Origin of the sequence: Vibrio sp. 10N.247.311.51, assembly GCF_041467855.1 — a bacterium.
GTDB lineage: Bacteria > Pseudomonadota > Gammaproteobacteria > Enterobacterales > Vibrionaceae > Vibrio > Vibrio coralliirubri.
Genome location: NZ_JBFSVK010000014.1, coordinates 1 through 57,671 on the forward strand (window position 1 = coordinate 1; position 57,671 = coordinate 57,671).

The 57,671-nt window shown below is 44.7% G+C and carries 51 protein-coding genes, 2 pseudogenes and 1 riboswitch (1 of these 54 running past the window's edge); of the genes and pseudogenes, 38 read left to right on the forward strand and 15 right to left on the reverse strand.

Translation table 11 applies throughout. The features are described from left to right. Positions 1–275: 275 nt before the first annotated feature. Positions 276–956: a glutathione S-transferase family protein gene (locus AB6E85_RS13810; RefSeq protein ID WP_372143034.1), complete on the reverse strand. Its 681-nt coding sequence runs from the start codon at positions 954–956 to the stop codon at positions 276–278. Positions 957–1,327: 371 nt separating this feature from the next. Between AB6E85_RS13810 and AB6E85_RS13815 the strand changes: the two are divergent. From AB6E85_RS13815 to thiM, 11 genes and pseudogenes are all read left to right on the forward strand, one after another. Continuing rightward, positions 1,328–2,374, forward strand: a pseudogene (locus tag AB6E85_RS13815) (ElyC/SanA/YdcF family protein); the annotation flags it as partial. A 107-nt stretch (positions 2,375–2,481) separates the two neighbouring features. Beyond that, the gene (locus tag AB6E85_RS13820; RefSeq protein WP_004731647.1) at positions 2,482–2,733 is read left to right on the forward strand and encodes a DUF2999 family protein; all 252 of its coding nucleotides are present in this window, start codon (positions 2,482–2,484) and stop codon (positions 2,731–2,733) included. Between the two features lie 418 nt (positions 2,734–3,151). Next, positions 3,152–4,180 (forward strand): DUF4382 domain-containing protein, encoded by a 1,029-nt coding sequence (locus AB6E85_RS13825; protein ID WP_372143035.1) that lies wholly within the window; start codon positions 3,152–3,154, stop codon positions 4,178–4,180. A 174-nt stretch (positions 4,181–4,354) separates the two neighbouring features. Next, entirely contained in the window at positions 4,355–5,083 is a 729-nt protein-coding gene (locus tag AB6E85_RS13830) for an AraC family transcriptional regulator (protein WP_016793022.1), read from the forward strand. An 85-nt stretch (positions 5,084–5,168) separates the two neighbouring features. After that, positions 5,169–6,086, forward strand: a complete 918-nt coding sequence (locus AB6E85_RS13835; protein ID WP_102394458.1) for a DMT family transporter — start codon at positions 5,169–5,171, stop codon at positions 6,084–6,086. A gap of 98 nt (positions 6,087–6,184) precedes the next feature. Further along, positions 6,185–6,296, forward strand: a riboswitch (TPP riboswitch). Positions 6,297–6,392: 96 nt separating this feature from the next. Further along, a complete protein-coding gene (thiD, locus tag AB6E85_RS13840; RefSeq protein ID WP_010430528.1) occupies positions 6,393–7,286 on the forward strand; it encodes a bifunctional hydroxymethylpyrimidine kinase/phosphomethylpyrimidine kinase in 894 nt (297 codons plus the stop codon). Then, complete coding sequence (locus AB6E85_RS13845) at positions 7,276–8,040, forward strand: ABC transporter ATP-binding protein (protein WP_372143036.1); 765 nt, start codon at positions 7,276–7,278, stop codon at positions 8,038–8,040. Before thiD ends, AB6E85_RS13845 begins: the two co-directional genes overlap by 11 nt. Then, entirely contained in the window at positions 8,033–8,848 is an 816-nt protein-coding gene (locus AB6E85_RS13850; protein ID WP_372143037.1) for an ABC transporter permease, read from the forward strand. Before AB6E85_RS13845 ends, AB6E85_RS13850 begins: the two co-directional genes overlap by 8 nt. A gap of 103 nt (positions 8,849–8,951) precedes the next feature. Further along, positions 8,952–9,908: an ABC transporter substrate-binding protein gene (locus AB6E85_RS13855; RefSeq protein ID WP_050646626.1), complete on the forward strand. Its 957-nt coding sequence runs from the start codon at positions 8,952–8,954 to the stop codon at positions 9,906–9,908. An 8-nt stretch (positions 9,909–9,916) separates the two neighbouring features. Next, positions 9,917–10,597, forward strand: coding sequence for a thiaminase II (gene tenA / locus AB6E85_RS13860; protein ID WP_108112002.1), 681 nt, complete (start codon positions 9,917–9,919; stop codon positions 10,595–10,597). A 29-nt stretch (positions 10,598–10,626) separates the two neighbouring features. Further along, positions 10,627–11,412, forward strand: a complete 786-nt coding sequence (gene thiM, locus AB6E85_RS13865; protein WP_372127538.1) for a hydroxyethylthiazole kinase — start codon at positions 10,627–10,629, stop codon at positions 11,410–11,412. A 138-nt stretch (positions 11,413–11,550) separates the two neighbouring features. Here thiM and AB6E85_RS13870 read toward each other — a convergent pair whose 3' ends face one another. Further along, positions 11,551–13,494 carry a methyl-accepting chemotaxis protein gene (locus AB6E85_RS13870; RefSeq protein WP_372143038.1) on the reverse strand — a complete coding sequence of 648 codons (1,944 nt, stop codon included), beginning with the start codon at positions 13,492–13,494 and terminating at the stop codon, positions 11,551–11,553. 262 nt (positions 13,495–13,756) lie between these two features. Between AB6E85_RS13870 and thiE the strand changes: the two genes are divergently transcribed. Beyond that, positions 13,757–14,374 carry a thiamine phosphate synthase gene (gene thiE, locus AB6E85_RS13875; protein ID WP_372143039.1) on the forward strand — a complete coding sequence of 206 codons (618 nt, stop codon included), beginning with the start codon at positions 13,757–13,759 and terminating at the stop codon, positions 14,372–14,374. Between the two features lie 128 nt (positions 14,375–14,502). Here thiE and AB6E85_RS13880 read toward each other — a convergent pair whose 3' ends face one another. After that, the gene (locus tag AB6E85_RS13880) at positions 14,503–14,847 is read right to left on the reverse strand and encodes a hypothetical protein (RefSeq protein WP_009844840.1); all 345 of its coding nucleotides are present in this window, start codon (positions 14,845–14,847) and stop codon (positions 14,503–14,505) included. Between the two features lie 440 nt (positions 14,848–15,287). Next, positions 15,288–16,190 (reverse strand): LysR family transcriptional regulator, encoded by a 903-nt coding sequence (locus tag AB6E85_RS13885; protein WP_372143040.1) that lies wholly within the window; start codon positions 16,188–16,190, stop codon positions 15,288–15,290. A 138-nt stretch (positions 16,191–16,328) separates the two neighbouring features. Between AB6E85_RS13885 and AB6E85_RS13890 the strand changes: the two genes are divergently transcribed. From AB6E85_RS13890 to AB6E85_RS13910, 5 genes are all read left to right on the forward strand, one after another. After that, the gene (locus AB6E85_RS13890) at positions 16,329–16,757 is read left to right on the forward strand and encodes a PACE efflux transporter (protein ID WP_081230335.1); all 429 of its coding nucleotides are present in this window, start codon (positions 16,329–16,331) and stop codon (positions 16,755–16,757) included. Positions 16,758–16,936: 179 nt separating this feature from the next. Further along, on the forward strand, positions 16,937–17,917 hold the full coding sequence (locus AB6E85_RS13895; protein ID WP_372143090.1) for a helix-turn-helix domain-containing protein: 981 nt from the start codon (positions 16,937–16,939) through the stop codon (positions 17,915–17,917). A gap of 237 nt (positions 17,918–18,154) precedes the next feature. Next, positions 18,155–19,534, forward strand: a complete 1,380-nt coding sequence (locus tag AB6E85_RS13900; RefSeq protein ID WP_372143041.1) for an amidohydrolase family protein — start codon at positions 18,155–18,157, stop codon at positions 19,532–19,534. A gap of 81 nt (positions 19,535–19,615) precedes the next feature. After that, complete coding sequence (locus tag AB6E85_RS13905) at positions 19,616–20,275, forward strand: DUF3299 domain-containing protein (RefSeq protein WP_050712419.1); 660 nt, start codon at positions 19,616–19,618, stop codon at positions 20,273–20,275. 115 nt (positions 20,276–20,390) lie between these two features. After that, positions 20,391–21,590 (forward strand): carbohydrate porin, encoded by a 1,200-nt coding sequence (locus AB6E85_RS13910; RefSeq protein ID WP_372143091.1) that lies wholly within the window; start codon positions 20,391–20,393, stop codon positions 21,588–21,590. Between the two features lie 96 nt (positions 21,591–21,686). On the opposite strand, the gene AB6E85_RS13915 is transcribed toward AB6E85_RS13910, so the two are convergent. Beyond that, a complete protein-coding gene (locus AB6E85_RS13915) occupies positions 21,687–22,154 on the reverse strand; it encodes a hypothetical protein (RefSeq protein ID WP_004731619.1) in 468 nt (155 codons plus the stop codon). A gap of 343 nt (positions 22,155–22,497) precedes the next feature. On the opposite strand from AB6E85_RS13915, the gene AB6E85_RS13920 reads away from it, so the two are divergent. Further along, entirely contained in the window at positions 22,498–23,502 is a 1,005-nt protein-coding gene (locus AB6E85_RS13920) for a Solitary outer membrane autotransporter beta-barrel domain (protein WP_372078902.1), read from the forward strand. Positions 23,503–23,620: 118 nt separating this feature from the next. Further along, a complete protein-coding gene (locus tag AB6E85_RS13925; RefSeq protein ID WP_372143042.1) occupies positions 23,621–24,682 on the forward strand; it encodes a diguanylate cyclase in 1,062 nt (353 codons plus the stop codon). An 82-nt stretch (positions 24,683–24,764) separates the two neighbouring features. Here AB6E85_RS13925 and AB6E85_RS13930 read toward each other — a convergent pair whose 3' ends face one another. Then, positions 24,765–25,760, reverse strand: coding sequence for a helix-turn-helix domain-containing protein (locus AB6E85_RS13930; RefSeq protein ID WP_372143043.1), 996 nt, complete (start codon positions 25,758–25,760; stop codon positions 24,765–24,767). Positions 25,761–25,918: 158 nt separating this feature from the next. On the opposite strand from AB6E85_RS13930, the gene AB6E85_RS13935 reads away from it, so the two are divergent. From AB6E85_RS13935 to AB6E85_RS13950, 4 genes are read left to right on the forward strand one after another with little or no spacing between them, the layout of a single operon-like run. Continuing rightward, a complete protein-coding gene (locus AB6E85_RS13935) occupies positions 25,919–27,040 on the forward strand; it encodes an HlyD family secretion protein (RefSeq protein WP_017629920.1) in 1,122 nt (373 codons plus the stop codon). Beyond that, a complete protein-coding gene (locus AB6E85_RS13940) occupies positions 27,030–28,049 on the forward strand; it encodes a DUF2955 domain-containing protein (protein WP_372143044.1) in 1,020 nt (339 codons plus the stop codon). Before AB6E85_RS13935 ends, AB6E85_RS13940 begins: the two co-directional genes overlap by 11 nt. 24 nt (positions 28,050–28,073) lie before the next feature. Next, positions 28,074–29,174 (forward strand): AI-2E family transporter, encoded by a 1,101-nt coding sequence (locus tag AB6E85_RS13945; RefSeq protein WP_372143045.1) that lies wholly within the window; start codon positions 28,074–28,076, stop codon positions 29,172–29,174. After that, the gene (locus AB6E85_RS13950) at positions 29,175–29,834 is read left to right on the forward strand and encodes a potassium channel family protein (RefSeq protein WP_372143046.1); all 660 of its coding nucleotides are present in this window, start codon (positions 29,175–29,177) and stop codon (positions 29,832–29,834) included. A gap of 54 nt (positions 29,835–29,888) precedes the next feature. Here the strand turns inward: AB6E85_RS13950 and AB6E85_RS13955 are convergent, their stop codons facing one another. The 3 genes from AB6E85_RS13955 to AB6E85_RS13965 form a co-directional block, all read right to left on the reverse strand. Then, positions 29,889–31,313 carry a phosphomannomutase CpsG gene (locus AB6E85_RS13955; protein ID WP_372143047.1) on the reverse strand — a complete coding sequence of 475 codons (1,425 nt, stop codon included), beginning with the start codon at positions 31,311–31,313 and terminating at the stop codon, positions 29,889–29,891. A 15-nt stretch (positions 31,314–31,328) separates the two neighbouring features. Further along, on the reverse strand, positions 31,329–32,864 hold the full coding sequence (locus tag AB6E85_RS13960) for a mannose-1-phosphate guanylyltransferase/mannose-6-phosphate isomerase (protein ID WP_372143092.1): 1,536 nt from the start codon (positions 32,862–32,864) through the stop codon (positions 31,329–31,331). A 124-nt stretch (positions 32,865–32,988) separates the two neighbouring features. Further along, positions 32,989–34,122 (reverse strand): mechanosensitive ion channel family protein, encoded by a 1,134-nt coding sequence (locus AB6E85_RS13965; protein WP_372143048.1) that lies wholly within the window; start codon positions 34,120–34,122, stop codon positions 32,989–32,991. Between the two features lie 186 nt (positions 34,123–34,308). Here AB6E85_RS13965 and AB6E85_RS13970 point away from each other — a divergent pair, with 186 nt between their 5' ends. Both AB6E85_RS13970 and AB6E85_RS13975 read left to right on the forward strand, forming a co-directional pair. Continuing rightward, positions 34,309–34,965: a TrkA family potassium uptake protein gene (locus AB6E85_RS13970; protein ID WP_061038459.1), complete on the forward strand. Its 657-nt coding sequence runs from the start codon at positions 34,309–34,311 to the stop codon at positions 34,963–34,965. A 19-nt stretch (positions 34,966–34,984) separates the two neighbouring features. Continuing rightward, the gene (locus AB6E85_RS13975) at positions 34,985–36,352 is read left to right on the forward strand and encodes a TrkH family potassium uptake protein (protein ID WP_372143049.1); all 1,368 of its coding nucleotides are present in this window, start codon (positions 34,985–34,987) and stop codon (positions 36,350–36,352) included. A 112-nt stretch (positions 36,353–36,464) separates the two neighbouring features. On the opposite strand, the gene msrB is transcribed toward AB6E85_RS13975, so the two are convergent. Then, complete coding sequence (msrB, locus tag AB6E85_RS13980) at positions 36,465–37,607, reverse strand: peptide-methionine (R)-S-oxide reductase MsrB (protein ID WP_372143050.1); 1,143 nt, start codon at positions 37,605–37,607, stop codon at positions 36,465–36,467. A 200-nt stretch (positions 37,608–37,807) separates the two neighbouring features. Between msrB and AB6E85_RS13985 the strand changes: the two genes are divergently transcribed. Continuing rightward, positions 37,808–38,206 carry an OsmC family protein gene (locus tag AB6E85_RS13985; RefSeq protein ID WP_017068628.1) on the forward strand — a complete coding sequence of 133 codons (399 nt, stop codon included), beginning with the start codon at positions 37,808–37,810 and terminating at the stop codon, positions 38,204–38,206. A gap of 132 nt (positions 38,207–38,338) precedes the next feature. Here the strand turns inward: AB6E85_RS13985 and AB6E85_RS13990 are convergent, their stop codons facing one another. From AB6E85_RS13990 to phnW, 4 genes are all read right to left on the reverse strand, one after another. Further along, entirely contained in the window at positions 38,339–39,403 is a 1,065-nt protein-coding gene (locus tag AB6E85_RS13990) for an OmpA family protein (RefSeq protein ID WP_372143051.1), read from the reverse strand. Between the two features lie 340 nt (positions 39,404–39,743). Further along, a complete protein-coding gene (gene phnX / locus AB6E85_RS13995; RefSeq protein WP_372143052.1) occupies positions 39,744–40,562 on the reverse strand; it encodes a phosphonoacetaldehyde hydrolase in 819 nt (272 codons plus the stop codon). Positions 40,563–40,645: 83 nt separating this feature from the next. Next, on the reverse strand, positions 40,646–42,067 hold the full coding sequence (locus AB6E85_RS14000; protein WP_372143053.1) for an aspartate aminotransferase family protein: 1,422 nt from the start codon (positions 42,065–42,067) through the stop codon (positions 40,646–40,648). Beyond that, positions 42,067–43,170 carry a 2-aminoethylphosphonate--pyruvate transaminase gene (gene phnW / locus AB6E85_RS14005; protein WP_372143054.1) on the reverse strand — a complete coding sequence of 368 codons (1,104 nt, stop codon included), beginning with the start codon at positions 43,168–43,170 and terminating at the stop codon, positions 42,067–42,069. The genes AB6E85_RS14000 and phnW overlap by 1 nt, the downstream gene beginning before the upstream one ends. 401 nt (positions 43,171–43,571) lie before the next feature. On the opposite strand from phnW, the gene AB6E85_RS14010 reads away from it, so the two are divergent. From AB6E85_RS14010 to gntR, 12 genes and pseudogenes are all read left to right on the forward strand, one after another. Further along, positions 43,572–44,582 carry a putative 2-aminoethylphosphonate ABC transporter substrate-binding protein gene (locus tag AB6E85_RS14010; protein WP_017079669.1) on the forward strand — a complete coding sequence of 337 codons (1,011 nt, stop codon included), beginning with the start codon at positions 43,572–43,574 and terminating at the stop codon, positions 44,580–44,582. A 128-nt stretch (positions 44,583–44,710) separates the two neighbouring features. Then, positions 44,711–46,132 (forward strand): FAD-dependent oxidoreductase, encoded by a 1,422-nt coding sequence (locus AB6E85_RS14015; protein WP_372143055.1) that lies wholly within the window; start codon positions 44,711–44,713, stop codon positions 46,130–46,132. A gap of 227 nt (positions 46,133–46,359) precedes the next feature. Next, complete coding sequence (locus AB6E85_RS14020; RefSeq protein ID WP_372143056.1) at positions 46,360–47,469, forward strand: putative 2-aminoethylphosphonate ABC transporter ATP-binding protein; 1,110 nt, start codon at positions 46,360–46,362, stop codon at positions 47,467–47,469. 21 nt (positions 47,470–47,490) lie between these two features. Beyond that, a complete protein-coding gene (locus AB6E85_RS14025; protein WP_372143057.1) occupies positions 47,491–49,200 on the forward strand; it encodes a putative 2-aminoethylphosphonate ABC transporter permease subunit in 1,710 nt (569 codons plus the stop codon). A gap of 67 nt (positions 49,201–49,267) precedes the next feature. Beyond that, positions 49,268–49,972, forward strand: coding sequence for a phosphonate utilization transcriptional regulator PhnR (gene phnR / locus AB6E85_RS14030; RefSeq protein ID WP_004730140.1), 705 nt, complete (start codon positions 49,268–49,270; stop codon positions 49,970–49,972). A 137-nt stretch (positions 49,973–50,109) separates the two neighbouring features. Then, a pseudogene (locus AB6E85_RS14035) lies at positions 50,110–51,008 on the forward strand (multidrug transporter). A gap of 200 nt (positions 51,009–51,208) precedes the next feature. Further along, the gene (locus AB6E85_RS14040; protein ID WP_372143058.1) at positions 51,209–52,225 is read left to right on the forward strand and encodes a TRAP transporter substrate-binding protein; all 1,017 of its coding nucleotides are present in this window, start codon (positions 51,209–51,211) and stop codon (positions 52,223–52,225) included. A 65-nt stretch (positions 52,226–52,290) separates the two neighbouring features. Further along, complete coding sequence (locus AB6E85_RS14045; RefSeq protein WP_050645658.1) at positions 52,291–52,848, forward strand: TRAP transporter small permease subunit; 558 nt, start codon at positions 52,291–52,293, stop codon at positions 52,846–52,848. Continuing rightward, complete coding sequence (locus tag AB6E85_RS14050) at positions 52,841–54,163, forward strand: TRAP transporter large permease subunit (protein WP_372143059.1); 1,323 nt, start codon at positions 52,841–52,843, stop codon at positions 54,161–54,163. The genes AB6E85_RS14045 and AB6E85_RS14050 overlap by 8 nt, the downstream gene beginning before the upstream one ends. A gap of 118 nt (positions 54,164–54,281) precedes the next feature. Further along, positions 54,282–54,779: a gluconokinase gene (locus AB6E85_RS14055; protein ID WP_048608819.1), complete on the forward strand. Its 498-nt coding sequence runs from the start codon at positions 54,282–54,284 to the stop codon at positions 54,777–54,779. A 3-nt stretch (positions 54,780–54,782) separates the two neighbouring features. Continuing rightward, the gene (gene gndA / locus AB6E85_RS14060; protein WP_372143060.1) at positions 54,783–56,291 is read left to right on the forward strand and encodes an NADP-dependent phosphogluconate dehydrogenase; all 1,509 of its coding nucleotides are present in this window, start codon (positions 54,783–54,785) and stop codon (positions 56,289–56,291) included. A 140-nt stretch (positions 56,292–56,431) separates the two neighbouring features. Then, positions 56,432–57,433, forward strand: coding sequence for a gluconate operon transcriptional repressor GntR (gene gntR, locus AB6E85_RS14065; RefSeq protein ID WP_081090202.1), 1,002 nt, complete (start codon positions 56,432–56,434; stop codon positions 57,431–57,433). Positions 57,434–57,548: 115 nt separating this feature from the next. On the opposite strand, the gene AB6E85_RS14070 is transcribed toward gntR, so the two are convergent. Beyond that, positions 57,549–57,671, reverse strand: partial view of a siderophore-interacting protein gene (locus AB6E85_RS14070; protein WP_048608813.1) — the 3' end only. Its footprint extends 660 nt past the window's final position; only the last 123 of its 783 coding nucleotides appear in the window; its start codon lies off the right edge, out of view; its stop codon occupies positions 57,549–57,551.

The window sequence follows — 57,671 nt, forward strand, 5'->3', positions numbered from 1 at the left end:
AAATGATCAGATCACAGGACTTGGAAAAGGTTCAACTAATTTAGGCAACAACGCCTTACAAATTCGCTGCGATCCAGAGTAACTGATTCAGGACTTTTCCCCGGCACGACCGACAGAGACACCATCGGATGTCGGTAAGGGTTCTTACAATAGCTATATCAATAGTATTGATATTTTAACTAGTGTGGTATCAGTTAATAGAAACAATACTATTGATTTTTAGATAGCTCGCCCAGTAATGAGCTTTCGCTCCACATCGTTTACTTCATGCTGAATTATTCGTTGATTGGGAAATTCGAAGGAAACAGTGCTCGTGTCGCTTCTTCATCACGTTCGGTTTTAAACTCAATGCCTTTGCCGATTTCGCGAGCACGCAGTGCAGCAGGGCGAGTGTTGATTGCGTTAAACCAACGCTTCAAGTTCGGGTAAGGTTCTAGGCCTTCTTCACCAAGCACGACTGGTGCTTTGTCAATCCAACCCCATGCAGCGACATCGACAATGGTGTACTCATTTCCTACGATAAATTCACGACCTTCCATATGCTTTTCTAGCACTTCGTAGTGACGTTGTGCTTCACGTAGGTAACGGTTCACTGCGTAGTCTAGGCCTGCTGGCGCAGCATGGCGGAAGTGTACCGATTGACCAGAATATGGACCAAGACCACTCGCAATAAACATCATCCAAGAGAGCAGTTCAGCTCTATCTTCTGGCTGACCACCTAGCTTGCCAGTCTTCTCTGATAGGTACAGAAGGATAGCGTTAGAATCGAACACGCGTTGTCCTTCGTCTTCAATCGCTGGCGTTTTACCGTTCGGGTTAATCAAACGATATTCCGGCGTGTGTTGCTCGCCTTTTAAGGTATCAACAGGAACGAGTTCAAAATCTAGGCCTGTCTCTTCTAGAAACAGAGCGATCTTCATTGGGTTTGGTGTTTGGTGAAAATAGAACTTAAGCATGGGGTAACTCCTTGTATTGGTAATTCATTAAAGCACCAGTTGAACGATCGTTCAATAATTGATTTTGAATTATTTGAAGATCTTCTGACTCGCATTCCAACTCTATGTGTTGAAGACCTCGTTATTTGAGCGAGGGGTAAAATCGCGCGATTCAGTGTGTTGGATTTTAAGTTGTTGAAAAAATGAGCTTAAAGTGGTGTTTTTTGATTCGTTGCTTTATGCGGAGTTCGGATTTGTGATGGGTGGTTTTTGGCGGGATAGAGCGTATGAAATCCGCAGTCAGATATTCCAACAAAAACGTTGAGCACTGGTTCAAACCAGAATTATCTGGATGCACAGGCTTATTGGTAAGTTCAAAATCGTGATCTGCTGCCACACCTTATTCTTTTGCTGCTAACGACGGCGCAGTACAGGCTTCTGCGGATTACGCGCAGTTGGTGACTAAGCGACAAGTTGTCGACCAATTACTTCTTGATGCGTTGCAGGCGTTTAAGTCTCCGGCAAGAATTTCTCACGCGGGCTTTACGGCTAAAATGCCAAGCAACATGGAAATTGTGACTAACCGATTGTTAGAAGCTTACCAACTAGAACCTTACCGTACTGATTTGCTTATCTCGGCAGCGAACGCTCAGATCTACAACAAGAATGCAGAGCGCGCTATTGAGCTGTTTGAGCAAGCGCTGACGGTTGCACCAGACGATGTTGATCTTCATGCTTACCTTGCGGTTTGGCAGCGATTTGAAGGCAATGAAAGTGAATCCAATAAGCACATGGAGAAACTGGAAAGCCTGAACAAAGGTAAAGCAGAAGACATCAAACGCATTTTTGCTACGGTCGACCGCGTGTTAGAAACACCGTTGAAAGAGTCTGCGGATAAAGGCTTGCTTGATCATCATGGCGCGATTGTCACTTTGGGCTATGCGCTTAATCCAGACGGCTCTATGCATCAAATTTTGATTGAGCGTCTTGAGACAACATTGGCGATGGCTAAGGCGAACTCAGATGCGATGATCGTGTTAACGGGTAGCGTGCCCAAGAACCACAAGACTGAAGGTAAGTTAATGGCGGATTGGCTTATCGAGAAAGGGGTAAGCAAAGATCGCATCATCGAAGAGAATTACGCGACCAGCACGGTAGGCAATGCCTTATTCAGTAGCTACGCACTTGCTCGCCATGATATTAAGCACGCGACCATTATTAGCTCGGCAAGCCATGTTCGTCGTGGTCAAACTCTGTTTGAAATCGCTAGCTGGCAAACCGGCCCTCAGGGCATTACTTTTGATACGGTTTCTTACCCAGACAAGCCACTCGCAGATCTTAAGAAGGCGAGTGATGGTGAGCTACTAGGTATCTACCGAGATGCGCTTAGAACCTATGGTATGTGGAGCTACCGCTCTTACCCATTAGAGTCTCGCTAGGCTTAGGGTTACTTCACAGTAGGCAAAGTATAAGTTGCTAGTACAATCGAGCACAGCTAGATGGTATGCTGTGCTCCTACTTAATTTAGTGTTTCAAAGGCAAAAAAATGAACCCGATTTTAGCAATGTTGAAAGAGAACAATATTAGCGACGAGCAGATCAGCGAGCTATTCAAGACGTTGACCGAGAACCCTCTTGCAGCAATGGCGACGATCAGCCAACTTGGCTTACCACAAGATAAACTTCAAATGCTGATGGGCCAGGTAATGCAAAACCCTGCGCTAATCAAAGAAGCCGTTGAAGAGCTTGGCCTAGATTTCTCTAAGGTTGAAGCGGCTAAAGAACAACTTCAAAAATAAGCGAATTTGAATGAGCTAAGATCGAATTAGCTTAATCAAAATTCAATGAAAAGGTCGTTTAAGTTCAGCAACAGGCTGTCTTAACGGCCTTTTTTGATCTTGGTGGCGATTATTCACTTTGATCAAGTTGCTTTCAATCCCTGCTTCCCATTTTCTACTCAACGACTATTTCAACACAATTGACAGCACTTTTGCCAAACATGCGTTGCTACTGATAATTTACTTACTAGACTTAATTAACCTATGTGCGACTTGATATGTGCACCTTGATGAACAGTGTTTTTTGGATGAGGAATGCCCTGAATAGTAGGGATCATCAAACAATAGCGCTGTTTATTTATGGGTCACAACAAGAAAAAGAATAAGAGGGCACTCAAATAAGCCCTTTATTGAGCAGTGATTTTATAGGAAATGAGTTATGAAATATTTAAAGGAAACGGCTTTAGCTAGCCTTGTGTTGGCCGGGCTTGTTGGTTGTGGCGGAGACTCAGGATCATCAAGCAGTACGACACCCATTACCTTGAGTGTGAGTGATGCGCCCGTCGATGATGTTAAAGATGTGACGGTGACATTCAGCAAGGTAGCTTTACTTCCGATTCAGGGAGGTACAACGCTAGTGTATGACGTGTATAAAACGGACGAAAACGGAGATTACGTTGATGAAAATGGCGACCCGTTGCCAGACGGTGAAGATCCTATTCCATTAAGTGTCAATTTATTGGATTACCAAGGAAGCGATGCACTTCCTTTGATTGAAAACGAGGTAGTTCCAGTAGGTAGCTATAAACTATGTGTGTTTGCGAATGATGGCGATCACCCGACACATCCATCTTATGTTGTAGAAAACGATGACTCGATTCGTGAGTTAACGGTGAAAGGTAATGGCGCGTGCCCGCAAGGTGTTGGTAAAGAAGATAACGCTGGCGTGCTTTACTTTAATGATTCATTTAATGTGAACCAACAGAGTAACGATTTTGTTGTCGAGTTCGATCTTCGACGTGGCCTAAAGAACAGTTCGACTTTCCCTGATTACACTATTCAAAGAACGTCTGTAAGCCTTATCAATACGGTTGAGACAGGAAACATTGAAGGTACTGTTTCGAGTACCACTTTTGAAGCTTGTAACCCTACAAATGATAATACTTATGTTCAGTCGGTGTACTTGTATGAAGGTAATGTCGACAAAGCTGACATGGCGCCTATTGGCGGTTCCGATGAGGTGAAGCCGATTACTTCAGCATCAGTGGCAATGAATGAAGCACAGACTAACTATGAGTTCTCTCTGGGATTTATTGATCCAGGTACTTACTCATTGGGTTATACCTGTACCGCGCAACACGACAGTGATGAAGACAATGCTGATCCGGTTGCTGATGGTTTTGACATTTCTGAAGTTCAAAATAGTGTTCAGGTAGTGGTTGGTCAGGATAACCAAGTATCGTTTTAAATCTTTGACGTGATTAAGCATTCGAATAAAAACGGCCTCTCATTTAGAGGCCGTTTTTGATCATGTCACCTAGTTAGCATGAATTTGATGATCATTGAGTGTGACTCTAGGGAAGTGATAATGTAACTTTGTATCTCTTACTTTAACCTAGCGAAATGTACTCCGGCGTTGCTCATGAAATCTAGCTTAAGCATTCGATCTTACACCAAGCAATTTAATACCCATGCTCATGATGACCATCATCAACTGGTATTGCCGATCCAAGGCAGTATTAATATCGAAATGGTGGGGTATGTCGGTAAAGTGGCCGTGGGCGAATGTGTGGTGATTCCGGTAACCACAGCACATGCGTTTAAAGCGGACGAAGCAGCGCGGTTTATTGTCGCGGATATGGCTGTGTTGCCTCAGCATTTGTTAGAGCACGAGCTCTCGGTTTTCACGATAACGCCACCTTTGATGAGCTTCTTGTTGTTTGTTGAGAAGCAGCTAGAATATCAGGTCGATAGCGGTATTGAGTCATCCATCTTGGATGTGTTTTCACTGCTGTTAGAGCAACAACAAGTGAGCAAGAGCATCGACCCAAGAATCCGCGCTGTACAAAGGCTGATAGCGGATAATTACACACAACCATTATCCATTTCGCAACTTGCAGAAACGGCTTGTTTGAGCCCCACTCAATTCAAAAAACGCTTCAAAGAATGTCTGGGTATCAGTGCGCTTAAATACATCACTCGCTATCGTATGGAGAAAGCCCAAGCCTTGTTAACTCATACCGATTTACCGGTTCAATTGATTGCTGAAAATGTGGGCTATAGTGATGTGTCTGCTTTCAGTCGTCGCTTCTCTCAGCACTTTGGCATGTCTCCAAGGGCGTTTCTAGGCTCAATGAAAGACAGTCTTTAGAAACAACAATAGCGTCCTTTCGGCAAACTAACTTTTATCAATCTTCACTATTATCTATTTCAGAACTGAAAATTGGGTAATAGAAATGAATCTTGCCATCAATCGCGTTAACGAATTCCAAACGGGCACTTTAGCCATCTTGTTTGCTTCTATTTTATGGGGCACGACAGGCACCGCCGCAAGTTTTGCGCCTGATCTAAGCCCATTAGCGATTGGTGCTTTCTCTATGGGCGTCGGTGGCCTAATGCAAGCGGGATTGGCGTATCGAAAAATCCTATTCGCTTTCGACAAGCTTTTGCAGAACAAGAAGCTGTTGACGGTGAGCGCTTTGGCTTTAGCGATCTATCCTTTAGCTTTCTATTCTTCAATGAAATTATCTGGCGTGGCGATTGGAACAGTGGTTTCGATTGCTACCGCACCTTTCTTTTCTGCTCTGTTAGAGTGTCTTATTAGCAAAAAGAATAATATCAACAAACGTTGGCTCACTAGCTTTGCGATTGGTGTGGTGGGTATTGGGTTGTTGGTGTTTTCAGAATCTTCATCGACGAATGAATCCGGTGATGATCTCAAGCTGTTCGGTATTGCTTTAGGTTTGCTCGCTGGGTTGTGTTACGCCATTTATTCTTGGGCGACCAAAGCACTGATCGACAAAGGGATTAAGTCACAAGCGGCGATGGGCAGTATTTTTGGCCTGGGTGCGATGCTGTTGCTGCCAACGCTCTGGTTTACGGGGGAGAACCTGTTTTCCTCGCAGATTAACGTATTAGTCATCAGTTATCTGACGTTAATCCCACAATGCTTGGGCTATATCGCGTTCAGTTTTGGTTTACGCCACGTGACCGCGAGTAGCGCCAATCTGCTGACTCTGTTTGAACCAGTAGTTGCAGCGGTGCTTGCCGTCTGTGTTGTCGGTGAGCTGATTCCTTTTACAGGCTGGTTAGGTATGTCTCTGATTGTGTTGTGCTTGTTTATACAGTCGAAGCCATCTAAAGGAACGTTATAAGTATTTGTTTTGTTTTGCCTAATTGAAATTTTTTCATGTGTAATTCTTATAATTGAATAAAATCAGTATCTCAGTTGTGAGAGTGCTGTTACTATCGCTATCAATAGTCGGGGGGCATATACCTTATTTGGTGTTTGCTGAGATCGTTAATCGAGACCCGTTGAACCTGATTCAGTTAACACTGGCGTAGGGAACTATAAGCACTCGATCTGCGTCTGCACCCATGAAAACTTTCATGTGTTTATTGCGACTTCTCCTTCGATCGGTGTTCGTTCTCCTACGTCTTGTAAGATAGTAGGAGCGACAATGACACACAGTTCTAATTCAAAAGATTTAACGCTAAAAGCCTCAGTTTCGCAGCACTCTGCTGATGGTTCGATTCGAACAAACACTCCGATTGTATTGACGATCGCTGGTTCTGACAGTGGTGGTGGCGCGGGCATTCAAGCTGATATTAAAGCCATGTCTGCAACGGGTAGCTTCGCTTGTTCGGTAATTACCGCAATTACCTCTCAGAATACCCAAGGCGTTTCCGCCATTTTGCCTATTCCACTCGACCATGTTGCTAGCCAGTTAGATGCGGTTTTTACTGATCTCAATATCGTGGCAGTAAAAGTCGGCATGTTGGCCGATTCGCAAATCATCAAAGTCGTCGCTGATAAAATTAAGCAGTACCAACCTAAACACTTAGTGATTGACCCTGTAATGGTCGCAACCAGTGGTGATCTTCTTTTAGAAAACTCAGCCATTACTACACTGAAACAAGAGCTGATTCCGCTGGCAGACATCATTACGCCTAATTTGCCTGAAGGCGCGGCGTTAACAGGCAAGCCGGTACCTGAAAGCGAAGCTGAAATGCAGGGCATGATTGAAGATTTACGCGCACTAGGTGCTAAAGCGGTTCTCTTGAAAGGCGGCCACCTGGAGAAAGATGAAAACAGTAACGACTTACTGATTCTGCCAACCACATCTGCTCTGATTAGCGCGAAGCGTTTTCCTACCAAAAACACTCATGGAACGGGCTGCACGCTCTCTTCTGCTATTGCTTCTTTCTTGGCTCAAGGCAACAAACTTCCAGAGGCTGTCGACCTAGGTAAACAATACATTTCACGAGCAATTGCTCACGCCGACGAACTTCAAGTTGGTCAAGGTCACGGCCCTGTAAATCACTTCTTCGTTGGGCACGGTAATGTCCGTTAATACGATTGGCGTTCAACTCAGTAATGCGACTCTGCGTTACCGAGATAGCGAGCACGCGACCTTATCTGGACTGTCATTGAGCTTAAAAGCAGGCAAGTGGACAGTGTTACTTGGTCGCAGTGGCTGCGGAAAAACCACGGTATTGCGTTATCTGGCAGGCTTGTTGGACGACAAGGTGGAATGGCAGGGCACATTGGCAACGTCTGATGAATTGCCTTTAACGGATCGCATCGCTTACATGGCGCAGCAAGATTTGTTACTGCCATGGCTATCGGTTATCGACAACGTGTGTTTGAGCCATCGCTTTCAAAATTCCGCAGATAAGCATAAAAATATCGAGCATAAAAATCAGGCGTTAGAGCTACTGATTTCTGTTGGTCTGGCTGATTACGCGGATGCGATGCCGGATCAGTTGTCTGGTGGTATGCGTCAACGTGTCGCTTTGGCTCGAACTTTAATGCAAGACAAGCCAGTGGTGCTGATGGATGAGCCGTTCTCTGCGCTGGATGCGGTAACGAGACACAAACTACAGAGCTTAGCGTGTGAGATGTTGAGAGATAAAACCGTTGTGTTGATCACCCATGATCCGCAAGAAGCGGTGCGTCTGGCGGATAACTTGTATGTGTTGCAAGGCATGCCTGCGAGTGCTCACTCTTTACCTGTGCCTCACACCTCAACGCCACGAGTGCTCGATGGTGAGTGTGCCGAGTTGCAACAGGCGATCTTAGATCAGTTGGAGCGTGATTATGAATGATCTAATGCGAAGTGAAGCTGTGACTCAGTCAACGAACGTGCAGTCTAGCACTGAACGTTCAAGTCAGATGAATCCCGTTATGCGTTTGCTTATCAGCAGTGTTGTGATTCTTGGCTTATGGCAACTTGTGGTCGTTGTTTTCGAAATGCCGAGCTTCATTCTTCCGGCCCCCGCAGAAGTCTTTCTCAAGCTTATTGAACGCTACGATGTGTTACTCAAACATACATGGGTGACTGCGCAAGAGATCTTACTTGGCTTGCTACTTGGTTTGTCGATGGGGCTATTTTTCGCCCTGCAGATGTTGATGTTCGAACCGCTGAAACGCTGGTTGTTGCCTATCTTAATCGCTAGCCAAGCGATTCCTGTGTTTGCGATTGCGCCAGTATTGATGCTGTGGCTTGGTTATGGCATCGCGTCAAAAGTGGTGATGGCGGCGATCATTATCTTCTTCCCCGTGACCACTTGTTGTTACGACGGCCTACGTAATACACCGACAGGTTATCTCGATCTTGCCAAGACCATGGGTGCATCGAAGTGGCAGTTGCTGCGTTATATCCAACTACCTGCTGCGCTGCCAACACTGGCGTCTGGCATTCGTGTGGCGGTGGTGATTGCCCCAATTGGTGCGGTCGTAGGGGAGTGGGTTGGTTCGAGTGAAGGGCTGGGTTATCTAATGCTACAGGCCAACGCGCGCATGATTATCGATGAGATGTTTGCCGCCTTGTTCATCTTGGCGGTGCTGTCTATCTCGCTCTACTTCATCACAGACAAATTACTCAAAAAAGCTATCCCTTGGGAGAACCAATGATGGTTTTCTCAATAGCACTTGTTTAATAAGGCTTCGTTTAATAAAGCCTGTTTAATAAAGCTTCGCTCAACATAAGAATAATATTCAAAAGGAAAGGTTAACCGTGAAAAATACAAAATTGATAGGTGCAGTGGCACTGCTTGCTTCATTGGTTTCAGGTCATGCTCTAGCGGACTCGGAACAAAAGAAACTGACACTGATGTTGGATTGGTTTGTGAACCCGAACCACGGCCCAATTGTGATTGCTCAAGAGCGTGGCTACTTTGCTGACCAAGGCCTAGAGGTTGAAATCCAAGAGCCAGCAGACCCAAGCACGCCAGCAAAATTGGTCGCAGCAGGTAAGGTCGATTTAGCGGTAACTTACCAACCAAGTTTAACCATGGATGTAGCGGCAGGCTTGCCTCTCGTTCGTGCATCTACTCTTATCGCAACGCCACTGAACACACTAATGGTTTTGGATAACGGCAAGAACGATTCGTTAGCGGATCTGAAAGGCAAAAAGATCGGTATTGCGATTGCGGGTAACGAAGAAGCAACTATCGGCACTATGCTAGCTCAAGAAAATGTTGCGTTTACAGACGTGCAAACCATCAATGTTGGTTGGGCACTTTCATCTTCATTGGCATCAGGCAAGGTAGACGCAATTTGGGGTGGCTTACGTAACTTCGAAACCAACCAGTTAGCACTTGAAGGCTTTAAAGCAAAAGCATTCTTCCCAGAAGAGCACGGCGTACCCGCTTACGACGAGCTGATCTTTGTGGCGAATGCAAAGCAGCACGACGATGAAGCGATCAAAGCGTTCAACAAAGCACTGGAACAAGCAACAACTTACATCGTGAACCACCCACAGGAGTCATGGAGTGAGTTTGTGGCGTATTCACCAGATACGTTGAACAACGAGCTTAACCAACGCGCATGGAACGACACACTGACTCGCTTTGCACTTCGCCCTTCTGCTGTAGATATGAAGCGTTACGACGATTACGCACAGTTCATGTTTGACAAAGGAATTATCAAATCACTACCAAAAGCCGCTGACTACGTACCGACTTTTGACTAAGGAATATCATGAAATACCAAGACTTAATCCAAGCTTGTCAGCAAGATTGGCAAGACTACACAGAGCATGATTTTGTTAAAACGCTGGCAAACGGCACGCTCGCTCAGCCGTGTTTTCTGCATTACTTGAAGCAAGATTTTCTGTTTTTAAAGCAGTATGCCCGTGCTTATGCATTGGCAATTTATAAGGCAAAGACACTGGCTGACATGCGTCGTGCACTGCCTAGTGTTCATGCGCTGCTAGATTCTGAAATTTCACACCACGTGACTTACTGTGGTCAATGGGGTTTAACCGAATCTGATTTAGAAAACGAACCTGAAGACTTCGGTACAGTCGCTTACACTCGCTACGTTTTGGATGCGGGCATGACGGGTGATCTTGTCGATCTTTATGCTGCATTGGCTCCATGTTCGATTGGTTATGCCGTTATTGGTAAAGCGCTATTAGAAAGCGGTGATACTGTTTTAGAAGGCAACCCATACGCGAGCTGGCTGCAACTGTACGGCGGAGAAGAGTTCCAGTCTGGCGTGGCAACGGGCGCAGAATATTTCAATCAGCTGCTTGCTGAAATTGATATCAACAGCGAGCGCGGTCAGAACATCGTTCATATCTTTAAAACAGCAACGCGCATGGAAGTGGCTTTCTGGCAGCAAGGGCTGAACGCTCTTGATGACTCACTAGCTGTTTAAAGCGACTTCTAACGAATAAGGATCTATCGATGCTAACTGAACAAATTATTCAATCACTGCGCGATGTGCGAGCGCAGAAGCCATTGGTTGTGAACATCACCAACTACGTAGTGATGAACAATACTGCCAATGCGTTATTGGCGATTGGCGCTTCTCCTATCATGGCGCACTCACAGCAAGAACTGGCTGAGATGATGTCATTCTCTGGCGCTTTGGTGATCAACATTGGCACGCTTGATAGTGTGTGGACGCCAAGAATGCGCTTTGCGGTTGAACAAGCGAATGCGAACAGCAAGGTTGTGGTGCTTGATCCTGTGGGTTGTGGCGCAAGTACGCTGCGTACCGAGACTTCTCGTGAACTCGCACGTTTAGCGGATAAATTGATCATTCGTGGTAACGCGTCTGAGATTATCGCGTTAGCGGGCGAGCAAGCGCAGAGCAAAGGCGTTGATGCGCTAGATAGCAGTGATGCCGCACTAGGCGCAGCGCAATGCTTAGTCGCTGAATACGGTGCGAATGTGGTGATTTCTGGTGAGACGGATTACGTTGTCACTCAAGACAGCGTTGTGACGTTAAACAATGGCCACCCAATGATGCCGTATGTGACGGGCATGGGTTGTACGCTAACAGCGCTGACGGGAGCTTTCGCTGCAGTCGGTGATGACAGTGGTTTGGCTGCTGCAGCTGTGTTGGGTGTGGTTGGCGAAATCGCGGCTGAGAACTCACGCGGCCCAGGTAGCTTGCAGATGAACTTACTCGATGAGCTGTATCAGCTAGATGAAGAGACACTGATTCAACGTTTGAAGATTCAGTAGATTCAATCTAGATCTGCATTCGTAGCTTATTAAAAAGCCCTCAACACATATGTGTTGAGGGCTTTTCTATTATTGCTTCAAAACCGTATTAACTATCTCGTCGCGTTAGCTATCCCGCTATATGAGAAATTGGCTTCGTTAGGTTCTAAATCGATTTACTTGGCTCTCTAGATGATGAGCAACCTCGGTTAAGTCACTCGCGGCACCAGAAATGCTGCTGACTGACTCTTGGTTACTTTGTGCGATGGTGTTTGCACCTTGTGCATTCTCACCCAATGATTTGGTCAGACAATCTTGCTCATCGACAGATACTGCGATCTGGCTGTTGGCCTGATTCAAATCTTGGATGTGTTGGTTAATCACATGCAGGTTCTGAGAGGCTTGTTGTGCCTGAGTCGAAGCATCTGAAACCGTACTGTGGCTCTCTTTGATCGACTCTAACGCATCTTTAGCGCCACGCTGTAACGAGGTGATGAGTTCGTCAATCTGGCTCGCAGAATCTTGAGTACGCTTAGCTAGCGTTCTCACTTCATCGGCTACCACGGCAAACCCACGGCCTTGCTCACCCGCACGTGCGGCTTCAATGGCAGCGTTCAATGCCAGTAGGTTGGTTTGTTCAGAAACGCCTTTAATTACTTCAAGAATGGCACCAATGTTCATCGACTCTTTGTGTAGGTCAGTCACTTTTTGGCTGCTGACCTGCATGCTTTCATCGGCGCTGCCAATTTCATGCAGTGTTTTGTCTACTTCTTTGAGTCCCATTGCCACATTCTCGGTTGCTTGGTTAGCAACTTGAGACGCGTGGTTAGCACTTGCAGCAATTTCTGAAGTGCTGGAAGCCAATTGATCAACGGCAGAAGAGATATTGATCATTTCACTGTTCAATTGTGTTGCGTTGGTCGAGCTGTTGTTTGTCACTTGATTGAGTGACTCCGACATCTCACCAATGCGCACGCTAGAACGGTTCACTTGACCAACAATATCGCGCAGAGATTCAATCGTAATCTCCATGTTAGTCAGCAGTTCACCAATCTCATTCTTGCTCTCAATGTTCACTTCCACATTCAAGTTGCCTTGAGAAAGCTCGTTGGTGATCTGTTTAACTTGTGCGATGCCTTTAGTAATAGATCGAGTCACCAACACGGCGCTCGTCATGCCAATAACTAAAGCCACACCCGTCAGCAATATGATGATTTGAATTGAACGCTTTTCACTGGCTTGTAGCACTGGCGTGAGCGCTTGTTTCTGTTGCTCGAGAATACTTTGAGCATCCGCGACTGCAATCGCTAAGCTGTCACCAATAGAGGCGAGGGTAGCGGTTCTTTGCGTGTTCTCAATCATCTGTTGATGAACTTGCTCAAAGCCCTTCGCGTACGCTTCCCGTTGGTTAGAGAAATCTTCAATCAATTCACTTTGATAAGGAGATGATTTAAGAGACTCAATATCGCCCTCGATACCTGGCAGAGCATATTCAAAGATGTCTTTACCGGCTTCGTAGGTTTTGAGGTCGTTGTTGTTCGAGTAACTCAGTACAGTGATCTTGGCGGCGAGGAAGTTCTCCATCAACATGCCCGCATATAAGCTCGCGTTTGGATCGTTGTTATTGTATGACTCATACAACAAGCTCTGAGCCGCTTTCAGTGCGTTGGTTTCTCGTTTGACCATCTCAACGTTGACCAGCTGGTCAATGAGGAGCTCACTCTGTTTCATTGACCCATAAGCCACATCAAACGCCGCCACGCTTTCTTGCACTAATTGTAGGCTAGCTAGGCTATCGGTTTTGCTGGTGGATTGGATTAAGTTGTTGAGCAGATCATCAATCGCAAGTTTGCTTGATTGATAATTCGTTTCGTACTGTTCATCCAATGACTCTAAGTAACGTTCAGAAGCTAAACGCATCTGAAGAAAGTGCACTTGAATGTTGCTTGATAATGTCGCTTTTTGGCTGAGTTCACTGTATTGGCTAAAGCCGTTCGACAAGGTTTGAATACCTTTGTAACTCACAAAGCCTGAAATGACGAAAAAGAGCAAGCAGATGGCATAACCCAGCTTGATCTTGAGCGCTATAGAAAGGTGGCGCATAACTATCCCTATATTTACCTGATTCCTTCACTGTAGAGTATTTCATAAAACAGCGTTCTGGGCATGCTTGAAGTGAATTCTTTGTGTAATAAGTAACGCTTTAGTTAAAAGATTCAGGTTTTTCGGCATGCTTTCAACGAGTTGCGTATTTGATGGTGCGTGTGTAATTGAGCTAATTTAGTATTAACTTCCATGCACATGATGTGATTTGTCGGTAAAATAGTACAACGCCAATTTTAGACATCGACTCCAAAGGTACGATATGAACCCTTATAAGCTCTATTTAGTAACGGATGACCAGCAAGATTTAGAAACGCTTAAGTTTGTGGTTGAACAAGCGGTCGCTGGTGGCGTCACTATGGTTCAAGTAAGAGAGAAACATGGGGGTGTAAGAGCCTTCATTGAACGAGCACAAGCGGTAAAGTCGATTTTGGTTGGCTCAGGTGTTCCGCTGATCATCAATGACCGAGTGGACGTTGCATTGGCTGTCGACGCCGATGGTTTGCACTTAGGGCAATCGGATATGCCTGCAGAGTTAGCCCGCCAGTTGATAGGTCCAGATAAGATTCTTGGGTTATCAATTGAAACTGAACAGCAGTTACAACAAGCCGATAGCTTGCCGATTGATTACATTGGCCTTAGTGCGCTGTTTGCGACACCGACCAAGACAAACCTCAAGAAACACTGGGGTTACGAAGGTATTCAAATGGCGTTAGAAACGACCAAGCTACCGATTGTCGGTATTGGTGGAATTAACGAATCGAACATCCCGCAGTTAGTTGAGAGCGGTATTCATGGGTTAGCACTGGTATCTGCGATATGTCACGCTGAAGATCCAAAACAAGCGACGCGGGATCTGTTGTCTCTGATGGGAGAGTGAAGGGGTTATAGACTAGAAAACAAATGAGGTTAACCATTTGTTTTCTAGTTAAAGAACAGGCTAATAGAAAGGCTAAATTGGCCTATCGCTTGAGCTTTTAAGACAATTTATTTAATACACAGTTTGGTTTACTGAGCGCATAAAGCAACAGTACCGATGATCATAAGAACGATCGCGGCATACCAGCCGTATTGTGCGGTCTTATCAGCAACAAACACCTTAATGTAGTTGAGCTCTTCATGTGCCATTGCGATGAAGTCCGTGTAGTTAATCGATAACTCACGGCTAGCTTCTTTCAAGTCTTGCTGAAGTTTGTTGAAAGCCTCATCGATGAAACCTTTTGTTTCTGAAACAGACGGAGTAGCAACCAAAGTTAGGCTATTCCAAACCGCCATACGCGATTCATATTCGCTTTCACTGACACAATTAAGTACGCGTAAATCATACTCTCGTTTGTTACGCTCTTTACCCATTTTCTCAGGGCAAATATTTCTTAAAACGTTCACGACAAATTTTCCAAAAGGTTCATTTAGATATAAAAAAGCACTCGAAGAGCGCTCATAAACTGGGTGCGAATTAATATTCAAAAGTGATCTATTTGAAACCGGCATAAGCAACAGCAAGGCTGAGCGCTTATCTGGGTGATTTGAAGTTGGGTCAGTGGTGTTAAAGAGCGATTTGGGCCTGTCTATATTCGTTTGAAAAGACAAACCCGTTGGGATCGCAGTGTAGTTAGGTCACTTTGGGACATCAACTAGGGTGTTTTATCCACACGACAAAGATATTTATCGGCACGAAAAGCTGAAATGAGGTAGCGGTGGTGAGTTCAGCGCCGATATTGAATCTCTGAATTGACGACTTTTTCAAAAGTAGAGGGGCTTTAAAAACAGAGGAGCTTTAAAAATAGAAGAGGCTAGTTGGCTTGCCATTGATTGTATTGCAAAGAGTATCCTTCCAGCTTCTCAATGAGACTCGTAAGTACCGGGCCATTGATGTGACGGCGTGACACCAAGCATCCTACGGGAGTAATCCAGCCACCATGCTCGTGTGCAACAGGCAGAGCAACGAGTTCTCCTTTATTTATACCTTCCATTACCATCATTTCAGGCACATTTGCCCAACCTACGTTTTGTTCTACTAGGTCGATGATGGTTTTGTGAGTGTTGGCATACCAAAGCATCGAGCTTATGCCATAGGTGAACCACAGCTCACGTTGCTTTGAACTGCGATGCACACATTGGCGGTAACGCTTTAGATCTGAGTCTTGTACTACCGACATTTGGCTGAGTTCGTGGGTGGCGGAGCTAACCGTAAGAAAGCGGGCTTGACCCAGTAAGAAGAAGTCCATATCCACTTTAAGTTCACCATCCGCATAGATGATGCCAATCTGCGCTTCGCCACGTCTTACGAGGTCTTCCACATCGAAGGTTGAGGCCGTAATAATATCGAAGTGCGTGATTGGGAACTGATCGGCCAGTGAGCTGATTATCTTAATGAAATTCTTATCTATGACGCTTTCATCAACCGCAATGATCAGTTCGTGCTCATCTTCTTGTGTGAGCGATTCTACTTTTTGGTCGAAGTACTTTTGTTGGTCGAGAATCGACTTAGCGACAGGCAATAACGCTTTACCTGTGTTGGTCAAAACGGGGATGTTTTTCTCTCGGTTAAACAGCTCTTGGTCGATGGCAACTTCTAGGTTGGCGATCGACTGGCTGACCCCAGACTGAGCGCGTTTCAGTTTGCGAGCGGCGGCAGAGAAAGAGCCACTTTCACACACCGTGACGAAGACTTTTAATTGCTCAAAACTGTACATGTTATATCTCGCTCAATACCAAATGGGTTGATAACGTTCAGCCTATCACCAATCGTGATGGCTGTTAACTTTCTCTTATTATTTTCGATGACATAATCCGAACTAATTCAACCCAGACTAGATTATTTAGAGGAATGTATGAGTACTTTAGAAAGAGTGTTTCACTCAGTGTTATTTGAAGTTTTGGCCGTTACACTGTCAATTATAGGTTTAGCGATATTTACTGATCATGATGTGAATGCCTTATCAGGAACCATGATAGTTGTCGCGACAATCGCTATGATTTGGAATTATTGTTTTAACCGCATTTTTGATCGCTACTTTACGGGTGAAAAATCTCAGCGTTCACTTAAGCTGAGAATATTCCATGTCGTTTTGTTTGAAGTCGGCTTGTTAGTCGCAACCATTCCTGTGATGGCTTACTTACTCAACGTGGGATTGTGGCAGGCATTTTTGATGGATATCGGCGTTACGATTTTTATTACCATCTATGCGTTTGTGTTTAATCTGATTTACGATCATGTGCGAGCATTCTGGGTACGAAGAGCGAATTTAGCCGTTCAGTAATCTACCAAGTCAGTAAACACGAGCTTGGCCACTAACCGTTTGTTTATTCGTCATTTTGACGGAGACATTCGGTTAGTAGGCCTAGGTAACGCGGCGTTTGTTCTGCTATCTTAAAAAGGTGATAATTTGAGTTCGTGAACGAATAGATAAGGGAAAGGATGCCAAATACCCCTCAGATAATGACAGTTGTCGATAAGAAAGAAGTCGAATTGTTCGCGGAACTGTTCAAACATATTGATGGTGAAATCTACACCTTACTTCGCAGTGCCCAAATCCCTAATGATATTCTCACCAGTAATGACCATTACGATTATCTCCCTGAGACAACAGTTAAAAACGTGGTCAAGATTATGGGAGAGTCGGCGTCGAGAGAAGAGTTTTCGCTTTTTATGTGGAGCTTTTGTAAGCAAACCTATGTGCCAAGGTTTGTGGTTAAGCTAAGCCAACAGGATTCATTGAAAAGCGCGCTAGACCAATTTGGTGAGCAGCTGAAGCTCGTATCCAATGGTGCGAATGTCTATACCAAGCAATCCGGAGGCAAGTGGTGGTTGGTTCGCGAGAAGCCGTTTACTAACGCACCGTGGTTTAAGTTCGCTGAACTGTTCTCTGTTATTTTCATTAACGAGCTGCTTTCAGTATTAACACAAGGTCGTTGGAAGCCGTCTGAGGTCGGAATTCAAAATGGCGATCTCGAATGTTTTCAATCTCTACCACAAATGGGCAGTGCTCAGTTTTATACGCATAGACCGGTCACTGCCTTTGAGATCCCTGAAGACATCATGCTTGCACCGATTGTTTTACCCAAAATTGCTCAAGTATCAGATCTCACTAAGCCTTTACCTAGCTCATTCTTGAGCGCTTTTAAGCTTGTTATTACACCTTATCTCACGATGGGGAAACTCCCAATTAGCTTAGCTTCTGAGATTCTGAATATTCATGTCAGAACGATCCAGCGTCGGTTGGAAAGTGAAGGGGTGGTCTACAAAACCTTGATTGAAGAGATGGTTCTTGAGCAGGTTTTAAAATTGCTTAAGCAGTCCGATTTATCGATCACACAAGTAGGCGCGAAGATGGGCTATTCCGATTCTTCCCACTTTACCCGAGCCTTTAAACGACAGATGAACATGACGCCAAGACAGTACCGAAAAGAGCACAGCTAAAACCAGTAAGTAAAAACAGGAGCCTGCACGCAGAATTATTTATTGTCACCAAATGGCCATTTATCAACCTTGAATACTGGCAATATCACTACTAAGTTATTGAATGTGGATGAGTTGTTTTTTTTAGCGAGTTTCGCGACCAATAAAAACATCTTTGAAACCTCATGACACTCATTAGTAGTTACGGAATCGTTATGGGAAGTGGACGCCACTAACAAACGGAATCAAGGTGTAAAAATGAAAAATGCAGGCTTAAAGCTCTCTGTTGTTGCTCTTTCGTGTTCATTTGCTCTTTCTGCAAATGCCGCATCAACGCTATTTACTAACGTCGATGTGTTCAATGGTACTGAAAACAAATTGTACGAAGACCATCACGTATTAGTCGAAGATAATCTTATCAAACAAATCTCTGCGAGCCCGATCGAGGCTGGTGATGCTGTAGTGATTGACGGCGAAGGCAAAACGCTAATGCCGGGTTTAATCGAAGGCCACGGACACTTATTGCTTAACGGCGGTAACCTAAGCGACCACGAAAACAACCGAACGATTGAAGAACTGGCCGCGCGAGCGACAGTCAACGCGAACGCTGCGTTTCAATCAGGTTTCACCACGTGGCGTGATGCTGGTGGCTTGAATACTGGCTTACGTAAAACAATCGATTCTGGCATGTTGCCGGGCCCACGACTTTACACATCAGGCGCATTTATTGGCCCGACGGGTTCGCATGCCGATTTCAGTAACCTAACCACGGCTAACCAACACTTCTTTGGTTCATCAACCAGTATGGCTCGAAATAGCGTTAGCTTTAATGCCGACGGTATTACCGAAATCAAAGCCGCTGCTCGCCAAAACTTCAAGCAAGGCAATACGCAAATTAAGATCATGTCATCGGGTGGTGTTGCATCATCATTTGACCCTTGGCAGCTGAATGCGATGTCTGCGGAAGAAATTGAAGCTGCCGTGGAAATTGCTGATGCGTATGGCTCTTACGTGATGTCGCACGCCTACAGTAAAAAAGCGATCATGCGTAACTTGGATGCGGGTGTTAAAACAATCGAACACGGTTTCATGTTCGATAGCGATATCGCTGACAAGATGGAAGATAAAGACGCTTACATCACAACTAACATGACCGCGTTTTCACCTTACCTGACGCAGATCGAAGCGATCAACTCGAACCCTGCCTCTAAGCGTAAAGCGGAGTCGGCAACCAAAGCATTCAAAGACTACATATCGAACGTCAACAAGTACCAACCTAAATGGGGTTTCCACACCGACTGTGTTGGTGACGTGGTTTCTTGTATCAAACAAACTGACCATACGATCTTCCTTGCAGGTAAAGAGTTAGGCAACTTCTTCACTTTGAAAGGCATGACATCGGTAAACGGTGAGATCGTTAAGTTATCTGGCGTGATGGACCCATACCCAGAGGGCAAGTTGGGTGTGATTGAAGCGGGTGCATACGCTGATATCATTATTGTTGAAGGCAACCCACTTGAAGACTTGTCAGTGATTGGGGCAAACGAAAAATGGTTTGATGCAGAGCCGCGCAGCCCTGAAATCGACACCATTAAAGTCATCATGAAAGATGGCAAAGTCTACAAAAATACGCTGTAACTCAGTTCGACAACTTAGTTAAAAATTAAGCTTTAATGGGTGACCTATTTGGGTAGGTCACCTCTCTTCAAGGTGTTCCTTATGCAAAAAATGCTTTCTCTTATCCTGTCGGTGGCATCACTTGCGGCCGTTGCTTTACCTACTTTTGCTGAAACAGCGATGAATCTTGAGTGGCAAGACCTGAACTCAGAGTCTCACGAAATGAAAGTAGAAATGCCGGATCTCACCGATCAACAAATGCGTCTATTACAAGGTGTGATAGCAATGAGTGCATCAGAGGAAGAGCAAGCTCAACAACAGGCTTTATTATTCAAACAAACGCTAAAAGAGCAGGGTGTAGACGCAGACGAAATGATCGCGCTGCGTGATGAATACATGCAAACCATGAAAGCAAACGCCGAAGCCATCACGACAGAGTTTGATGGCAAGAAAGTGCGAGTTCCCGGTTTCATTGTTCCACTGGAATTTTCAGAAGGAATGACAGCTACAGAGTTTCTGTTAGTGCCCGTGGCGGGTGCGTGTATTCACATGCCACCACCACCTGCAAACCAGATTGTGCGCGTGTCTTTCCCTGAAGGCTTTCAGGTACAAAATGTTCAGTACCCAGTGTGGGTAGAAGGTGACTTTAGCTCGAACAAAGTGACTGAAGAGGTCTTCCTAGTCGATGGCAAAAGTAACCTCACTATGGGTTATGAAATGAAAGCTTCGATGATCGAAGACTATTATGAAAAAGAAAATTAATGGTTGTCATCAAATGACAATTTTCAATGTGAGTAATAACTAAAATAAAACTAACTTAAAAAGCACTGGTGACATGATGAACTCAAGATTCTCTAAAGTAAGTATGGCAATTGTGATGGCAGCGAGCACAATGAGCGGCGTTGTTTACGGCGCTAACTTTGAAGGCCCAGATTCTGTTGAAAATACAATTGCAGAGCAGAAAGCACAAAAGAAATCTTGGAGGGAGTCATTAGCTGAAGATGGTTTTACATTTGGTGCAGATTACTTTGCTTTGGGGCTGACCTCTGGGGATGGGGTTGGCGGCGATAGCGTTGATGCATCGTCGGGTGTGGCACGATTATACGGTTCATGGCATCTATTAGGTAAGGGCACACAGAACTCAGGTAGCCTGGTTTGGAAGGTGGAACATAGGCATGCTTATGGTGATACTGCGCCAAAAGACTATTCATTCGGCCCTCTTGGCTATGTTGGTGCAATTGGCCCTGCATACAGTGACCAAGGGTTTCGTGTTACGGACTTAAACTGGAAGCAAAAAATCAATGATGGCAAAGGGACTATTGTTGTCGGTTGGCAGGATGTAACGAACTATGCAGATGTTTACGCTCTAGCAAGCCCATGGTCTGGTTTTACTAATTTAGCATTCTCGACAGGCTCTGGTGCGATGGGCTTACCTGATGATGGTGTACTTGCGCTTTCTGCTGGTCATATGTTGGGCGAGAATTTTTATGTCGTCGGTGGTATCGCGGATGCAAATGGTCAGTCAGATGATATTTTTGATGGCTTTGATACCGCTTTTGGCAGCGATGCCTCTTACTTTACCACACTGGAATTAGGCTGGACGGCTTCGCAAGAGCAGATCTACACCGATAACTTCCATGTGACTTTCTGGGATTTTGGTGACGATACGCGCCACAGTAATAGCCTTGCTGCGGAAGGTGGCTCGGGCGTTAACTTTTCATGGAGTCAGTTCATGACTGATCAAGTGATGCCGTTTGTACGTGGTGGCTTCTCTGAAGGGGATGTTGCCCTTTACGATAAGTCGATTTCTGTTGGTATGGGTTACTTTGGATTAGGAAAACCGACCAACAACCTTGGTGTAGCGCTAAACTGGGCAGAAGTGAATGGTGACTCTTTTGCAGCTGATGCGAAAGCAATAAGCGGTAGCACAGAGCAATGGACTGCTGAGATCTACTACAACATGCAGTTTGGTGACCATTTCCAAGTAACGCCTGACATCCAGTACATAAAGGATCCTGCATTCTCCAATGAAAGCAGCGCTTGGGTGTTTGGTATTAGAGCGAGAGTATTTATCTAACAGCTCTGCTTGTTAATCGCTGAAACGTAAAGAATAGATGTAAAAAGTGAGCCTTGATAGGCTCACTTTTTTGTCTTAGGTCTGTATCAAAAGCGACTATGCTTTTTCGGCTTTGGGCGTGTCATCAAGTGCGAAGTAGATTTTTGAAACAATAATCTCTGCGACCAAAATAGTGAATACCACAGCGAAGAACGCCACCACACCATTCCAAGGCCCTGTGAAGTCTACCTTGTCTCCAAATAAGATATTGATGGCTTCCAACATCACAAACTTAGAGCCCACCAAAATCACGTAACTGGATAAACCGCGATAAATCTTAGGTGCAGTCCCCGGTTTAGATTTGAAGTAATCCGCCAGCTTATGTTCTAAGCCGATAGACAATTTGAGCAGGAGTTGTAGCAGAATCGCAGCTGCAAATGAGATGGTGAATGATTCGATATTGACGAAGTCCCAGTATTCATCAAAAAAATTAAGAACCGTTAAATCGACGAGTACCGCAAGCGTGTATCCGACAAAGAGTCGTTGGGGCGTATTAAATCCATATACTTTTTCTATATTGCTCATCTACTTCTTCCTGAGTAAAGGGTTATAAAAAACTTAGGAGTTAATCTTATAATTTTCAAACGCTTATTGTTTTATATGCGAAACAGGTCTTAAAGTCGGCTTGGCGCATTATGGTAAGTAAGGGTTTTAAGAATGATCCAAGATAAGACTCCAATTTAGACAGAGGCGCATATGATTATTCATTTTAGAATCCAAGACGTAGAAGAGCTTTGGGGATCCATCGATTTGGCAACGCTCTTGCAGTTGGAACTGAGAGCAGTATCAACCACACCGTTAACTCTCTGATTGAAATAGTTAAGTTACCAATTACACTTGAAGCATAAGTTTGAATGGAGTCAACTTAATGCTTTCACCCCAATCGCTGTATTCCTCTTCTATTGTTCTGATCTTAACTGGCCTTTTTTCATCCTCGGCCTATGCCTCAAATGAAGCGATTCAAAATCGTTTAGAGAAGATCTTCGCGGCTTCTATTGCGTTGACTGACAGTGATGCAGTTTCTATTGGCTTTGTTGATTTTGATCCTAATTCATTTATCAATTTGAACGACAATGGTTTTGGCTCCGATAAAACCATCGATACTCGAAGTCAAGTGAGTGTGGGCTCCATTCCTTATTCTTCGGTGATTAACACCGATGACCCTGATCTTGACCTTATTTGGTCTGTGCGAGGGTCTTATGCGCTTTCTGAGCAGGATATTGAAATCTCATCAGATGTGACCTCTGATCGTCGTGTGAATCCGAATAAAGACTCAGTATTAGGCCTGTATGGCTTTTTCGGGGTTCAAAATCATTTAACCCAACGTTGGTCTATCGCGTATGGCTTAGGCACTCACTTGCTCTATTACCGCAATAAATACGAATACAACAACAGCTACTCTCAAGCATTTCAGTCTCAGCTAGACGGCTACGCGCTAAATACTTCAGCATGGGCATTGATTGGTGAGCCGTCGGTAAAACTCAAGTATTTAAAGAAGCAAGAGTGGGGAAGCTGGAATGTCTCTTCTAGAGTGCGTTATTTCTATGGGACTGGATGGGGTGAAGCGAACGATGGTGATATCGGTAACCCTGAAGGGATGCGATTTATTAATGAACTAGAGTTTAGGCAAAATGTCGCGCTCGATGCTTGGTCGTTAAACAACCCTCAGGTCCACTATAACTTTAGAAGAATCGATATAGCGGGGGATTTAACGGATCCTTTAGATACACACTATTACTATGAATTTGGCGCTGGGTTGGTGTTCGATGTCCCTTATGACTCTTACTTTTTTGATAACTTTGGCATCGGCATTAACTTCAATTATGGCAGTTCACTCAGTGGTGGTAGTTTGCTCTTCTTACTCAATAATTAGCATAAGTTGTTGATCTTCAAAGTACTCATATAATTTGAATTTGTATGTGTCGTAAAATGGTAAATATCTTAATCAAAACTTAGCCATCATAGTCATTCGCCCATCACCAGAGCAAACTATGAACAAGTTAAGTTATGACCGAAAAATGCCGCTATACGTGGTGTCTGCACTTGTCCTCAATATGGCATTTAGCTTGTGGTTGCTGAGTATTGCTTCTACGCCAGCCATGGTTTTTTCGGTGTGCGCGTTGTTTTTACTTAGCACTCTGATTACCGCACGTCTTTATCGACATGAAATGGCTCAAAGCAAGAATAACTTGTCGGAAGCGATCATTGATGGTGTCGCAGGTTTTATCGTCCTCGATAGTCAATTGAGGGTCATACAAGTGAATCAACAATTCTCACGAGTTTCAGGTTATGCCTTTGACCAAGTCGAATCTCGTCCGATTTCTGATCTCTGTTTTATGAATAACAGCAGTCTAATTGCGACCATTACTCGCTCACTTAAAGAAAACCAGAGATGGAAAGGTGAGTTGAGTGGCGTAAGTCGACTTGGTGAGCAGTTTACCGTTAACGTTGTGGTAGAAAAGCTAACTGAAATTCTGCCGCACAATAACAAGTACGTGGTGACCTTTACGGATATTAGCCGACGTAAGATATTGGAGCGTCGATTAAGAATGCTGGTGGAAACGGATTCACTGACAGGGTGCTGGAATCGACGCCGCTTTGATAACGACTTAAAACATTATTCAAACCTAGCGGAGCGTTATGGTTACACGCATTCCTGTCTGGCGTTGATCGATTTAGATCACTTCAAGGCCATCAATGATAATCACGGTCATGACCAAGGTGATTCAGCGCTGAAAGAGGTCGCAGAACTGTTGAGAAACAATAGTCGAGACACTGACATCGTCGCGCTAGTAGGCGGAGAAGAGTTCGCTATCTTGATGCCTGAAACCAATTTGGCAGAAGCGTTTGAGGCGATGTATCGATTGAAAGAAGTGATTACCAAAGGAACAACATTGAACCTGACTGTGAGCAGTGGTGTGTCTGAAATACAGGCGCAAGCCGAAGCGACCTATCGCAGTGCAGATAAGGCACTTTACCGCGCTAAAGGTAACGGGCGAAATAGAGTGTGTAGTTCTAGCTTAGGCTACCCGACAGCTATCGTTTTAGGGTAGCTGAATATGGTGTTACCACCATTCTCTTCCCTTTCTGGAGCAACTATCTTCAGGTGGGGAAGGGATTCTGGTAGGAAGGTTTCTAGCCAGAGATTGAGCGTTGATAAATTTTTGGCGTCAGTCCTGAAACGCGCTTAAAAGCACGTGAGAAATGCGAAATGTTGGTGTAACCCAATTGGCTAGAGATGTAGGTAAGGGTGTGGCCCTCTTCCATCAGCTCACAGGCTACGGAAAACATCAGGTTCTCTTTAATTTTTCGATAGGTCGTGTTTTCGTTTTTAAGCTTACGTTGAAAGGTTCTCACTGAGAAATTAAGCAGCTCTGCCGCCTCTTCAAGCGAGAGGTCTTGCTCTTTCATATAGGGTTGGAGCAGTTCATAAACGCTGTCGGTAAAACTGGTGTGCCATTCAACGATAGCAGGCTTATTACTTAAGTCTTTAGCTGTGAGGCGAATTGGCAGTTGTAGAATCTCATCTGGGATCATCACGGCGGTTGAACTGTGGTCAATAAACAACTGGCAATTGCTCGGAACCAAGGTTTTGACGATATCGGTGTCATGCCCTTGCAAACGTAACTTGGTAGGTTGCCAAGGCGATTGAGATAAAATCGTGATCAGCTCAATGATGTAGGTGATGGCAAACACTTCGCCCCATTGGAACATAGATGAAGGCTCGTCTCGCGATGTTCGGCAAAACCAGCTCTGCCCGTGTTCGACGACGAAATCGACACTGCTGCCTGGCGAGTCATAAGCGAAGATTGTGTTGATGTGTTTTAACGAGTCGCCAATGGTTTCGAACTCGGTAAATTGATGCAAGACATTTGGGATGATTCTTCGTCTAAATGCAAGACCAAGTACATCCGTAAATCGGGAAACGCCCAATTGTGATGAGGTCAGATAAATCAATCGTTTGATGGATTCCGACGGCACAAAGTCACTCTCTGACTCAATAAGATCAGGTGGTAGGCCCGAGTCTTCGAGCAGTTTGTGTAGGTCTAACCCATAGTCAGTAAATATTTGGACTAAGATCTTGGCGTAACTGGTTTGTATAACGGGTACTTGATAAGAGCTGTTGGCCATGATCAATCAATCCTTGTGCATTGATACATAATTGGACGTGCATATCATTTACGACACTTTGTTTAGTAAATCTAACCCTATTTACTTGAGTTTTCCATGGTCAGGTTTATTTTTAAGATATTAATTTTGTTGATGTTAGTTATTGAGAAGGGAGTTCCATGTCTGAAGTTAAAGGGAACAAGCAAGACGACAATGAAGAAAGTAGCCAACCAGAGAATGGCAAGGATAAGGTAAGAAAGGTAACCAACTACCTGCTTGGGTTTGTGGCATTCACGCTGCTGTTCAGCATTGTTGCTGATCGAATTATACCGATCACCGATAATGCTCGCGTGAAGGGTTACATCGTTCCTATTAAGCCTGAAGTGTCAGGCAAAGTGCTTGATATCTTAGTTAAGCCGAATCAATTGGTTAATCAAGGTGACACACTCGCGATTCTTGATGAATCAGATTACCGAATTGCGGTGCAACAAGCCGAGCAAAATCTTGAGATTGCAGGGCAAAATGTTGGAGCTCAAACTGCCAACATCGCTTCAGCACAAGCCAAATTAACCTCTGCTCTGGTCGAGAAACAAAACACTCAGCTACAAGCCAAACGTGTGTTGGAAATGGCTGAAAAAGGTGTGATGTCTAAGTCGGATGCTGATGAGGCGAGAGCGGCATTAGCAACTTCTCGCGCTGGTGTGACAAACGCTGAAGCGGATTTGGAGCGTGCCAAGCAGCAGATGGGTAAAGAGGGTGAAGAGAACAGCCAAGTGAAAGCGGCATTATTGGCGTTGGAACAGGCTCAGCTCAACCTTGAACGTACCGTTATCAAAGCACCGACTCAAGGCGGTGTTTCTAACTTTAGCCTTTCTGAAGGCTTCTATGCTTCTGCAGGACAAGCGATCATGACGTTTGTATCCACAGAAGACATCTGGATCGAAGCTTATTATCGTGAAAACAGCTTAGGTAATGTTGCGGTGGGTGATGAAGTGGAAGTCGCGCTTGATTTTGCTCCGGGTCAAATTGTCAAAGGCCGTGTCAGCAGCATCGATTGGGGTGTGGATTGGGGGCAGAACGATCAAGCGGGTAAGCTTGCTCAAGCTAGCCAACAAACGGGCTGGTTGCGCCAGACTCAAATGCTTCCAATCACTATCGAATTTGAACGTGACACCATGCAAGGCATGTTACGTGTCGGTGGTCAGGCAGATGTGATTGTTTATAGCGGCGATAACTTTGTTTTCAATGCGATAGGCAAGCTTTGGATTCGATTTATTAGCGTATTGTCTTATGTCCGATAAGCCCGTACTCGACCAACAAACACAGCAACGGATCCTGCGATATACCGTCGGGGTCACGTTGGCTGTCTTTTTGGCGGCGTGGATTAACTGGCCACTTGCGTTCGTCGCACCGGTATTCACCGCTAAGTTTTTAATCGACAAACCTAATTTGCATAAAGAAACCGTTTACGAGCTTTTGTTGGCGGTGGTTGCCACTATGGCGTTAGGTTTGTTGTTGTCTCGTGGTATTACGCATTATCCCATCCCTCTGTTGATATTGGTGGGTTTGATGATGCTGTGGGGCTATTACTTGTTTGTTGACCCTAAATGGAATCTGTTCGCTACCGTCTTATTAATTGCTGTATTGATGCTGCCATTCATGGCGATTGATAACCCAGGTGTTTCTGTACTACTGGCATCAGGTTTGGCAACCTCGGGTGTGGTTTCAGTCATGATCTTTGCTTTGGTACATGTGTTTTTCCCTGAACCTAAGTCAGAGTTTTCCGGTTTTGCGGCAGCGCCACTTGATAAGAAGCAGCGTTGGTATGCGGCCTTTAGGGCGATGATTATCTCTTACCCTGTTGTGTGTTTTTTCTTTATTTTTCAAATCTCTGAAGCGTTACTGACAATGATGTTTATTGCATTGTTATCGTTAATGATTACGTCAGAGAAATCGATAAAGTTGAGTGCGTTTCTGGTGATCAGTAATGGTATTGGGGGCTTGTTAGCGATTGCGGCTTTCTCAATTCTTTCTATTGTTCCTAATATTGTCTTCTATTCTTTGTTTATTGGTTTGATCGCCATTCTTATGGCGACCAAGATATATACCGTTCCAGAAAAAGCGCCGATTTTCGCGACTGCATTCAGTACTTTATTAGTGCTGGTCGGGAGCACATTGATGAGCTCAGGCGATATCGACAGCAACACATTTATACGCATATTCCAATTAGTGTTGATTGGAATTTATATGATTTTGGCTTCGCTCTTCCTTGAAACTAGGAATTGGAAGTTTTTACAAAACCAGACTTAATTTTTGCCCTAACAAGGACGTCCCATGAAGTTAACCGATGATTTTTCTAAACAGGCGATTGATGCCGCAATAAAGATTGCTGCCATTGCGATGCTAGTCTATTGGTGTTTTTCAATTCTACGCCCATTCATTCTATTGGTAGTGTGGGGTGCGATTATTGCGACTGCGCTTTATCCAGTAGCGGTGGCGATTTCAAATAAAACCGGAATGTCGAAAGGTAAAGCCAGCGCATTATTGAGCTTTATTGGTGTGTTGTTGCTGTTGATTCCTTTAGTCGCTCTTTCATCAGGCATCTACACCAGTGCATCCGACTTAATGACAGGGCTTCAGGACGGAACCTTGTCTCTGCCGAAACCAAAAGAGTCCTTACAAGAGATCCCGTTCATCGGTGAAAAAGTGTATGCCGCCTTGGTTCATGCCTCTTCAAATATTGAGGGGGTGTTTATTAAGTATGCGGAAGAACTTAAGGTATTTGCTACTAAAGCGGCTTCGATATTAGGTTCTCTTGGCGGTGGCTTTATTCAATTTATTATCTCGACCATTATTGCTGGCGCATTTATGAGTAATGCCGACAAATGTCAAACGGGTGTAACGCACTTAGTGGCTCGCTTAACGGATGGCAAAGGTGTTGAACTGGTGCAACTGTCTAAGACAACGGTACGCAGCGTAGTTCAAGGTGTGATAGGTGTTGCTGTCATTCAGTCTATTATGTCAGCAATTGGTCTAGTCATTGCAGGCGTACCTGCTGCCGCGTTATGGGCGCTGGCGGTATTGTTAATTGCAATTATTCAACTTCCACCGATTCTGGCTCTGTTACCTGCAATTATCTACATGTTCAGCGTTGAATCAACGTTGGCTGCTAGCTTGTTCTTGGTGTGGTGTATTCTGGTGAGTGGTAGTGACGCTATCTTGAAACCTGTACTACTGAGCCGCGGTTCTCATATTCCAATGCTGGTTATTTTATTGGGTGCACTTGGCGGAATGGCCATGTCAGGAATTGTCGGTTTGTTTGTCGGTGCAGTTGTCCTGAGCTTGACCTATGAGCTGATGATGGCGTGGCTTGGGCTTGAAGATAAAAACCAAGAAGAAGCTGAGGCAAAGCAAGCAGAGACCGAGGAGGAATAGATGAAGGCAGTCTCGAAAGACGACAACTTCTACTTCTTATTTTATGCATTGTTGGTGTTGTTTTTTGGTTGCGCGGTGATGCAGCAGTTTTATCCGCAAGGCCAAAAAACGATTCTATTTTTGATCATCATTACCTTAGCGGTTTCGATTGTCGGCATTCATAAAGAGCGTTCTTTGTATCGCTCTTGGTATGGGTTGTTGTTAATAACCGCATCGGTGTCGGGTGTGTTTTCTTTCTTAGAAGGCTACAACCTATCGATTGTTACACTAACTGCCTTGGCCATCTTTCTGTTTTCACATATTTACTCGGCTTTAAGGCAGGTAATACAAGCTAAAACCGTCACACCCAATCACATCATAGGTTCCATTTGTATTTATTTGCTATTGGGTTTCGCGTGGTCGACTATCTATCTGTTAATTTTAGAGATCTTCCCAAACGCATTTAATGGTTTAGAAGAACAAATTTGGCTAACAAACTTGTTTAATGCGATGTATTTCAGCTTTATCACTTTGACAACGGTAGGGTATGGAGACATTTCACCCGCTTTACCGATTGCTCAATTTTTTGTGTTTATGGAATCGATAATTGGTAGTTTTTACTTGGCCATCATGGTGGCGAGTTTGGTGAGCATTCGACTTGCACAGTCTCAGTCCCAATAGATCATTTACAAACAAGCCTAGCAATTGTGAGTGACCCCATAAAGTTGGACAAGTCTATTTGATGAGGCTAAGTAGCTCTTTTACTATTTGTGATAGTAGAATTTTATCTTGTCTGGTTTCTACATTAAGGCGTATTAATGGCTCGGTATTGGACTTTCTTAAGTTGAAGCGCCATGTGCCCATATTGACGCTGATCCCGTCTGTGTGATCGATCTCAACGGCATTATCTCGGTAGTGCGATAACACGCAAGCCATGACCTGCTCTGGGTCTGATACTCTTCGATTGATCTCCCCGGAAGAGGGGAATCTATCTATACTGGTACTCGTCAATTGGTGAAGAGATTGTTGAGTTTTCGACATTAGTTCGATAACCAATAGCCAAGGAATCATGCCTGAATCGCAATATCCAAAATCACGAAAATAATGGTGCGCACTCATTTCGCCACCATAGACGGCATTTGTTTCACGCATCTTCTCTTTAATAAGTGCGTGTCCTGCTTTAATTCCAATCGCTTTTCCACCATGCGTGTTAGCGATTTCGATTGTGTTCCATGTCATGCGCATATCGTGCAATACAGTCGCGTTAGGCTGTTTGACCAAGAATGCTTCAGCAAGCAACCCGACAATGTAATAACCCTCTATGTAATTGCCTTGCCCATCAAAGAAAAAGCATCGGTCGAAGTCTCCATCCCAAGCAATTCCAAGGTTGGCAGAATGCTCTAGAACGGCATCTCGAGTGACTGCTTGGTTCTCTCTAATTAAAGGGTTTGGAATACCATGTGGGAAGTTTCCATCAGGGGTATGATGAACCTTGATGAAGGTGATAGGGGCACCGAGTTCGTTAAATTTATTCTCTAAAGCATCAATGATATGTCCTGCAACGCCGTTTCCTGCGTTAACCACAATCTTCATTGGCGAAAGCTCAGAAGGTGATATATACGAGAGTAGGTGGTCTACATAAGGGGCGAGAATACTGGTCGATCTACTAGAGTTACTTGGTTGTGCATGAACGAACGGTAAATTGCAGTTAAGCTCTTGATTAAGTTCTTCAATGCGTCGTTTTATTTCATCTAAACCACTGTCTTTACTGATAGGGCTAGCGTCTACTCCGACCAATTTCATGCCGTTGTAATTGATTGGGTTGTGGCTAGCTGTAATTTGTATTCCGCCAATCGCTTTTAGGTAACGAGTCGCAAAGTAGACCTCTTCAGTGCCAGTCATACCTAGATCAATTACGGTAACCCCTGACTCGATCAAGCCTTTGGTCATGGCTTCTTGTAATGACAGGGAGGTTTTGCGGTTATCACGACCAATCACTACCTGCGCCAAGCCATCAAGTGAGGTTTCAGGCTTAGCGGACAGGACGTATTCGCCAAATGCCTTACCGAGCAGGTAGGCGAGTGGCTCATTGATTTGCTTACCAATGACGCCGCGGATATCGTTGTTCTTAAAGCTGCTCAGGTCTAATGTTGGTTTCATCGATTTGTCGCTGCTTTATTTGGTTTGGTTGTGCTTTGATAAGTGGACTTGTTGCTTGCTTATGTCTCGCCCATAGCTGTCTTGATATCGAATGATGTCGTCTTCACTTAAATGACTGCCTGTTTGTACTTCAATCATCTCGAGTGGGAGATCCCCTGGGTTCTCTAGGCTGTGAATATGTCCTAAAGGGATGTAAGTGGATTGATCTTCTTCAACCAGGTAAGTTTTCTCATCGTTGGTCACTTTCGCAGTACCCGCCACGACTACCCAATGTTCCGCTCTATGGTGGTGCATTTGTAACGACAACTTGTGACCGGGTTTTACGGTGATACGTTTAACTTTGTCGCGCTTGCCTAGGTCTATAACATCGTATTTACCCCAAGGTCTAAACACCTCACGATGATGTACATGTTCTGTGCGACCCGCTTGATTTAGTTGACTGACAATCGATTTAACACCCTGAACCTTGTCTTTTTTCACAACCAATATAGCGTCTTTGGTTTCAACAATAATCAGGTTATCAACGCCTACCGTAGCAACCAACTTGTTTTCAGCATGGATGTAGTTGTGCTGAGAGTCGACGGTTAACACATCACCTTCAATGACGTTATTGTGCTCATCTTTTTCGCTTACATCCCAGATCGCGGACCATGAGCCAATATCGTTCCAGCCGACATCCATCGGGATCACCGCGGCGTGTGAGGTCTTTTCCATCACGGCGTAATCGATTGAATCACTCGGACTGCTTTTGAATGCTTCAGCGTCTATACGGATAAAGTCGAGGTCGGTATTTTGCTTTGCAAGAGCGAGTTTACAAGCCGCTAATATCTCAGGGTGGTGTTCGGCGAGTTCTTCAACATAGCGTGATGCCTTAAACATGAACATGCCACTGTTCCATAAGTATTGTTCTGAGCGGATGTACTCTTCTGCTGTTGCTGTATCTGGCTTTTCTACAAAACACTCTATGGCGTAGGCATGATTGATTGGCTGCTCTGTCCCATTAGTATCAGTTTGAACACTGGAGGAAAGAGGCTCTCCCTGCTTGATATAGCCATAACCAGTCTCTGGGGCGTCAGGTGTTATGCCGAATGTCACCAGTTTGCCTTGTTTTGCATAATCAACACCACGACTAATCGCTTGTTGGAATTCAGAGGTTTTCGCGATGTGATGATCAGCAGCCAGCACTAACAAGATAGGATCGGATGCGCTTTGTTCATTAAGCGCTGGTTTACTTAAAGCCTTTAGGGCGGCAAGCGCAATAGCTGGGGCTGTGTTTCTACCGACTGGCTCTAACAGTATTCCACTGTGTTGGATATTGGATGCCCGAGCTTGTTCAGCGGCAATAAAGCGATGTTCTTCATTACAGATAATGAATGGGGCATCGCATTTACTATCCATCAAGTGCTCTTCAAGACCTTGCAGGCGTTGAAGCGTTTGCTGAAGCATTGACTGTTCACCGGCAATATTGAGAAATTGCTTAGGGTAAAGCTCGCGAGACAGTGGCCAGAGACGACTTCCGGAGCCGCCGGCTAGAATGACAGGTAAAATCATAGCGTGGTAATTAGGTGCATTTGAATACTTGCGCCATGTTACCACGCTTCACTCTGTTTATTTATCGATAACCAGTTTACTTATCATTAACCAACTTACTTCTCGACAATCAATATGGGCTTGGCTATTGATGACCTTCCGGGGCGGAAGTGATCATACTTTGAGCCTCACCAAGAGCGTGAGTTTCACCAAAGCCCTGAGGATCGATTTTGAGTGTTTGTGTTGGGAAGGCGATATCTGCATTGTGCTGATGAATAATCGCTAACACTTGCAACAGGACATCTTGTTTAACTTCGTGGTATCTCACCCAGTTGACTGTTTTTGTGAAGGTGTAGATAAAGAAGTTAAGTGTTGACGGCCCAAACTTATCAAAGTTAACGATCAGCGTTTGTTTGGCATCGATATCTGGGTGCGTTTCAAGCATGGCTTTTACGTCATCCACGATCAGAGCCAGTTTGTTTGCATCTTGGTAACGCAGCCCAAAAGTCTCATTGATTCTGCGGTTCAACATTCTTGATGGGTTCTCGACCACAATGTTACTGAACACAGAATTCGGTACGTACAAAGGACGTTTATCAAAGGTACGAATGATGGTCATACGCCAGCCTATGCGTTCTACAGTGCCTTCGATTTGACGATCGGGAGAGCGTATCCAGTCGCCGACTTTAAAAGGGCGATCGAAGTAAATCATCATGCCACCGAAGAAGTTCGACAGTAAGTCCTTAGCCGCTAAACCGACGATCAAGCCACCAACACCACCAAAGGTAAGTAAACCGGAAAGGCTGAGCCCAAACGCCTGCATGATGGTTAGGCCGCCCATCACCATAAAGAACAAGCGAGCGACTTTCGCTATAGCTTGCACTGTGGTTTCGTCTCTGGTTTTTTGCTCTAAGACATACGCTTCAGTGTTAGTGATCATTCGTAAGGTAAACCAAACGAAGGTACAGATAATCAATATGTGCTTAAGAGTTTTTAACCAGTTGATTTCATTACCAAACTGGTCTTGAAGGATTAGCCCGACAGATACTGTAGCAGGCCAACACCAAAGTAATGTGCTGACTGGGGTTTTCAGTGCTTCTAGTAGCAAATCATCCCAGTGGAAAGGGGTTTTCTGAACCAGAATTTCTAAGCGATTATGGATAATTCGCCAAGCTACCCAAGCGAGAAAACTCGCAATAGTGATGAATAGGACGCTGTTTGCCCAATCACTATGGCTCTGGTTGATGTAGGCTTGTACTTGGGTTATGAATTCATTCATTGTGTGTGCTGCCGCAGAAATTATGAATTGGAAATTAGCAGAAACTCGAGTTGTTCTCTACCTTTATAAATCAAGCGATTATGACAATAGTATAACCTTATTCTTGCAGAACTAACTTTTTTTGAGATAGAAACTAATGTAGGTTTGGCTATCCCGTGTAATTAAAATTTCTAAACAGGATTTCAAATGAGCGACAAACAATATGCAGTTATCGGTTTAGGGCGATTTGGTTTATCTGTTTGCAAAGAGCTACAAAGTTCAGGCGCACAGGTACTCGCCGTCGATATTGATGAAGAGCGAGTGAAAGAAGCGGCGGCTTTTGTTTCACAAGCGATTGTTGCGAACTGTACAAGCGAGGAGACCGTCAAAGAGTTAAGACTCGACGATTACGACATGGTGATGGTGTCGATTGGCTCTGATGTTAACTCCAGTATTCTTACTACGCTGGTGGTAAAAGAGTCAGGCGCAAAAGCTGTTTGGGTTAAGGCGAACGATAAGTTTCACGGCAAGATTCTCTCTAAGATTGGTGCTGACCATATCATTATGCCTGAACGAGATATGGGCATTCGTGTTGCGCGTAAAATGTTGGATAGACGCGTTCTTGAGTTTATCGATCTTGGCAGCGGTTTAGCGATGACGGAGATTGTTATTGGTTCCAATTTGTTGGGTAAGAAACTTGGTGACCTTAAGCTGTGTAAAGAAAATGGTGTTGAGGTACTTGGCTTTAAGCGAGGACCGAGCCTCACTAAAGCACCAGAACTGGATGTGAGTTTAGAAATTGGGGATGTGGTGATCATCGCTGGGCCGAAAGAGACCTTATCTAGAAAGCTACGCAATTGGTAATTGGCAATAAGGTAACAGTATGAATTCGTTAAAACGAAAAGGTACTTTCTACACGCTTAAGAGTGATAAAAAGCCACGTAAAGGCTCTGAACCTAAGATTATCCTTACGAGTTTCTTAGGCGTACTTATCCCCTCTGCAATATTGTTGACGATGCCTGTATTCTCTGTGACAGGCCTAAGTTTTACGGATGCACTGTTTACAGCAACCTCGGCGATCAGTGTGACAGGATTAGGTGTTGTCGATACTGGTGAGCATTTCACCTTGGCGGGAAAAATCTTATTGATGTTCTTGATGCAAGTCGGCGGGTTAGGGCAGATGACGCTATCTGCGGTACTGCTTTACATGTTCGGTGTTAGGTTAAGCCTTAAACAACAAGCACTCGCGAAAGAAGCGCTTGGCCAAGATCGTAAGATTAACCTTCGCAAATTAGTTAAGAAGATCATCATCTTTGCATTAGTCGCTGAATTTATCGGTTTTGTATTGCTCTGCTTCCGCTGGGTACCTGAGATGGGATGGCCAACGGGTAGCTTTTATGCGCTTTTTCATGCGATATCAGCATTCAATAACGCAGGTTTTGCACTGTTTTCAGACAGTATGATGAGTTTTGTTGATGATCCATTGGTGATCTTTACCTTAGCGGGTCTGTTCATTTTTGGTGGCTTAGGTTTTACGGTAGTCGGCGACCTATCGAGTAACTGGCGTAAAGGTTTTCGACATCTTCATTTACACACCAAGATTATGCTAACCGCCACTCCGACTCTATTGCTAGTGGGTACGGTATTGTTCTGGCTGTTGGAAAGAAATAACTCAGCAACCATGGAAGGGCTATCGACTCAAGGACAGTGGCTAGCCGCATTTTTCCAGTCGGCAAGTGCTCGTACTGCTGGCTTTAATAGTGTGGATTTGTCTCAGTACACTCAGTCTGCATTGTTGGTAATGATTGTACTGATGTTGATTGGTGCAGGTTCTACCTCTACAGGTGGTGGTATTAAGGTTTCGACCTTTGCAGTCGCCTTTGTCGCAACATGGACCTTCCTACGTCAGAAAAAGCATGTAGTGATGTTTAAGCGAACCGTAACTTGGCAAGCGGTAACAAAGTCATTGGCCATTATTGTGGTAAGTGGGGCGTTATTAACCACCGCGATGTTTTTGTTAATGCTTACTGAAAAGGCAGCGTTTGATCGAGTCATGTTTGAGGTGATTTCAGCCTTTGCAACGGTTGGCTTAACAGCCGGTTTAACCGCAAACCTGACTGAGCCAGGTAAATACATCATGATTGTTGTTATGGTGATTGGACGTATCGGTCCTTTGACCTTGGCTTATATGTTAGCTCGCCCAGAACCTTCCTTGTTGAAATACCCAGAAGACACGGTGTTAACGGGTTAATAAGATGAACAGGCTGATAAATAAAGCTCTGTAAATGGAGCTCTGTCAATAAAAACAAAGCCAGCGATATGCTGGCTTTGTTGTCATAGGCTGTTCGTTAAATGCTGAATGCTTAGCCCTCAAACATCTCAACGTATTCCTCGTAGCCTTCTTCTGTTAATTTATCCGCTGGGATAAAGCGCATTGCGGCTGAGTTCATGCAGTAACGTAACCCTGTTGGTTTTGGACCATCTTTAAATACATGTCCTAGGTGGGAATCGCCAAACTTACTGCGAACCTCTGTTCTTGGGTAAAGCAGCTTGTAGTCAGTAGTTGTAACGACATAAGCTTCGCTGATTGGCTGTGTAAAGCTCGGCCAGCCTGTACCTGACTTGTATTTGTCTTTTGAAGAGAACAATGGCTCCCCAGTTACGATATCAACGTAAATACCTTCTTGCTTGTTATCCCAGTATTTGTTGTCAAACGGGCGCTCTGTTGCATCGTCTTGTGTTACATCGTACTGCAGTGAGGTTAGCTTCGCTTTGATCTCTGCATCAGACGGCTTGACGTAGGTCTTAGCATTAGCTGTCGCATTTTTGCTGTCGATGATCTGACGGATAGTTTGTGGATTCTCTTTTCTATCGTCACCGAAGATCTTATCTAGGTACTGATCGCGGCCGGAAGCATAGCGGTAGTAGTTATAACGAACTTTACTCTTCTTGTAATAGTCTTGGTGGTAGTATTCCGCTGGCCAGAATTTTTCAAATTCAATCAGTTCTGTTTTTAGTGGTTCACCAAAGATATTAGCTTTGTCGATCTCCATCATGAAGTTCTGAGCAACATCTTTTTGTGCTTGGTTATGATAGAAAATAGCTGGTCGATAATGACGGCCTCGGTCTACAAAAGAGCCTTTGTCATCGGTTGGGTCGATGTGTCTGAAGAATTGGTCAAGAACCTGTTCATAGCTAACAACATCAGGGTTGTAAGTCACGTTGATCACTTCGATGTGACCAGACTTGCCTGAGGATACTTGTTTGTAGGTTGGGTTTTCTAGTTCACCACCAGAGTACCCAGAGATAACGTCGGTGACGCCTGTCAGCTTTTCTAGGTCGGATTCTGTACACCAAAAACAACCACCAGCCAGTGTCGCGATTTCACTTTTACCTGAATTAGCTGTTTTATCCATTGTATTGGCAGTGCCAGTCTGGCTTACAAACAGCGAAATCAGTGGTAGCGCAACCACGAGTGATACCAATATTTTAGATAATTTATTCATAGATACCTCATCTTGACGTTCTTCTCATTCGATTTTGAATGTACGAATAGAGACAGGTTTTAGATGGAAAAAATTGCATCATTCATGAAAAAAATATGTCATTGAGAAAATCTTGCTCATAAATGCCGCCAGTAGTAGGGTGTAGGCATTGATGTAAAATAATAGATAATGATGACGTTTTCGTACATCTAAGGATCAACATGCAAGCAGAAGTTAAATGGGTCGAAGGCTTTAAATTCCTAGGTCAATCTCAATCAGGTCACTCTGTCGTGATGGATGGAAGTGGTGGTGCTACTGCGCCAAGCCCGATGGAAATGGTGTTAATGGCTGCTGGTGGTTGTAGCTCTGTTGATGTGGTTGATGGTTTGAAATCTGCAGGCCAGAACATCACAGGCTGTAATGCAAAACTTGAAACAACACGTCGTGAAACCGCGCCAAAAATCTTTACCGTGATTAATATTCATTTTGAAGTATCGGGTGACAACCTTGATCCTGAGCTTGTTGCTAAAGTCTGTGCGGATTCATTAGAGAAATACTGTTCAGTATGTCTGATGCTCGGTGCTGGCGTAGAGATGACCCACAGCTGGGAAATCGTTTAGCCTTCTGATTGTATACCTTGGCGATAGGCTAATGTTTACGGCTTACGGTGTATGAGTAGAGCCAGACAAAGAAAAGGGCGGAGCACTTTACAGTGTTCCGCCCTTAATTATTCTCGCTAGAGTAGAGTGCTATTATTCAGCTGTTTCTACAATAACTTCTTCCATTTGCGCTTCTTCTTGGTATTCGAAGCTTGGGATTGTTGCGTCAACACGACGGTTTTGCGCACGACCCTCGGCAGTATCGTTTGTTGCTACTGGGTTTTCTTCACCTTCACCTGTAGCCGTAATACGGTCTGCTTCAATACCTTGCTCTTCGATGTATGCAGCTACAGCGGCAGCACGTTTCTTAGAGATCATCATGTTGTACTCAGCTGCACCTGTTGAATCGGTGTGGCCAACGACATTGACTGACGATTGAGGGTAAGTTTGCAGCACTTCTACTAGTGGCATTAGAGCAGTTTCACCCTCAGTAGACAGTTCAGTGCTGTTTGTCTCAAACATGCCTTGAGAGAAGCTTTCAGTTTGCGCTTTAATTACAACAGTCTCTTCTTCAACCACAACGGCTTCCGGTTCTGCAATTGGTTCAGCTGGAGCCTGTGTTACCGCTGCCGCAGTAGCTACTGTTGCGGCTGAAGCTGTCGTGTTACCTGTACCGAAATTGTAGCTTAGACCAATGGTAACAAGGTTAGAGTTAAGGTCTTGGATAATCTTATCATCAAAATCATCGAAGTATTGGTATTCCACTCTCACTGCCCAGTCGTCGGCAAACTGTTTCTCAGCACCGATACCTAGAGCCAGTACAACATCGTCTTCATCATCGTGCATGATGTAAGCAGGACCTGCTTTGAAGAAGATATCAAATTGTTGTTTAATCGCTAGTCGATACATTGGGCTCAAAGAAATGGCTACGATAGAATCGCTGTATCTTTGAGTCGCTCCGTTGTTGTTAAAGTTGGTGTCATAATCACCTAAATAATCTGCATTCAATTCTAGAGCAATGTTATCGGTAAAGTTGTAACCACCGTAAATACCGCCAGCAACTGAATCATCTTCACAATCAACGTTGTCGACACAAGCGCTGTCTAGCCACCCCATGCCAACTTTTGCGCCTACGTATGTCGTTGCGGCAATTGAAGGAGCAGCAGCGAAACCTGAAGCAGCTATTACTGCACACATGATTTTTGACAGTCTTTTCATAATCTTATCCTTGGATTAACTCTTATTGTTATCTGAATGAGCCTTTAAAGCGACGACTTACTGATTGGGACACTGCAGCAGTAAGTCGTTCAAGGCTTAGATTCAGGTCGAACCTATCTTGGAACTGTTTTTACATTGTTAGTGTAGTTGCTTATTGGGGTCAATGAAGTTGTTAAAATTTATATATTTAAGGTGCTATTTACAGAGGTTTTTGTCAATTAATTGTTGTCTCAAATATTGGAAACGAAGAAACCTCGTATCATTTTTAGGTGATACGAGGTTTCTTTTTGTGTGTGCGGATTATTGGGCTATAGGCCCTGATTTGCGGAAGTTACAGGAGTTATGGGCGCTCACCGGCTAACAAACGTTTTTCAATATCTGCAATCACACCTGGTAGGTCTGCAATGGTATCGATTAGGTAGTGTGGGTTTGATTTGTTTAGCTTAACGCTTGCTTTTTCACGTGCAGCCGCAAGTGTTGTCTCGTCTGCATCTAAATATTCTTGATACGTTAAGCCTGCTTCGTTCCCCGATAATACAAGTCCAACCGTCCACATGCCTGCGTTGTGACCTTCATCGATCCCTGGTGCTGCATCGTCTACTTTTACACACGCAGCAACGCTAGTTACACCTAGGTCGATTACGTTTTTCAGTGCCATAAATGGAGCAGGGCGACCACCTTGAGGTAAGTCATCGGTCGCTACCACGTTATCTGGTCGGTAACCGTAATCTGCAGCGGCAGGAATTAAAACATCCATCACTTCACGTGGGTAACCTGAACAAGAGCCGATCTTCACGTTCTTCTCTTTTAGGTTATTGACCACTTCTATCGCATTCAAAATAGGTGCTGCGTGATCGGCTACTTTCGCTTTTTGAAGAGGCATGAATGCCGCGTAGAGCGCGTCAACGTCTTCACTTGTCATCGAGCGTCCAAACTGAGCCTTCCAACGAGCGTCAACAGCTGGAATTCGACCCACTGCTTGGATGTGGTCCCATTTGCCGATCCCCATAGGTTCACGCGCTTCTGCTAAGTCGATATCAAAGTCGAAACCTTGTCTGAATGCTTCAACGAAAATACTGGTTGGAGCAAATGATCCAAAATCAAGGATAGTGCCAGCCCAGTCAAAGATAACCGCTTGGATAGGTGATGTTGTGTTCATAGTCGTGTCCTATTTCTGTTCTCTCCCAGCTCAAGTTGTTCTGGGAGATGAATGATTGTTTTAAGTTATTGGTTAGATGATGGTTAAAGGTACTCAAAGTCTTTGCAGACTTTTGCTATCGCTTTTTCGAATACAGACAAAGCGACTTCTAGTTCGCTGCGGCTGATGATCAATGGCGGGCTCAACTGAATCACATTACCTTGTGACACCTTGAAACTCAGGCCATCGTTGAGACACTGGTAAAGTACTGCTTCTGCTTCATCGAACGCTCGGGTTTTGGTGATATGGTCAGTGACCAACTCCACGCCCCAAAGCAGGCCGATGCCGCGAATGTCACCAATGACTGGGTACTTATCTTTCATTTGAAGCAGCTGTTCACGCACGAATGCGCTGTCCGCTTGTACTTTTTCAAGTAGGTTTTCTTGCTCAATCACTTCCATGGTGGCGAGTGCTGCCGCGCAACCAATTGGGCTTTTTTCGTGGGTGTAGTGACCAAGAGAAACTTGCGCTGAGGTGTTGTATTTGTCTTTAGTGATCATGGCTGCGATTGGCACTAAGCCGCCGCCAAAACCTTTACCGATACAAAGAATGTCAGGTTCGATATCAAAAGCTTGGTGAGTGAACCATTCGCCACTGCGACCCATACCGTTTGGAATATCGTCGATGATCAACATGACGTTATGCTTATCGCAGATCTCACGGATGCGCTTCCAGTAAGCTTTGCTTGGTACTTGAACGTCTGTGTTACGCACTGCTTCGGCAATGAAGGCACCAATGCCACCTTCTTTTTCAATCACATATTCTAGGTAATCGGCGTAGTGCACATCACATGCAGCTTCACTTTCACCGCCTGCGTTTTGCCCACGAAGCGGGAAAGCACCACGATAGGAAATCGCTGGTGGAATGCGTTCTACGCCAGCCATTAATGGCCCCATGCCTTCGCGGAAACACGCTTCGCCACCCACTGAAATTGCATCGAGTGACGCGCCATGGAATGAATCCCACAATGACACTACTTTGAAATTGTTGGTGACATGTCGAGCTAGTTTGAGCGCCATGCCGATCACTGATGTGCCACCGGGAGCAAACAACACGCGATTCAAATCACCACCGCAGATCTGTGTGAGTTTTTCAGCGCACTGAACGGCAGTTTCATTGGTGAAGCGACGTGGTGAAAATGGCAACGACGCCATTTGCTGAGTCACTTTATTAATAATATGTGGGTGGCCATAACCAAGCTGATGAACATTGTTACCGTGAAAGTCCATGTACTTTTTGCCCGTCGCATCTTGAATGTAGATGCCTTCGGCTGCTTCAAGTGTGTCTAGGCAAGGCGTTGACATGGCTTGATGAAGAAACACGTCAGAGTCACGCTTTAATATCGCTTGAGTCGCATCATCGTTTAGCGATTCGTTCCATTTTTCGCGTGCTGGCGTGGTGTTCACATCGCCTTCGCTTCGAAAGTGTGTCGCCTTTAGAATCGGCTCTTGATTGGTCGTCGTCATTATTTGATGTCCCAGTACATAGCGTTTTTCACTGCGCCAATGAGAGCTTCAATGTCTGACGGATACACTTCACCAATGTTACCGATTCGGAAGCAGTCTGCGTTTGAAACCTTGCCCGGGTAAATTACAAAACCTTGTTCTTTCAAACGGTCATAGAATTCCTTGAATTGGTAATCGCTTTGAGTTGGAGAATAGAAAGAGGTAATGATAGGTGAATGAAGATCATCATTAAGTAGCGGTTCAAAGCCAAGAGAGCGCATACCTGCAACCAAGGTAGTTTGGTTGGTTTGGTAGCGATTGTGACGAGCTTCGATGCCACCTTCTTGCTCCAATTCAAGTAGAGCTTGGTAGAAAGCACGTACTGTATGAGTTGGAGAGGTGAAGCGCCATTTACCATGGTTGCTTTCCATACAGTGCCATTGGTCAAACAGGTCAAGGCTTAATGAACGAGCTTGGCCTTTGCATTTTTCCAGTTCCGATTGCTTCGCAATAACAAAGCCGAATCCAGGTACACCTTGAATACACTTGTTTGCCGAGCTGATCATGTAATCGATACCTAAGTCAGCAATATCTATAGGGATGCCACCAAAACTCGACATCGCATCTAGAATGACGGTTTTGTTGTGCTGTTTTGCCAATTTGGCGATGTCTTCGATTGGATTCAACATACCCGTAGTGGTCTCACAGTGCACAATCGCAACGTGAGTAATGTCTGAATCCATAGCCAATGCCGTCTCCATTTCGTTCAAGTCAGGCTGTGATGTTTCACCTGGGGAAACGACATGGCATGGAATGTTTAAGTATTCTGAGATTTGAGCAATACGAGCCCCATACGCACCGTTGTCAACAACAAGAAGCTTGCCGCTTTTTGAGATAACGCTACCGATTGTTGCTTCAACTGAAGCGGTGCCGCTACCTTGCATTAGTACGCTCGTATAACCCGTTTGCTTAGTCGCCAAAGTCACTAGCTTGCTACGAATCACTTCAACAACGTCTTTGTTGTATTCATCATCCCAAGTACAGCAATCTTTTAGCATCGCTTGGCGAACGGTTTCAGAAGTAGATAGAGGACCCGGTGTCAGTAGTAGGTATTCGTTTCTCATGTTCAATTCTCGTGATTTGTATTTTGGACTATACCAGTATTTCCAGTTACTTTAACAACCAATTTAAACGGTCGTAAATAGCCCGAACGTTATTTTCACAAAAGCTTCATATTCAAATTTGTCAATTGCGTTGAGAAATTTTCCGAACTTTAAATTGCCATTTTTTGTTCATTTAACCGTCATAAAAGTCGATTAGGTTAATACTCGTCATCTGGTACATACCAATGTAAAGGCGTGTACTAACAACCTAAATGAATTTATGGATATAGGCGCCTCTTGATGAGGCTTCTAATTTAAGAAACGTTAAACCTTGGTTGCTTCCAAACCTAGGCAGCTTTAAACCTCGATAACTTTTTAATTTTGGCAACTTCTCACTTTAGAGTTGAGCCTGACTGGAGAAAATGATGAAAAACCGTTTTATGAAAGGATCACTTGCAGCATTAGTAACTCTATTAGCGGGTAATGCTTATGCAGCACAGGAAGTGACGGTTTACACTGCTTTTGAAACTGACATTTTAGCGAAATACAAAAACGCATTTGAAAGTGAAAACCCAGACATCAACATCAAATGGGTTCGTGATTCAACTGGGATCATGACGGCAAAATTATTGGCCGAGAAAAACAACCCTCGTGCAGAAGTCGTATGGGGTCTTGCGGGTTCTTCAATGGCATTGCTTAAAGAAGAGGGCATCCTGAAGCCTTATACGCCTCAAGGTGTAGAAGCATTACGCGCTAACCTTAACGACCCACAGTCTACTCAAGCTTGGTATGGCAATGACGCATTCTTCAATGCAGTTTGCTTTAACGAAGTGGTGGCTAAGCAATTGAATCTACCGGCACCTAAGTCTTGGGATGACCTAACTAAGCCTATCTACAAGGGCCACATTGCTATGCCAAACCCAGCATCTTCTGGTACGGGCTACATGCAGGTTTCGGCTTGGCTACAAAACATGGGTGAAGACCAAGGTTGGAACTACATGCAGAAGCTAGACCAAAATATTGCTCACTACACGCACTCTGGTTCTAAGCCATGTGTTCAAGCGGGCATGGGTGAAGTCGCTATCGGTATTTCTATGGCGAGCCGTGGCGCTAAGCTGAAAACTCAAGGCGCGCCACTTTCAGTGATTACACCTGAAGGCATCGGTTGGGAATCTGAAGCGGTAGGCCTTGTTAAGCCTTCTGATGCAGCACAACGTGTTATCGATTGGTCTATTTCTAAAGCGGCAAATGAGCTTTACATCGAAATGTACCCAGTCGTAGGTCACAAAGATGTGACAGGCAAAGCAGAGAACTTCCCTAATGTAGAAAAGAACATGGCAAAAATGGACTTCGCTCGCATGGGCAGCGAACGTGCCGACGTTCTTAAAACATGGTCTGAGAAGTTTGATGCTAAATCAGAGCCAAAATCTTAATCTGACGACCTATTCAGTTACTTAACTATTTAACTATTTAGTTCATTAGAAGTTAGAGATCAGTAAAGGAAGGCTTCGGTCTTCCTTTTTTAGTTTTACGCCTTTAGGTTTTAAGTAAGGTACAACAAATGACAAAGCACTACTCATATTGGTTCAAGCAAGCGTTGGAACAAAAGTTTGGCAACATCAATGCGGGGCTAGATTCGGCTAAGCCGCTCCAAAAAGACGTCAACTGTGATATCGCCATTGTTGGCGGTGGCTATACGGGTTTATGGACGGCGATTTTAATCAAACAACAGCAACCCGAAAAGCATGTTGTCGTGATTGAAAAAGGCCTATGTGGTAGCGGTGCTTCTGGTGCGAACGGCGGTTGCATGCTGACGTGGTCAACTAAGTATCCGACGCTGAAAAAGCTCTACGGAAAAGAACAAGCGAAATGGTTGGTTAAGGAATCGGAAAAGGTTATATACGAGATCGAAGCTTTCTGTAACGAGCATAAAATCGATGCGCATCTTTATAGAAGTGGCACTTACTACACGGCAACCAATGAATCTCAAAAGGGCGGAATGGAGCCTGTCGTTAATGAGTTGGTCAAGCAGGGTATCAACAGCTGGAAGAAGTGCGATCAGTCATTGCCTGATAAAGCAGGCTCGGATCGCCACATTGAAGGTTACTACTCAGAAGCTGCTGGTAGCGTTCAGCCAGCGTTATTGGCGAGAGGTTTACGCCGCGTTGCGATCGAATTGGGTGTCGAAATATACGAAAATACAGAGATGACCTCTCTTGATTACGGCTCGCCAGCTCGCGTCCAAACTAAGGGTGGGACGATAACTTCCGATAAAGTGATCTTAGCGCTCAATGCATGGATGCTCGATCACTTTAAAGAGTTCAAACGCAGCATTGTGGTTGTCTCGTCTGACATGGTAGTGACTAAGCCTATTCCAGAAAAACTCAAGCAGTTTGGTCCCGAAAAAGGAGCGGCGGTAGTGGACTCACGTATCTTTGTTCATTACTACCGTGACACTGAAGATGGACGACTCATGTTGGGCAAAGGCGGCAATAAATTCTCGTTTGCAAATCAGGTTGAAAGCATGTTCAACCAAACGACTAACTACCTACCGATTCTCAATCAATCGTTCCAAAAACTGTTCCCTAAATTGGAACAAAGTGAATTCGATTACAACTGGTCTGGCGGCTCAGATCGTTCGGTTACCGGATTGCCATTTTTCGGTAACCTAAAAGGCCAAAGCAACATCTATTATGGGCTTGGTTATTCAGGCAATGGCGTTGCTCAAACCCGTATGGGCGGGAAGATTTTGTCAGCAATGGTACTCGATATTGACAATGCATGGACACGAAGCGGTTTAACTAAAGGCCCGTTAGGACACTTCCCGCCAGAGCCATTTCGTTGGGTAGGTGCGATGATGGTGCGTGATGCGGTACGAAGAAAAGAGAACGCGGAAGATTCGGGTAACACGCCATTGTGGCTAGATAAACAGTTATCCAAACTCGCAGGGGCGGCGGGCAAAGCCGACAAGGTTGAATCATAGATTAATCTGGCGTTTAAATTAGAAGTTTACATTTAGGCTCTCAGTGATTTATGGGCAAGTCACTGAGGGCTTTTAACGTTGAACGAACGGTTAATGCTGAACAAATAGCAATCTTTAATGCTTATTATATCTGCAATATAACTGTCATTTAGCTACTATAAATTTGTCACTCAACTGCAATATTCCCAGTTTAAATTTGGTATATACCATATAGAGAGTGCTGTAGTATGAGCAACCAAACTTATTTGAATATTGAAAACGTTGTAAAGCAATTTGGCCAATTTACAGCGTTAAAAGACATCTCCCTATCGATAGATAAAGGCGAGTTCGTCTGCTTCCTTGGCCCATCTGGCTGTGGAAAAACCACCTTATTACGTGCGATTGCTGGTCTAGATTTACCAACTTCAGGTTCTATTGAGCAGAACGGTAAGGATACGACCTTCTTGCCACCAGAAAAGCGCGACTTTGGCATCGTGTTCCAGTCTTACGCTTTGTTTCCCAACCTCACTGTGGAAGAAAATATTGCGATTGGTCTGAAAAACCAAGGCATGTCGACCAAAGAAGCCCTTGAGACGGTTGAGTCTTGGTTAGAGACCATCGGCTTACCAACGTCTGGTCAGAAATTCCCAAATCAGCTATCTGGTGGACAGCAGCAGCGTGTTGCTCTTGCTCGCGCATTAGCCTTGTCTCCAGGCTTGTTGCTACTCGATGAACCGCTTTCTGCGTTGGATGCGAAGGTAAGAACACACCTACGTGATGAGATCTGCCAACTGCAACGTAAGCTGGGTATCACCACTATTATGGTGACGCACGACCAAGATGAAGCGTTAACGATGGCAGACCGCATTGTGGTGATGAATCACGGTGTTATCGAGCAGGTAGGTGCTCCTCAAGAGATCTACCAAAAACCTGTCAGTCGTTTTGTGGCTGAGTTTGTCGGCAGTATGAACTTTATTCAAGCTTCTGTTGCGGCTCAAGGCAAGATGCGCATTGCTGAGTCAATGCTGCCGTTACCTGGCTTAGATAATCTCACGCCAAATCTGGGTGATGTTTTCGATATTGCCGTTCGTCCAGAGCAAATGCAGTTTGTTGATCGTTTTAGTGAATCCTTGCCAGTGAGAATCGTATCAAGCGAATTCTTAGGGGCGTTTTATCGTGTTGAGTGTCAATTGCAACATGACTCAATGGCGAAAGAGATCATTGTTGATGTACCCGTCAAAGAGTTCAACCGATTGAAGCTGCGTCGCAGTGATATTCGTTACGTGGCGTTTGATCAAGAAGGCCTTAGAGCTTACCCATCGAAAAGCCTGCAAGTGATGAAAGACGAGGCGGCGTAAACAATCATGGAATCGACTCAAATGATGCAATCTAAGCTGCTAATTCAACGACGAGTACAACCTTTTCTGGCTCGGTTAAGCAAAGACAATGTAATTCTATTTGGGCTGCTGGCCTTTTTGTCTGTGGTCATGACGTTGTTTATCCTGATGCCACTGTGGGCAATGTTGAAAAAGAGTGTTCAGAACGCAGATGGCGAATTTGTAGGTTTACAGAATTTCGCAACGTATTTTGCGTCTCAAAGCTTATGGCAGTCGGTAGGCAATACCTTCACGCTCGGGTTGTTAGTGACCGTTGTCGTGGGCGTCTTGGCGTTTGGTTATGCCTATGCGCTAACTCGTTCATGCATGCCTTTTAAGGGGCTTTTTCAAGTACTGGGTTCTGCGCCTATTCTTGCTCCGTCACTGCTTCCTGCAATCAGTCTTATCTTCTTATTTGGTAACCAAGGTATCGCTAAAGAAGTCTTGGGTGGCAACTCGGTTTATGGCTTGATTGGTATCTCACTGGGCTTGATATTCTGGACGTTTCCACACGCCTTAATGATTCTGACCACCTCATTAAGAACCTCTGACGCTCGCCTTTATGAGGCAGCACGTGCACTCAATACTTCATCGTTAAAAACCTTTTTCATGGTGACGTTACCTGCGGCAAAATACGGCTTGATCAGCACATTGATCGTTGTGTTTACGCTGGTGGTTTGTGACTTTGGTGTGCCAAAGGTGATAGGTGGTAGCTACAACGTGTTATCGACTGACATCTTTAAGCAGGTGGTTGGTCAACAGAATTTCTCTATGGGTGCGGTAACCAGTATCTTGCTGCTATTGCCCGCGTTGCTTGCGTTTACCGTTGACCGCTGGGTTCAAAAGAAACAGAAGAGCTTGTTTGATACTCGTTCTGTCGCGTACCAACCTGAACCTAGCACGCTACGTGATGGCTTATGTTTCCTTTATTGCACCATTATCTCTGCTGCCGTGGTTATCGTGTTGGGCATGGCGATATATGGATCTATGGTCACCTTCTGGCCTTGGAATAAAGCGCTGACGCTAAACAACTACAACTTTGCAGAAATGAGTACTTATGGTTGGGCGCCATTCTTCAACTCGTTAACGCTTGGTGCTTGGACTGCGATAATTGGTACTGTTCTGATTTTCCTAGGTGCATACTGCATTGAGAAAGGTCGCGCCTTCGGTCCTGTTCGTCAAGCGATGCAAATGCTCAGTGTTGTTCCGATGGCCGTTCCGGGTATGGTGCTGGGCTTGGGGTATATCTTTTACTTCAATGATTTGAGTAATCCACTCAACTTCTTGTATGGCACCATGGCGTTCTTGGTGATTAATACCGTGGTTCACTACTACACGGTAGGCCACATGACGGCGTTAACGGCATTGAAACAGCTGCCTTCCGAAATTGAAGCAACAGCGGCTTCGGTAAACTTACCGCAATACAAGTTGTTCTTTAAGGTGACGGTACCTGTTTGTCTGCCGGCGATTTTAGATATTGCGACATACCTGTTTATTAATGCACTTACCACGACATCTGCGGTAGTATTCTTGTATTCTACCAATACGATTCCAGCGTCAGTTTCAGTACTGAATATGGACGATGCGGGTCAAACCGGTGCAGCAGCAGCGATGGCGGTGATGATCATGATATCTGCGGCAAGTGCGAAGTTGATTCATATGCTAATCAACAAGTTATTCGAGAAGCGCACCCAAGCTTGGCGTAAACGCTAGCGAACCATTTATATTGCAGTTGGCCAAGGAGTGGCTGACGACAAGAACAAGAATGAAAGGAAATTAAGTGCAGTACGTAAAAATCAAAGATGTCATCGTAGAGCAGATAGAGTCGGGGATGTTAACACCACGACAGAAGCTGCCTGCAGAACGTAAGCTGGCTGAATCGTTTGATACGACTCGAGTTACCTTACGTGAAGCCTTATCCTCACTTGAAGCGGAAGGGCGCATTTATCGAGAAGACCGACGTGGTTGGTTTATATCTCCAGCGCCACTGCGCTACGACCCAACGCAAACGCTGAACTTCACTAATATGGCTTTGTCGCAGAATCGTAAGCCGAAAACAGAATTAGTGGCAGCGAAAGGCATGTTAGCAACCAAGGAAGCAACTAGGCTTCTTGAGCTGCAACCTTTTTCGGATGTTTATCGAGTAGACAGAGTTCGTTACCTTGAAGACCGGCCGGTTGTGTATGTGACTAACTACATTCGACCTGAGTTGTTCCCTAACTTGCTTGACTACGACTTGTCTAAATCGTTGACGGACATCTACCGCGAACACTTTGGTGTGGTGTATCAGAAGATCCGTTACCGAGTGAGCACAACGTCTTTACTTGGCGAGACAGCGCAAGCCCTACGTGCGACTTCTGGCTCTCCTGCAATGGTCGTAGAGCGTGTGAACTACAACCAAAACGGCGACTTGATTGACTGCGATATTGAGTATTGGCGTCATGACGCGATCAGTATCGAGTCAATCGCGCAGCTAGAGCGCTAGTCATACGTTATAACGTTGGCATATCTGCAATTATGCAGGACTGCCCAATTGAAAAGTTCAAAGGTCTCTTATTCGGAGGCCTTTTTTATCACCTGTTGTCAGCCGTTGTGCTAATTCATCAATAATTTAGGAATGAAATGGAATTTTCTGCCATCGTCATCGTGATAATTTCGGCTCTGCTTCATGCAGGGTGGAATGTTCTAGGTAAATCTAATCAAGGTTCGGGGTCGTCTTTCTTCTTAGCCTCTGGCTTTGCCGCTGCCGCGATCTTGACTCCCTATTTGATCTGGTATGTGCACAGTGTCGGCTTTGCAAACATCACGCTCCTATTCTGGCAGCTACTTCTTTTAAGTGGTATTTGCCAAATCATCTATTTAATCGGCTTAGGCATAGCCTACAAGCAGGCCGATATTGGTGTGATTTACCCAATGGCACGAGCGCTACCCGTGTTGATGGTTGGCTTGGGTACGGTGTTAATAGGGTATGAATTATCAATCAATCAATGGCTTGGTTTTGCTCTGATCACATTAGGTTGTTTGTTCCACTAAAACAGTTCTCTGAGTTGAGACTGAAGGCTTACCTGAACCTTGGCGTGTTGTGGGCGTTAATAGCGGCCATTGGTACCACGGGCTATTCCATCATTGATAAAGAAGCGCTTCTATTATTGGAGCCCTTAAGCACACCTAGCATTACCAATAAACACACGGCGATTTTCTATTTGGGTATTCAGTTCTGGGCAATTGTGCTTCCACTGAGCCTGTGGTTGCTCGTGTCGAATCAAAGAATAGAATTTCATAACGCTTGGTTACTACGCAAAAGAGCAACACTTGCCGGCATTATGATGGCTTCGACCTATGGCTTAGTGCTGTTTGCGATGACCATGACCGAGAACGTCAGCTTGGTTGTTGCACTTAGGCAAGTGAGTATCATTTTCGGCGTAGTGATGGGGATCTACTTTTTAAAGGAAAAGTGGCACGCGACTCGCGGTGTAGGCGTCTCTCTAATTATTGCTGGCTTGGTTATCTCATTGACTTAAAAGACTTTTAAATCTCCCTTACTGCTTGTAATGTGACTTTTCAGTCACATTATCCTTATTGATAGCAAACGTTTTACTAATGTTAAAGATGTGATCCTTCTCATAGACAAGGTTGTAAAGTTACCGGTAACATTTATTTTAACGTTACCGGTAACATATAATTACAAACCGGACTCTGTGAAACTCATAAGGATACCCAAATGAAAGCTCTGACTAAAACGCTGATTGCTGCTTCCCTCACTGGTCTATTTGCTACTTCAGCAATGGCTGCAGACTTTAAACTTAAGATTCAATCTTCAGATCCATCTGGTGATTTGAACTTCAAGGTTCAGCAAAAGTGGGCTGAGCGAGTAGAGACGATGTCTAACGGACGTATTGATATCGATCTATTGCCTGTTGGCGCTGTGGTTAAACACACAGAAACGCTTGGCGCGATCAAAATGGGCATCCTAGATGGTCACATCACAGCAACAGGTTACTTCTCTGGTAAAGATCCAGCATTCGGTCTTATCGGTAACATGGTGGGTGCGTGGTCTGATACAACACAATTGCTTCAGTACATGAACTACGGTGGCGGTAACGAGCTAATGACTGAACTGTACATGCCTTACGGTGTTCAGTTCGTTGGTGCTTCTACAACGGGTGTAGAGTCTTTCATTTCTAAAAAGCCAATCGACGGCGTAGCAGATCTTAAAGGTCTTAAGCTTCGTGCGCCTGAAGGTCTAGTACAACAAGTGTTTGCAGCTGCGGGTGCGACTCCGGTAAACCTGCCAGGTTCTGAAGTATTTACCGGCTTAAGCAAGGGGGTAATTGATGCTGCGGACTACACGGTATTCTCTACCAACCAAAAAGCGGGCATGAACGATATTGCAACGCATCCAGTTCAACCGGGTTTCCACTCATTGCCGCTTATCGACATCTCTGTATCTCAGAAAAAATGGGACAAGATGCCAGCTGATCTACAAACGATTCTACAAACATCAGTGCGTGACTTCTCTTACGACATGACAACTCAACTGAAAATGGCTGACCAAGCTGCAGTTAAAGAAGCACAAGCGAACCCAGAAATTACTATCCACGACTGGTCTCAAGAAGAGCGTAAGAAGTTCCGTGAAATCGCTAAAGGTCAGTGGAAAGTCTTCGCAGAGCGTTCTGATAACGCGCAGAAAGTTTATAACTCAGTGACTGTGTTCTTAGAAGAAAACGGCTTGCTGTAACTTAAACTTAGCTTACTGACGGGGGAGGGCATTGCTCTCCCGTATTCTCCCAGGAAATTTGGCCCATGACAGACAAAATCCCCCACGCCCCAGCTGAAAACGACGAACAGCCAAGAAACGTACTTGATCGTCTTATTATAAAGTTCAGTAATCTCGTTAGCTGGCTGTTTATCTTTACTGTATTGATTTCATTTTACGAAGTTGTGATGCGTTATGCATTTGATGCCCCGACCACATGGGTACATGAAACAGCTTCTTTCATCGGTGGTTCTTTATTCATTATTGGCGGCATCTACGCTTTTGCCGCGAATAAGCACGTACGTGTGGTTCTTATTTACGATTCAGTCTCTAACCAAACACGTAAATATCTTAATCTTGTTCACCACGTTGTTGGTTTGGCTTTTGCTGGCATGCTTGCTTACGCGGCTTACTTCACTGCAGAAGAAGCGTGGTTTGCACCATGGGGCGAATTCCGCCTTGAAACATCAGGCTCAGTGTTAAACGCGCCTTATCCTGCGCTGTTGAAAGGCCTGATCTTTGTCGTTTTGTGTGTTCTTGTTGTCCAGTTTGTATTGCACCTAATCCAAGAGTTGATGGGTCTAAGGAAGAATGACGATGTTTGATTTATCTTCTATTGGTATCGCATGGGGCAGTTTGCTCATGTTGGTTATGATGATTGGCTTGCTCCTGACGGGTATGCAGCTTGCCTTCGTAACTGGCTTTGTCGCGATTTTCTTCACTCTATGTTGGTTTGGTCCTGATGCTTTACCTTTGATTGCGAGCCGTACTTACAGCTTTGCTTCTGGTTATGTGTTCCTCGCAGTACCGATGTTTGTATTGATGGCCGCTTTACTAGACCGTTCGGGCATTGCTCGTGATTTGTTTGATGCAATGAAATCTGTCGGTCGTAAGGTTCGAGGTGGCGTTGCGGTACAAACGTTATTGGTAGCTGTGTTACTGGCTTCAATGTCAGGTGTTATCGGTGGTGAAACTGTACTACTAGGTATTCTTGCACTGCCTCAAATGCTTCGCTTAGGGTATGACCGTAAGCTTGCTATTGGTACAACCTGTGCGGGTGGCGCGCTCGGCACCATGCTGCCGCCAAGTATCGTACTGATCATCTATGGTATGACAGCGAGTGTGTCGATTGGCGACCTATTCAAGGCTTCTTTCTTACCAGCGTTTATCCTTGCGGGCTGTTACATCGGCTACGTATTGATTCGTTGTAAGCTGAACCCTTCTCTTGCTCCTCTTCCAAGTGATGATGAGACAGTAGAAGACTTAGCGAATCAACCTAGCTACTTCAAGGCTCTGTTCTTCCCTCTGCTTTCTGTAGCAACCGTTCTCGGTAGTATCTATACGGGTATTGCTTCAGTAACGGAAGCTTCGGCTTTGGGTGTAGTCGGTATCATGATCAGCGCGCTTATCCGCGGTGAATTGAACTTCAATATGCTGAAAGAGAGTGCCATCGCAACTATGCGCACCTGCGGCATGATCATGTGGATCGGCATTGGTGCAAGTGCTCTGGTTGGTATCTACAACCTGATGGGTGGCATCGACTTTGTTGAAGAAACGATCCTTGCACTCAGTGGCGGCAACGCAACAGTAACACTGCTAATCATGATGGCTATCTTGCTGGTTTTGGGCATGTTCCTTGATTGGGTAGGTGTGGCACTTCTAACAATGCCAATCTTCGTTCCAATCATCACTGGCCTTGGTTTCGACCCAGTTTGGTTTGGTGTTGTGTTCTGTCTAAATATGCAGGTGTCTTTCTTGTCACCACCATTTGGTCCCGCGGCGTTCTACTTGAAATCGGTAGCACCGAAAGACATCAGCTTAGGTGAGATTTTCTCTTCACTACTGCCGTTCATTGCACTTCAAGTATTGGTTCTGGCACTGGTTATTATCTTCCCTCAGCTCGCGCTTTGGTGGCAATAACAACGAAGGTTCCAGAGTGAATTTAACACTCAGGAACCGATCAGCAGCAACACAAGTTTAACTATTAGATTCGATTGTCAGCCCCAGTTTTGGTTGGGGCTTAGGGAAGGCTTGCCTTATGAAAAGCAAAAAAATACTCGTGATGGGCGTATCTGGATGCGGAAAAAGCCTGATTGGTAGCCGTATCGCACAGGCTTTAGATCTTCAATTCTTTGATGGCGATGACTTCCATCCGCAAAGCAATGTAGAAAAAATGCGCCAAGGTATTCCGCTGACTGACGAAGATCGTCAAGGATGGCTAGAAACACTTAACAAGCAATACATTGAACAACCAAGTGCTGTGATTGCTTGCTCTGCATTGAAACCACAATACCGCGACATTCTACGAAAAAACAATGAAGGCTTAGTTATCGTGTACCTACAAGGTAGCTTCGACACTATTTGGAACCGCCATAAAGCGCGTGAGAACCATTACTTCAATGGTCAAGAAATGTTGAAAAGCCAATTCGCAACCTTGGTTGAACCGAGTGAAGGCGAGGCGTTGTTTGTTGATATCTCACAAGATGTTGAACAGGTAGTAGAAAGTGCACTCAAACAAATTAAGCAGATAGGTTAAACCATGACTCAGACAAAAAATGACATTGCGATGATTGGTTTAGGAGTGATGGGTAAAAGCCTGGCACTCAACCTACTTGATAATGGCTTCAATGTCGCAGGCTTTGACCTCAATACAGACAACATTGAGCGTGCTAGCTCTGAAGCGAAGCAGCTCAATGAGACATTTGAAGGAAAAGGCTTCTTTACTAGTGGTGTTAATCTTGAAGACATTCTTCAGGGGTTAGCGAAACCACGAGTGATTGCATTGTCGGTTCCGGCAGGAAAACCGGTTGATATCGTGGTAAGTAACTTGCTAGAAGCCGGTTTAGAGCGCGACGATATTGTTATCGATACAGGCAATAGCTTATGGACTGATACTGAAGCCCGAGAAGCGAATTACAAAGGCAAACTACGCTTCTTTAGTACAGCTGTTTCTGGTGGTGAAGAAGGGGCTCGTGTTGGCCCTGCGTTGATGGCTAGTGGTGACCAATCGGCTTGGCAATATGTGAAGCCAATGTGGGAAGCGATTGCTGCGAAAGTTGATGTGAATGGTTTGCCTGTCGCTCAGTTTGAAGCAGGTGAAGCGTGCGCTGCGTATGTTGGCCCTTCGGGCACTGGGCACTATGTGAAAATGGTGCACAATGGTATTGAGTACGCTGACATGCAGCTTATTTGCGAAGTGTATCAGTTCATGCGTGATGTACTTGAAATGCCAGCTCAAGAGATCGGCAAAGTCTTTGACCAATGGAATAATGGCGTCCTTAATAGTTATTTGATGGAAATTAGCGCCGATATTCTTCAACAAGAAGATGTGGTGACGGGTAAGCCATTCGTTGATGTTGTGCTTGATAAGGCTGGTCAAAAAGGCACTGGATTATGGACAGCAGTAAACAGTTTGCAAGAAGGTTGCCCAACGCCAACCATTGCACAGGCGGTCTATGCGCGTGCGATGAGTGGTCAAAAAGCACAGCGTGTTCAAGGTAGCAAATTGTTAAGGGGCAATATTACCGATGCGAGTCAGCTAGATAAAACTGAAGTCATCTCAGAACTTCATGATGCTCTGTATTGCGCCAAACTGTCTGTTTATGCGCAAGGTTTTGATTTACTGAAAACAGCGTCAGACAAAGAGGGGTGGAATCTCGATTTCACTCAAATAGCTAAGATCTGGCGTGCGGGTTGTATTATTCGCGCGGCCTTCTTACAAAGCATCACGTCGGCTTACCAACAAAATAGAGAACTTGCGAACTTGTTGTTTGATGAGGCTTTCATTAAACAAGTAGAAGAGCGCGAACTTGCTTGGCGTATCGCGGTAGCGAATTCAGCTTTGTATGGTGTACCGATGCCAGGAATCAGTTCTGCATTAAGCTACTTTGACTCATTGCGTTGTGAGGTGTTGCCAGCTAATTTACTGCAAGCACAACGTGATTACTTTGGTTCTCATACCTATTCACGAGTGGATAGAGAGGAAGCTGAAAAATTCCATGTCACTTGGAGTCAGTCCCCAAGAACAGAAGTAAAAGTTAACGCTTAAATAATCAATAACGCCCTCTACTGAGGGCGTTTGTATTTATGACGTTATATCAATCTTTTAATAAATTAGACTTCAAATTCCACGTCAGTTGGATACACTGTTACCAGTAACATAATTCATAACTATAACAATTAAATACTATGTCGAATAAGAAAAAACGTCCCACATTACAAGATGTTGCCAACCTAGTTGGTGTCACCAAAATGACCGTCAGTCGCTGTCTGAGAGACTCTTCTCAAGTGTCTGAAGCACTGCGAGACAAGATCAACGCAGCAGTCGACGAGCTTGGTTATATCCCTAATCGAGCACCAGACATCCTTTCCAACGCTAAAAGCAACGCTATCGGTGTGCTTGTTCCCTCGTTAACTAACCAAGTTTTCGCCGAAGTTATCCGTGGTATTGAACAAGTTACCGCGCCTGCGGGCTACCAAACCATGATTGCCCACTATGGTTATAGCGCTGAACTGGAAGAACAAAGCATCGCTTCGCTGCTCTCGTACAATGTGGATGCGATTATTCTGTCTGAGAATGTTCACACCGATAGATCTCGAAAAATGCTGCAGACCGCTTCAATCCCAGTGATTGAGATTATGGACTCGGTATCGCCAAGAATTGAACAAGCTGTTGGCTTTGATAACTTCGAGGCGGCTAGAGCCATGACCAAAACCATGCTCGACAGAGGACGCACCAATATCGCTTACTTAGCGGCTCGGATGGATGAGCGAACTCGCTTAAAAATGGCGGGCTACGAACATGCGATGCAAGAAGCTGATAAAGCGTCCGTGACTCTGCAAACGGAAGACGCGTCCTCGTTTACGCTTGGTGCGAAACTGATTGGTGAGTTACTAGAGAAGCACCCTGAAGTGAATGGTATTTTCTGTACCAACGATGATTTAGCAATCGGTGCTTTTTACGAATGTGTACGTCGTGGTATTCAAGTACCAGAGCAGATGGCTATTGCAGGCTTTCACGGACACGACATCACAGTGGCAATGACGCCTCGTTTGGCGACTGTAGTAACACCAAGGGAGCAGATTGGTAAAGTCGCTGCACAGCAAGTTGTAGCGCGTTTACAAGGCAATAAAGAATGGGTCGCGAAGCTGGATCTCGGTTACGAGATTGAAGTGGGTGAGAGTATTTAATTTTACATTTCAGCCTTGCTCTTCATCGGATTCAAACTAAAACGCCCTTAGCGATACGAACTTCGTTAAGGGCGTTTTCTCTTTATCTAGTAAGAAGCTGTAGGTAGTAAAAGGCTTAACCCGCTAAATCTTGAGCATCTTGCTGTTTCAACACTTTGTGACCATCTTCAGTGACGCCACGTTTCCAGTAGCTGCTGATATAGATGTTCTCTTTTTCAACTTCTTTTTCGTTTCGGAA

What these genes read in the sequence shown, in the direction of transcription:
- AB6E85_RS13810 (WP_372143034.1), bottom strand. Translation starts at nt 956, where the DNA reads ATGCTTAAGTTCTATTTTCACCAAACACCAAACCCAATGAAGATCGCT.
- AB6E85_RS13820 (WP_004731647.1), top strand. Translation starts at nt 2,482, where the DNA reads ATGAACCCGATTTTAGCAATGTTGAAAGAGAACAATATTAGCGACGAG.
- AB6E85_RS13825 (WP_372143035.1), top strand. Translation starts at nt 3,152, where the DNA reads ATGAAATATTTAAAGGAAACGGCTTTAGCTAGCCTTGTGTTGGCCGGG.
- AB6E85_RS13830 (WP_016793022.1), top strand. Translation starts at nt 4,355, where the DNA reads ATGAAATCTAGCTTAAGCATTCGATCTTACACCAAGCAATTTAATACC.
- AB6E85_RS13835 (WP_102394458.1), top strand. Translation starts at nt 5,169, where the DNA reads ATGAATCTTGCCATCAATCGCGTTAACGAATTCCAAACGGGCACTTTA.
- thiD (WP_010430528.1), top strand. Translation starts at nt 6,393, where the DNA reads ATGACACACAGTTCTAATTCAAAAGATTTAACGCTAAAAGCCTCAGTT.
- AB6E85_RS13845 (WP_372143036.1), top strand. Translation starts at nt 7,276, where the DNA reads ATGTCCGTTAATACGATTGGCGTTCAACTCAGTAATGCGACTCTGCGT.
- AB6E85_RS13850 (WP_372143037.1), top strand. Translation starts at nt 8,033, where the DNA reads ATGAATGATCTAATGCGAAGTGAAGCTGTGACTCAGTCAACGAACGTG.
- tenA (WP_108112002.1), top strand. Translation starts at nt 9,917, where the DNA reads ATGAAATACCAAGACTTAATCCAAGCTTGTCAGCAAGATTGGCAAGAC.
- thiM (WP_372127538.1), top strand. Translation starts at nt 10,627, where the DNA reads ATGCTAACTGAACAAATTATTCAATCACTGCGCGATGTGCGAGCGCAG.
- AB6E85_RS13870 (WP_372143038.1), bottom strand. Translation starts at nt 13,494, where the DNA reads ATGCGCCACCTTTCTATAGCGCTCAAGATCAAGCTGGGTTATGCCATC.
- thiE (WP_372143039.1), top strand. Translation starts at nt 13,757, where the DNA reads ATGAACCCTTATAAGCTCTATTTAGTAACGGATGACCAGCAAGATTTA.
- AB6E85_RS13880 (WP_009844840.1), bottom strand. Translation starts at nt 14,847, where the DNA reads ATGGGTAAAGAGCGTAACAAACGAGAGTATGATTTACGCGTACTTAAT.
- AB6E85_RS13885 (WP_372143040.1), bottom strand. Translation starts at nt 16,190, where the DNA reads ATGTACAGTTTTGAGCAATTAAAAGTCTTCGTCACGGTGTGTGAAAGT.
- AB6E85_RS13890 (WP_081230335.1), top strand. Translation starts at nt 16,329, where the DNA reads ATGAGTACTTTAGAAAGAGTGTTTCACTCAGTGTTATTTGAAGTTTTG.
- AB6E85_RS13895 (WP_372143090.1), top strand. Translation starts at nt 16,937, where the DNA reads ATGACAGTTGTCGATAAGAAAGAAGTCGAATTGTTCGCGGAACTGTTC.
- AB6E85_RS13900 (WP_372143041.1), top strand. Translation starts at nt 18,155, where the DNA reads ATGAAAAATGCAGGCTTAAAGCTCTCTGTTGTTGCTCTTTCGTGTTCA.
- AB6E85_RS13905 (WP_050712419.1), top strand. Translation starts at nt 19,616, where the DNA reads ATGCAAAAAATGCTTTCTCTTATCCTGTCGGTGGCATCACTTGCGGCC.
- AB6E85_RS13910 (WP_372143091.1), top strand. Translation starts at nt 20,391, where the DNA reads ATGGCAGCGAGCACAATGAGCGGCGTTGTTTACGGCGCTAACTTTGAA.
- AB6E85_RS13915 (WP_004731619.1), bottom strand. Translation starts at nt 22,154, where the DNA reads ATGAGCAATATAGAAAAAGTATATGGATTTAATACGCCCCAACGACTC.
- AB6E85_RS13920 (WP_372078902.1), top strand. Translation starts at nt 22,498, where the DNA reads ATGCTTTCACCCCAATCGCTGTATTCCTCTTCTATTGTTCTGATCTTA.
- AB6E85_RS13925 (WP_372143042.1), top strand. Translation starts at nt 23,621, where the DNA reads ATGAACAAGTTAAGTTATGACCGAAAAATGCCGCTATACGTGGTGTCT.
- AB6E85_RS13930 (WP_372143043.1), bottom strand. Translation starts at nt 25,760, where the DNA reads ATGGCCAACAGCTCTTATCAAGTACCCGTTATACAAACCAGTTACGCC.
- AB6E85_RS13935 (WP_017629920.1), top strand. Translation starts at nt 25,919, where the DNA reads ATGTCTGAAGTTAAAGGGAACAAGCAAGACGACAATGAAGAAAGTAGC.
- AB6E85_RS13940 (WP_372143044.1), top strand. Translation starts at nt 27,030, where the DNA reads ATGTCCGATAAGCCCGTACTCGACCAACAAACACAGCAACGGATCCTG.
- AB6E85_RS13945 (WP_372143045.1), top strand. Translation starts at nt 28,074, where the DNA reads ATGAAGTTAACCGATGATTTTTCTAAACAGGCGATTGATGCCGCAATA.
- AB6E85_RS13950 (WP_372143046.1), top strand. Translation starts at nt 29,175, where the DNA reads ATGAAGGCAGTCTCGAAAGACGACAACTTCTACTTCTTATTTTATGCA.
- AB6E85_RS13955 (WP_372143047.1), bottom strand. Translation starts at nt 31,313, where the DNA reads ATGAAACCAACATTAGACCTGAGCAGCTTTAAGAACAACGATATCCGC.
- AB6E85_RS13960 (WP_372143092.1), bottom strand. Translation starts at nt 32,864, where the DNA reads ATGATTTTACCTGTCATTCTAGCCGGCGGCTCCGGAAGTCGTCTCTGG.
- AB6E85_RS13965 (WP_372143048.1), bottom strand. Translation starts at nt 34,122, where the DNA reads ATGAATGAATTCATAACCCAAGTACAAGCCTACATCAACCAGAGCCAT.
- AB6E85_RS13970 (WP_061038459.1), top strand. Translation starts at nt 34,309, where the DNA reads ATGAGCGACAAACAATATGCAGTTATCGGTTTAGGGCGATTTGGTTTA.
- AB6E85_RS13975 (WP_372143049.1), top strand. Translation starts at nt 34,985, where the DNA reads ATGAATTCGTTAAAACGAAAAGGTACTTTCTACACGCTTAAGAGTGAT.
- msrB (WP_372143050.1), bottom strand. Translation starts at nt 37,607, where the DNA reads ATGAATAAATTATCTAAAATATTGGTATCACTCGTGGTTGCGCTACCA.
- AB6E85_RS13985 (WP_017068628.1), top strand. Translation starts at nt 37,808, where the DNA reads ATGCAAGCAGAAGTTAAATGGGTCGAAGGCTTTAAATTCCTAGGTCAA.
- AB6E85_RS13990 (WP_372143051.1), bottom strand. Translation starts at nt 39,403, where the DNA reads ATGAAAAGACTGTCAAAAATCATGTGTGCAGTAATAGCTGCTTCAGGT.
- phnX (WP_372143052.1), bottom strand. Translation starts at nt 40,562, where the DNA reads ATGAACACAACATCACCTATCCAAGCGGTTATCTTTGACTGGGCTGGC.
- AB6E85_RS14000 (WP_372143053.1), bottom strand. Translation starts at nt 42,067, where the DNA reads ATGACGACGACCAATCAAGAGCCGATTCTAAAGGCGACACACTTTCGA.
- phnW (WP_372143054.1), bottom strand. Translation starts at nt 43,170, where the DNA reads ATGAGAAACGAATACCTACTACTGACACCGGGTCCTCTATCTACTTCT.
- AB6E85_RS14010 (WP_017079669.1), top strand. Translation starts at nt 43,572, where the DNA reads ATGATGAAAAACCGTTTTATGAAAGGATCACTTGCAGCATTAGTAACT.
- AB6E85_RS14015 (WP_372143055.1), top strand. Translation starts at nt 44,711, where the DNA reads ATGACAAAGCACTACTCATATTGGTTCAAGCAAGCGTTGGAACAAAAG.
- AB6E85_RS14020 (WP_372143056.1), top strand. Translation starts at nt 46,360, where the DNA reads ATGAGCAACCAAACTTATTTGAATATTGAAAACGTTGTAAAGCAATTT.
- AB6E85_RS14025 (WP_372143057.1), top strand. Translation starts at nt 47,491, where the DNA reads ATGATGCAATCTAAGCTGCTAATTCAACGACGAGTACAACCTTTTCTG.
- AB6E85_RS14040 (WP_372143058.1), top strand. Translation starts at nt 51,209, where the DNA reads ATGAAAGCTCTGACTAAAACGCTGATTGCTGCTTCCCTCACTGGTCTA.
- AB6E85_RS14045 (WP_050645658.1), top strand. Translation starts at nt 52,291, where the DNA reads ATGACAGACAAAATCCCCCACGCCCCAGCTGAAAACGACGAACAGCCA.
- AB6E85_RS14050 (WP_372143059.1), top strand. Translation starts at nt 52,841, where the DNA reads ATGTTTGATTTATCTTCTATTGGTATCGCATGGGGCAGTTTGCTCATG.
- AB6E85_RS14055 (WP_048608819.1), top strand. Translation starts at nt 54,282, where the DNA reads ATGAAAAGCAAAAAAATACTCGTGATGGGCGTATCTGGATGCGGAAAA.
- gndA (WP_372143060.1), top strand. Translation starts at nt 54,783, where the DNA reads ATGACTCAGACAAAAAATGACATTGCGATGATTGGTTTAGGAGTGATG.
- gntR (WP_081090202.1), top strand. Translation starts at nt 56,432, where the DNA reads ATGTCGAATAAGAAAAAACGTCCCACATTACAAGATGTTGCCAACCTA.